The sequence below is a fragment of the Ruegeria sp. BC1 genome (assembly GCF_056539305.1).
Genome location: NZ_JBQFUT010000004.1, coordinates 279,822 through 337,492 on the forward strand (window position 1 = coordinate 279,822; position 57,671 = coordinate 337,492).

The 57,671-nt window shown below is 58.4% G+C and carries 53 protein-coding genes and 1 riboswitch (2 of these 54 cut by a window edge); of the genes, 19 read left to right on the top strand and 34 right to left on the bottom strand.

All coding sequences use genetic code 11. The annotated features are described in order from the left end of the window. From ACR0IY_RS11455 to ACR0IY_RS11465, 3 genes are all read right to left on the bottom strand, one after another. Positions 1–297 carry the 5' portion of a hypothetical protein gene (locus ACR0IY_RS11455; protein ID WP_480673320.1) on the bottom strand. It extends 249 nt beyond the left edge of the window, so 297 of the gene's 546 nt are visible here — the first part of the coding sequence; it begins with the start codon at positions 295–297; the stop codon falls past the left edge of the window. After that, positions 290–1,108: an ABC transporter ATP-binding protein gene (locus ACR0IY_RS11460; RefSeq protein WP_480673322.1), complete on the bottom strand. Its 819-nt coding sequence runs from the start codon at positions 1,106–1,108 to the stop codon at positions 290–292. Before ACR0IY_RS11460 ends, ACR0IY_RS11455 begins: the two co-directional genes overlap by 8 nt. Before the next feature lie 147 nt (positions 1,109–1,255). Continuing rightward, complete coding sequence (locus tag ACR0IY_RS11465) at positions 1,256–3,247, bottom strand: AMP-binding protein (RefSeq protein WP_480673324.1); 1,992 nt, start codon at positions 3,245–3,247, stop codon at positions 1,256–1,258. A gap of 280 nt (positions 3,248–3,527) precedes the next feature. Here ACR0IY_RS11465 and ACR0IY_RS11470 point away from each other — a divergent pair, with 280 nt between their 5' ends. After that, on the top strand, positions 3,528–3,902 hold the full coding sequence (locus ACR0IY_RS11470; RefSeq protein ID WP_480673326.1) for a hypothetical protein: 375 nt from the start codon (positions 3,528–3,530) through the stop codon (positions 3,900–3,902). A 118-nt stretch (positions 3,903–4,020) separates the two neighbouring features. Here the strand turns inward: ACR0IY_RS11470 and mutT are convergent, their stop codons facing one another. Genes mutT through ACR0IY_RS11485 form a run of 3 tightly spaced genes read right to left on the bottom strand, consistent with a single transcriptional unit; the run spans position 4,021 to position 6,496 of the window. Continuing rightward, the gene (gene mutT, locus ACR0IY_RS11475; protein WP_480673328.1) at positions 4,021–4,419 is read right to left on the bottom strand and encodes an 8-oxo-dGTP diphosphatase MutT; all 399 of its coding nucleotides are present in this window, start codon (positions 4,417–4,419) and stop codon (positions 4,021–4,023) included. Next, positions 4,416–5,642: a bifunctional glutamate N-acetyltransferase/amino-acid acetyltransferase ArgJ gene (argJ, locus tag ACR0IY_RS11480; protein WP_480673330.1), complete on the bottom strand. Its 1,227-nt coding sequence runs from the start codon at positions 5,640–5,642 to the stop codon at positions 4,416–4,418. The genes mutT and argJ overlap by 4 nt, the downstream gene beginning before the upstream one ends. Positions 5,643–5,647: 5 nt before the next feature. Beyond that, entirely contained in the window at positions 5,648–6,496 is an 849-nt protein-coding gene (locus ACR0IY_RS11485; protein ID WP_480673332.1) for a peptidylprolyl isomerase, read from the bottom strand. Positions 6,497–6,672: 176 nt separating this feature from the next. Between ACR0IY_RS11485 and secA the strand changes: the two genes are divergently transcribed. From secA to ACR0IY_RS11500, 3 genes are all read left to right on the top strand, one after another. After that, the gene (secA, locus tag ACR0IY_RS11490; protein ID WP_480673334.1) at positions 6,673–9,390 is read left to right on the top strand and encodes a preprotein translocase subunit SecA; all 2,718 of its coding nucleotides are present in this window, start codon (positions 6,673–6,675) and stop codon (positions 9,388–9,390) included. A 100-nt stretch (positions 9,391–9,490) separates the two neighbouring features. Continuing rightward, the gene (locus tag ACR0IY_RS11495) at positions 9,491–10,414 is read left to right on the top strand and encodes a hypothetical protein (protein WP_480673336.1); all 924 of its coding nucleotides are present in this window, start codon (positions 9,491–9,493) and stop codon (positions 10,412–10,414) included. Positions 10,415–10,438: 24 nt separating this feature from the next. Then, positions 10,439–11,995 carry a phosphate ABC transporter substrate-binding/OmpA family protein gene (locus ACR0IY_RS11500; protein WP_480673337.1) on the top strand — a complete coding sequence of 519 codons (1,557 nt, stop codon included), beginning with the start codon at positions 10,439–10,441 and terminating at the stop codon, positions 11,993–11,995. A 3-nt stretch (positions 11,996–11,998) separates the two neighbouring features. Here the strand turns inward: ACR0IY_RS11500 and radC are convergent, their stop codons facing one another. The 13 genes from radC to dnaK all read right to left on the bottom strand — a co-directional run bounded on the left by radC (position 11,999) and on the right by dnaK (position 23,648). Further along, the gene (radC, locus tag ACR0IY_RS11505; protein ID WP_480673339.1) at positions 11,999–12,754 is read right to left on the bottom strand and encodes a RadC family protein; all 756 of its coding nucleotides are present in this window, start codon (positions 12,752–12,754) and stop codon (positions 11,999–12,001) included. 35 nt (positions 12,755–12,789) lie between these two features. Further along, complete coding sequence (locus ACR0IY_RS11510) at positions 12,790–13,524, bottom strand: ABC transporter permease (RefSeq protein ID WP_480673342.1); 735 nt, start codon at positions 13,522–13,524, stop codon at positions 12,790–12,792. Continuing rightward, positions 13,521–14,249, bottom strand: a complete 729-nt coding sequence (locus ACR0IY_RS11515; protein ID WP_480673344.1) for an ABC transporter ATP-binding protein — start codon at positions 14,247–14,249, stop codon at positions 13,521–13,523. The genes ACR0IY_RS11510 and ACR0IY_RS11515 overlap by 4 nt, the downstream gene beginning before the upstream one ends. Continuing rightward, positions 14,246–14,923 carry a thiaminase II gene (gene tenA, locus ACR0IY_RS11520; RefSeq protein ID WP_480673346.1) on the bottom strand — a complete coding sequence of 226 codons (678 nt, stop codon included), beginning with the start codon at positions 14,921–14,923 and terminating at the stop codon, positions 14,246–14,248. The genes ACR0IY_RS11515 and tenA overlap by 4 nt, the downstream gene beginning before the upstream one ends. Next, entirely contained in the window at positions 14,920–15,855 is a 936-nt protein-coding gene (locus ACR0IY_RS11525; protein WP_480673348.1) for an ABC transporter substrate-binding protein, read from the bottom strand. The genes tenA and ACR0IY_RS11525 overlap by 4 nt, the downstream gene beginning before the upstream one ends. A 20-nt stretch (positions 15,856–15,875) precedes the next feature. Beyond that, complete coding sequence (locus tag ACR0IY_RS11530) at positions 15,876–16,838, bottom strand: HesA/MoeB/ThiF family protein (RefSeq protein WP_480673350.1); 963 nt, start codon at positions 16,836–16,838, stop codon at positions 15,876–15,878. Further along, the gene (locus ACR0IY_RS11535) at positions 16,835–17,431 is read right to left on the bottom strand and encodes a thiamine phosphate synthase (protein WP_480673352.1); all 597 of its coding nucleotides are present in this window, start codon (positions 17,429–17,431) and stop codon (positions 16,835–16,837) included. Before ACR0IY_RS11535 ends, ACR0IY_RS11530 begins: the two co-directional genes overlap by 4 nt. Continuing rightward, the gene (locus ACR0IY_RS11540; RefSeq protein ID WP_480673354.1) at positions 17,428–18,192 is read right to left on the bottom strand and encodes a thiazole synthase; all 765 of its coding nucleotides are present in this window, start codon (positions 18,190–18,192) and stop codon (positions 17,428–17,430) included. Before ACR0IY_RS11540 ends, ACR0IY_RS11535 begins: the two co-directional genes overlap by 4 nt. A gap of 2 nt (positions 18,193–18,194) precedes the next feature. After that, positions 18,195–18,389 (bottom strand): sulfur carrier protein ThiS, encoded by a 195-nt coding sequence (gene thiS, locus ACR0IY_RS11545; protein WP_480673356.1) that lies wholly within the window; start codon positions 18,387–18,389, stop codon positions 18,195–18,197. Next, positions 18,373–19,350, bottom strand: a complete 978-nt coding sequence (locus ACR0IY_RS11550; RefSeq protein ID WP_480673358.1) for an FAD-dependent oxidoreductase — start codon at positions 19,348–19,350, stop codon at positions 18,373–18,375. Before ACR0IY_RS11550 ends, thiS begins: the two co-directional genes overlap by 17 nt. Continuing rightward, complete coding sequence (thiD, locus tag ACR0IY_RS11555; RefSeq protein WP_480673360.1) at positions 19,347–20,150, bottom strand: bifunctional hydroxymethylpyrimidine kinase/phosphomethylpyrimidine kinase; 804 nt, start codon at positions 20,148–20,150, stop codon at positions 19,347–19,349. Before thiD ends, ACR0IY_RS11550 begins: the two co-directional genes overlap by 4 nt. 43 nt (positions 20,151–20,193) lie before the next feature. Next, positions 20,194–20,298, bottom strand: a riboswitch (TPP riboswitch). Positions 20,299–20,514: 216 nt separating this feature from the next. Then, positions 20,515–21,666, bottom strand: a complete 1,152-nt coding sequence (gene dnaJ / locus ACR0IY_RS11560; protein ID WP_480673362.1) for a molecular chaperone DnaJ — start codon at positions 21,664–21,666, stop codon at positions 20,515–20,517. Positions 21,667–21,740: 74 nt separating this feature from the next. Then, the gene (gene dnaK, locus ACR0IY_RS11565; RefSeq protein WP_480673363.1) at positions 21,741–23,648 is read right to left on the bottom strand and encodes a molecular chaperone DnaK; all 1,908 of its coding nucleotides are present in this window, start codon (positions 23,646–23,648) and stop codon (positions 21,741–21,743) included. Between the two features lie 214 nt (positions 23,649–23,862). Here dnaK and ACR0IY_RS11570 point away from each other — a divergent pair, with 214 nt between their 5' ends. Beyond that, on the top strand, positions 23,863–24,465 hold the full coding sequence (locus tag ACR0IY_RS11570) for an alpha-ketoglutarate-dependent dioxygenase AlkB family protein (protein WP_480673364.1): 603 nt from the start codon (positions 23,863–23,865) through the stop codon (positions 24,463–24,465). Here ACR0IY_RS11570 and ACR0IY_RS11575 read toward each other — a convergent pair. Next, complete coding sequence (locus ACR0IY_RS11575; protein ID WP_480673366.1) at positions 24,462–25,283, bottom strand: ABC transporter permease; 822 nt, start codon at positions 25,281–25,283, stop codon at positions 24,462–24,464. The genes ACR0IY_RS11570 and ACR0IY_RS11575 overlap by 4 nt on opposite strands. Positions 25,284–25,405: 122 nt before the next feature. On the opposite strand from ACR0IY_RS11575, the gene cysQ reads away from it, so the two are divergent. From cysQ to ACR0IY_RS11610, 7 genes are all read left to right on the top strand, one after another. Beyond that, a complete protein-coding gene (gene cysQ, locus ACR0IY_RS11580) occupies positions 25,406–26,203 on the top strand; it encodes a 3'(2'),5'-bisphosphate nucleotidase CysQ (protein WP_480673368.1) in 798 nt (265 codons plus the stop codon). Beyond that, positions 26,203–27,003 (top strand): 3-deoxy-manno-octulosonate cytidylyltransferase, encoded by an 801-nt coding sequence (locus ACR0IY_RS11585; protein ID WP_480673370.1) that lies wholly within the window; start codon positions 26,203–26,205, stop codon positions 27,001–27,003. The genes cysQ and ACR0IY_RS11585 overlap by 1 nt, the downstream gene beginning before the upstream one ends. A gap of 70 nt (positions 27,004–27,073) precedes the next feature. Then, positions 27,074–28,057: a UDP-glucose 4-epimerase GalE gene (galE, locus tag ACR0IY_RS11590; protein WP_480673372.1), complete on the top strand. Its 984-nt coding sequence runs from the start codon at positions 27,074–27,076 to the stop codon at positions 28,055–28,057. A gap of 7 nt (positions 28,058–28,064) precedes the next feature. Then, positions 28,065–29,141, top strand: coding sequence for a glycosyltransferase family 2 protein (locus tag ACR0IY_RS11595; protein ID WP_480673374.1), 1,077 nt, complete (start codon positions 28,065–28,067; stop codon positions 29,139–29,141). A gap of 135 nt (positions 29,142–29,276) precedes the next feature. Then, positions 29,277–30,263, top strand: coding sequence for a glycosyltransferase family 2 protein (locus tag ACR0IY_RS11600; protein ID WP_480673530.1), 987 nt, complete (start codon positions 29,277–29,279; stop codon positions 30,261–30,263). Further along, a complete protein-coding gene (locus ACR0IY_RS11605) occupies positions 30,260–31,960 on the top strand; it encodes a DUF5927 domain-containing protein (protein ID WP_480673376.1) in 1,701 nt (566 codons plus the stop codon). The genes ACR0IY_RS11600 and ACR0IY_RS11605 overlap by 4 nt, the downstream gene beginning before the upstream one ends. A gap of 6 nt (positions 31,961–31,966) precedes the next feature. Beyond that, positions 31,967–33,412: a nodulation protein NodH gene (locus ACR0IY_RS11610; protein ID WP_480673378.1), complete on the top strand. Its 1,446-nt coding sequence runs from the start codon at positions 31,967–31,969 to the stop codon at positions 33,410–33,412. Here the strand turns inward: ACR0IY_RS11610 and ACR0IY_RS11615 are convergent. The 8 genes from ACR0IY_RS11615 to hslO form a co-directional block, all read right to left on the bottom strand. Further along, a complete protein-coding gene (locus ACR0IY_RS11615) occupies positions 33,396–33,914 on the bottom strand; it encodes a L,D-transpeptidase family protein (RefSeq protein ID WP_480673380.1) in 519 nt (172 codons plus the stop codon). The two genes, ACR0IY_RS11610 and ACR0IY_RS11615, sit on opposite strands and share 17 nt — an antisense overlap. A gap of 61 nt (positions 33,915–33,975) precedes the next feature. Then, entirely contained in the window at positions 33,976–34,761 is a 786-nt protein-coding gene (locus ACR0IY_RS11620) for an ion transporter (RefSeq protein ID WP_480673532.1), read from the bottom strand. Positions 34,762–34,781: 20 nt separating this feature from the next. After that, the gene (locus ACR0IY_RS11625; RefSeq protein WP_480673382.1) at positions 34,782–36,011 is read right to left on the bottom strand and encodes a class I SAM-dependent RNA methyltransferase; all 1,230 of its coding nucleotides are present in this window, start codon (positions 36,009–36,011) and stop codon (positions 34,782–34,784) included. 39 nt (positions 36,012–36,050) lie between these two features. Beyond that, positions 36,051–37,883, bottom strand: a complete 1,833-nt coding sequence (locus ACR0IY_RS11630) for an ABC transporter ATP-binding protein (RefSeq protein WP_480673384.1) — start codon at positions 37,881–37,883, stop codon at positions 36,051–36,053. Then, complete coding sequence (locus ACR0IY_RS11635; protein ID WP_480673386.1) at positions 37,880–39,718, bottom strand: ABC transporter ATP-binding protein; 1,839 nt, start codon at positions 39,716–39,718, stop codon at positions 37,880–37,882. Before ACR0IY_RS11635 ends, ACR0IY_RS11630 begins: the two co-directional genes overlap by 4 nt. Before the next feature lie 191 nt (positions 39,719–39,909). Continuing rightward, positions 39,910–41,064 (bottom strand): CCA tRNA nucleotidyltransferase, encoded by a 1,155-nt coding sequence (locus ACR0IY_RS11640; protein WP_480673388.1) that lies wholly within the window; start codon positions 41,062–41,064, stop codon positions 39,910–39,912. Further along, positions 41,061–41,666: a CoA pyrophosphatase gene (locus ACR0IY_RS11645; protein ID WP_480673390.1), complete on the bottom strand. Its 606-nt coding sequence runs from the start codon at positions 41,664–41,666 to the stop codon at positions 41,061–41,063. The genes ACR0IY_RS11640 and ACR0IY_RS11645 overlap by 4 nt, the downstream gene beginning before the upstream one ends. Beyond that, positions 41,650–42,627, bottom strand: a complete 978-nt coding sequence (hslO, locus tag ACR0IY_RS11650) for an Hsp33 family molecular chaperone HslO (protein ID WP_480673392.1) — start codon at positions 42,625–42,627, stop codon at positions 41,650–41,652. Before hslO ends, ACR0IY_RS11645 begins: the two co-directional genes overlap by 17 nt. Positions 42,628–42,703: 76 nt before the next feature. Between hslO and ACR0IY_RS11655 the strand changes: the two genes are divergently transcribed. Then, entirely contained in the window at positions 42,704–43,147 is a 444-nt protein-coding gene (locus ACR0IY_RS11655) for an NUDIX hydrolase (protein WP_480673394.1), read from the top strand. Here ACR0IY_RS11655 and ACR0IY_RS11660 read toward each other — a convergent pair. After that, complete coding sequence (locus ACR0IY_RS11660; RefSeq protein WP_480673396.1) at positions 43,144–44,415, bottom strand: PP2C family protein-serine/threonine phosphatase; 1,272 nt, start codon at positions 44,413–44,415, stop codon at positions 43,144–43,146. The two genes, ACR0IY_RS11655 and ACR0IY_RS11660, sit on opposite strands and share 4 nt — an antisense overlap. A 156-nt stretch (positions 44,416–44,571) precedes the next feature. Here ACR0IY_RS11660 and ACR0IY_RS11665 point away from each other — a divergent pair, with 156 nt between their 5' ends. After that, positions 44,572–44,901, top strand: a complete 330-nt coding sequence (locus tag ACR0IY_RS11665) for an Hpt domain-containing protein (protein WP_480673398.1) — start codon at positions 44,572–44,574, stop codon at positions 44,899–44,901. On the opposite strand, the gene ilvA is transcribed toward ACR0IY_RS11665, so the two are convergent. Both ilvA and ACR0IY_RS11675 read right to left on the bottom strand, forming a co-directional pair. Further along, positions 44,898–46,124 (bottom strand): threonine ammonia-lyase IlvA, encoded by a 1,227-nt coding sequence (gene ilvA, locus ACR0IY_RS11670; protein ID WP_480673400.1) that lies wholly within the window; start codon positions 46,122–46,124, stop codon positions 44,898–44,900. The two genes, ACR0IY_RS11665 and ilvA, sit on opposite strands and share 4 nt — an antisense overlap. 58 nt (positions 46,125–46,182) lie before the next feature. Then, positions 46,183–46,956, bottom strand: a complete 774-nt coding sequence (locus ACR0IY_RS11675; RefSeq protein ID WP_480673402.1) for a hypothetical protein — start codon at positions 46,954–46,956, stop codon at positions 46,183–46,185. Positions 46,957–47,074: 118 nt separating this feature from the next. Between ACR0IY_RS11675 and ACR0IY_RS11680 the strand changes: the two genes are divergently transcribed. The 4 genes from ACR0IY_RS11680 (at position 47,075) to msrA (ending at position 51,370) form a co-directional block, all read left to right on the top strand. Further along, positions 47,075–48,298, top strand: coding sequence for an argininosuccinate synthase (locus tag ACR0IY_RS11680; RefSeq protein ID WP_480673404.1), 1,224 nt, complete (start codon positions 47,075–47,077; stop codon positions 48,296–48,298). 138 nt (positions 48,299–48,436) lie between these two features. Further along, positions 48,437–49,504: a YjgN family protein gene (locus ACR0IY_RS11685; RefSeq protein WP_480673406.1), complete on the top strand. Its 1,068-nt coding sequence runs from the start codon at positions 48,437–48,439 to the stop codon at positions 49,502–49,504. 8 nt (positions 49,505–49,512) lie between these two features. Continuing rightward, positions 49,513–50,550 (top strand): M48 family metallopeptidase, encoded by a 1,038-nt coding sequence (locus tag ACR0IY_RS11690; protein ID WP_480673408.1) that lies wholly within the window; start codon positions 49,513–49,515, stop codon positions 50,548–50,550. 217 nt (positions 50,551–50,767) lie between these two features. Beyond that, positions 50,768–51,370: a peptide-methionine (S)-S-oxide reductase MsrA gene (msrA, locus tag ACR0IY_RS11695; RefSeq protein ID WP_480673534.1), complete on the top strand. Its 603-nt coding sequence runs from the start codon at positions 50,768–50,770 to the stop codon at positions 51,368–51,370. Here msrA and ACR0IY_RS11700 read toward each other — a convergent pair. Beyond that, positions 51,367–52,239, bottom strand: coding sequence for a ribokinase (locus ACR0IY_RS11700; protein WP_480673409.1), 873 nt, complete (start codon positions 52,237–52,239; stop codon positions 51,367–51,369). The two genes, msrA and ACR0IY_RS11700, sit on opposite strands and share 4 nt — an antisense overlap. A 3-nt stretch (positions 52,240–52,242) precedes the next feature. Next, positions 52,243–54,498 carry an NADP-dependent malic enzyme gene (locus tag ACR0IY_RS11705; protein WP_480673411.1) on the bottom strand — a complete coding sequence of 752 codons (2,256 nt, stop codon included), beginning with the start codon at positions 54,496–54,498 and terminating at the stop codon, positions 52,243–52,245. Positions 54,499–54,660: 162 nt separating this feature from the next. On the opposite strand from ACR0IY_RS11705, the gene mutS reads away from it, so the two are divergent. Beyond that, a complete protein-coding gene (mutS, locus tag ACR0IY_RS11710; RefSeq protein WP_480673536.1) occupies positions 54,661–57,276 on the top strand; it encodes a DNA mismatch repair protein MutS in 2,616 nt (871 codons plus the stop codon). A gap of 31 nt (positions 57,277–57,307) precedes the next feature. Here the strand turns inward: mutS and ACR0IY_RS11715 are convergent, their stop codons facing one another. After that, positions 57,308–57,671, bottom strand: partial view of a nucleotide exchange factor GrpE gene (locus tag ACR0IY_RS11715; RefSeq protein WP_480673413.1) — the 3' portion only. Its footprint extends 200 nt past the window's final position; only the last 364 of its 564 coding nucleotides appear in the window; its start codon lies off the right edge, out of view; its stop codon occupies positions 57,308–57,310.

Genomic DNA, 57,671 nt, shown 5'->3' on the forward strand with positions numbered 1-57,671 from the left:
ATCATAGCCGATGTGAATAACCTGACAGACTGGGTTAGCATCAGACCAAATCAGAATGTCTTGTGTTTCGTCGGGGGTCCAAAACTGAAAGCCGTCGGGTTGTAGTCCAAGCTGGTCGGAAAGTTGTGTAATTTCCTGATCCTTCCATGCATAAAAGCTGGAAACATCTGGCTTCACCCCGTCTGCCAAAGGATCTGTGCACTCATTTTTGAAAAGCGCGAGGGTAGCTTCCACAGGATCTGCAACGGCGCAATTTGCAAACAAGGCTAAAAAAGTCAGCAAAGAGAGTTTAGTCATGGCTTACCCCCAGATAGGCGTCGATGACCTCCTGATTGCTGCGCACCTCGTCCGGTGTGCCGTCGCCGATCTTTTTGCCGTAATCCATCACCACAACTCGGTCGCTCAGGTCCATCACCACGCCCATGTCGTGTTCAATCAGAGCGATGGTGGTGCCGAATTCGTCATTCACGTCGAGGATAAAGCGGCTCATGTCCTCTTTCTCTTCCACATTCATGCCCGCCATCGGTTCATCTAGCAGCAACAGCTTGGGTTCCGCCGCCAGAGCGCGGGCCAGTTCGACGCGCTTTTTCAAGCCGTAAGGCAGGCGAGACACCGGTGTTTTTCGGATGTGCTGGATTTCAAGGAAATCGATAATCTTTTCGACCGCCTCACGGTTTTCGACCTCTTCCGCCTCGGCCTTGCCTTTCCACAGTGCTTGCTGAAAGATGTTGGTCTTCATGAAGTTCAGCCGCCCGGTCATTACGTTATCGAGCACACTCATGCCTTCGAACAGGGCGATGTTCTGAAATGTCCGCGCGATCCCCTGCCGCGCCACCTCATAGGGGCGCATTGGCGGGCGCTTTGACCCATGAAACCAGACCTCTCCCTCTTGTGGGACATAAAACCCCGAGATCACGTTCAGCATCGAGGACTTACCCGCCCCGTTCGGCCCGATGATGGCGCGGATCTCGCCCTCGCGAATATCAAACGAGATATCCTTGATCGCCACCACACCGCCGAAACGCAGGGTGATGTTCTTCATCTCCATCACCACACCGCCGATCTTACGGCCATCTTCGGTGGTATATCCTTCGGAATTATCCAGCATTTGATTTTCTCCGGAGACCGACTCCAACGCCCAAAAGCACGACGCCTGCTGCAATTAATAATGGCTCCACGCCGAGTCCCTTTGAGAACAGGCCGAAGCCAAGAGCTAAGACGCCAAGCGCGAGTATTGGGTACGGCAGAGGTTTCCTCATTCCGCCGCCACCTTGTGCTGAGTCGTCGCAACAACCGGCGCATCCACGATCTCCAGCGTCGCGGAAATCGCCCCCTTGCGACCATCCTCATAGGTCACTTCGGTTGTGGTTGAGATGGTCTCGGACCCGTCGTAAAGCGCGGCGATGATGTCGTGGAACTTTTCCTCGACAAAACCGCGGCGCACCTTGCGCGTACGCGTCATCTCACCGTCATCGGCATCCAGTTCCTTGTGCAGCACCACAAAGCGATGCACCTGACAGCCCGACAGCATTTCATCGGCCGCGACGGATTTGTTCACCTCTTCCACATGGCCCTTAATCGTCTCTAACACACGGGGATGGCCCGCCAGTTCCTGGTAGGATGCATAGGCCACGTTATTGCGTTCGGCCCAGTTTCCCACCGCCGTCAGGTCAATATTGATGAAAGCAACGCAGTGATCCCGGCCATTGCCGAACAGAACGACTTCGAGAATATCAGGATAGAACTTCAGCTTGTTCTCGACGTATTTGGGCGCGAACATCGACCCGTCCGCCATTTTTCCAACGTCCTTGGCGCGGTCGATAATGCGCAGATGGCCGCTGCTTTCCTCGATGAACCCGGCATCGCCGGTGGCCACCCACCCTTCGGCATCCTTGGTCGAGGCCGTCGAGTCGGGGTTGTTGTAGTATTCGACAAACACCCCGGGCGAGCGGTAGTGAATCTCGCCCTGGTCGTCGATCTTCAGTTCCACATCCGGGGCGGGCACACCGACCGTATCGGCGCGCACTTCGCCATCGGGTTGCACGGTGATGAAAACAGTGGCCTCGGTCTGGCCATAAAGCTGCTTCAAATTGATGCCCAACGAGCGGTAGAAATCGAAAATCTCAGGCCCGATCGCTTCACCTGCTGTATAGCCCACCCGGAACCGGCCATAACCCAAGGTATCCTTAAGCGGACCGTAGACCAGCAGGTTGCCCAGCGCATATTTCATCCGATCTGTAAAGCCGACCTGCTTACCGTCCAGCAGCAGACCGCCAACCTTTTTAGCATGCGCCATGAAGTGATGGAACATGCGCTGCTTCAGCTTACCTGCGTCCTCCATGCGGATCATCACATTGGTCAACTGGGTTTCGAACACACGCGGCGGAGCAAAAAAATAGGTCGGCCCGATCTCGCGCAGATCGGTCATCATCGTATCCGCGCTTTCGGGGCAGTTCACGCAAAACCCGCACCAATAGGCCTGTCCGATGGAAAAGATAAAGTCCCCCACCCAAGCCATCGGCAGGTAGGACAGGATGTCTTCTTTCCGGGTCAGATGATCGAAATCGGCCGAGTTCTTGGCGCTTTCGATCACGTTTCGGTTCGACAGCACCACGCCCTTGGGCTTGCCCGTGGTGCCCGAGGTATAGAGCATCACGCAGGTGTCGTCATAGGTGATCGCCGCGATGCGCTTGTCCAGCTCGGCATCGAACCGGGCATGGCCAGCGCTGCCCTCGGCCATGATATCCGCCAGCGCGTTCATCTGAGAGTGGTCGTATTTCCGCATCCCGCGCTTGTCGGTGTAGAGGATGTGTTTGACCTGATGCAGGTTTTCCTGAATCTCGATGACCTTGTCGACCTGCTCCTGATCGCCGCAGACCACGTATTTAGCGCCGCAATGTTCCAGCACATAGGCCATCTCTTCGGCCACGGAATCCTGATAGAGCGGAACCGGAACCGCCCCCACCATCTGCGCCGCAACCATCGACCAGTAATGCGCTGGGCGATTGCGGCCTATGACTGCAATATGGTCGCCTTTCTCAACGCCCAGCTCCAGAAATCCTAGCGCGATGGCACGGATTTCTTTCGCCGCCTCGGCCCACGTCCAGCATTGCCAGATGCCGAATTCCTTTTCCCGATAGGCCGGGGCATCGCCAAACTGCGCCACATTGCGGTGTAACAGCGCCGGAAGGGAGTCCAACCCTTCAGCGCCCGACTGCGTCTGAGTCACGCTTTCTCTCCTCCCCATCCGCACCCTTTTCCGGGGCGGAAATGCGGGTCCAGGTTGTAAACCCGAACGCCAATGCCCCAATAGGGACAGGCGAAAAGATCAGCGTCAAGTTTTGCCTGATGTTTTCTCAATTCTTACGAATTGTAACAGGTGCAGAGGGAGGGTTCTTAGAGGTGAAACAGATATCCCTCATACCTTTCAATAAATGGCCGTCAAAAAAATGGCCAGAAGCAGTCACAAAACCGGCTTACTCAAGCTTAGGTAGAAAGGAGATTAAACAAGAATATTAGAGGAAAAGATGTCAACAAAAACAAAGCCTACCATTGTTTGGGCATTATATACCGCAAGCCTCGTAGCCATTATGACCACGTTCATTGCAATTCTCATGGCTTATGTCTGGCGCAGGAATGATCCAGGTTACAAGGAAGTTTACGACAAACAAATCCGAAAGTTCTGGATCGCTGGTCTTGGCTGGGCACTGGGTCTGTCGCTGTTCCTGCTTGCTGCATTCACGGACACGCGCCCTGCGGGGTCTGGCGTACCATTGCTGGGTAATGTTGGTCTGCTCATTATTGTTGTAACGCAGCTCTGGTTCGCATTGTCCTCGCTCATTTCGATGTTCTTGTTGCCAGAACCGGCAGACCCCGGAAGCTCTCCGCAGGGACTTGCATAAACTGAGTGTGGAGGTATCCCGCGACCAAGCGGCACAGGCAAAACAACCCGAGTAGCCGATTTCTTATAGCACGCGTGCCGTCCAGTAGAGTCACTGGGCGGCTTGTTTTATTCTAAAGTTACAACCAATCCCGCAAGATCGGGATCAACGGCACATCCGCCGCAGGCATCGGATAATTCCGCAAATCATTTGCCCGCACCCATTTCAGCGCCTGTCCTTCTTTCGACTGCGGGATGCCTTCCCATTTGCGGCAGGCAAATAAGGGCATCAGCAGGTGGAATTCGTCGTAGCTGTGGCTGGCGAAAGTCAGCGGTGCGAGGCACGAGGCCCAGGTGTCGATGCCCAGTTCCTCGTGCAATTCACGGATCAGAGCGGCCTCGGGGGTTTCGCCGGGTTCGATCTTGCCGCCGGGGAATTCCCACAGACCGGCCATGGATTTGCCTTCGGGGCGTTGGGCCAGCAGCACCCGGCCCTCGATGTCGATCAGGGCGACGGCTGAGACAAGAACTGTTTTCACGAGCGATAATCCGCGTTGATCTCGATATAGCCGTGGGTCAGATCGCAGGTCCAAACGGTGGATTTGCCCTGCCCCAGCCCCAGATCGACCGAAATCGCCAGATTCTGGCCCTTCATATAGGCGGCGGCTGCGTCTTCGCTGTACTCAGGGCTGACCCAGCCTTTTTCGGCCACCAGGATGTCACCGAATGAAATGCTCAGCAGATCGCGATCCGCAGCCGCTCCCGATTTTCCGATGGCCATGACCACGCGGCCCCAATTGGGGTCTTCACCCGCAATCGCGGTTTTAACCAGTGGCGAGTTTGCAATTGCCAACCCATGCACCTTGGCATCCGCGTCCGAGGCTGCCCCGGTCACGCGGATTTCTACGAATTTCGTGGCCCCCTCACCGTCGCGTACCACCTGCTGCGCCAGATCCAACATCACGCTTTCCAACGCCTCGGCAAATTTGACATTATCGGTGACATCCACGCCCGATGCGCCGGTTGCGCACAAAAGCAGGGCATCCGAAGTCGACGTATCGCTGTCCACGGTGATGCAGTTGAAGGTGCGATCCGTCTGCTCCCCCAGCGTCGATTGCAGGGCCGCTTGGTCGATCTTGGCATCGGTGAAGATATAGACCAGCATCGTCGCCATATCCGGCGCGATCATGCCAGACCCTTTCGCAATCCCCGAAATAGAGACTGTTTTGCCATCAATCTCGACTTGCGCCGATGCCCCTTTCGGGAAGGTGTCGGTGGTCATGATGGCGCGGGCAGCATCCTCGATCGCGTGGCGGCTGAGCCCCGCTTTCAGCGCCTCAAGCTGAGCGGTGATCCGATCATGGGGCAGCGGCTCGCCGATCACACCGGTGGATGAGGTGAAGACCCGCTCGACCGAAACGCCGGTGGCCTTGGATACGGCTTGCGTTACCTCGGCCACCGATGTTTGGCCGAAATGCCCCGTAAACGCATTGGCGTTGCCCGAGTTTACCAAGATCGCCGCCGGTCCGTCACAGGGACCACCAATCTTGTCCTGACAATCCAGCACCGGCGCGGCACGGGTGGCCGAGCGGGTGAACACGCCCGCCACCGAGGTGCCTGGATCCAGCACAGCCAGCATCACATCTGTACGACCCTGGTAACGCACGCCCGCTTCGACGGTGGCGAAACGCACACCATCAATCGCGGGCAGATCGGGAAAGGCCGCTGGGGCCAGCGGGGAAACCTTGGTAATCTCGGCCAAAGGTCCTACTCCTGAATCAGCTCGATCTGACGCATCGCTTCAGGGCCTACGCCCTCGGTTTCCGGTCGTTCGATCTGCGCCTGCTGTGTCAGCTCGTCAACCTGGGCCTGAATGGCATCTTGCTGCAATTTCTGCGTCAGTTCACCCCGCACGGCTTCCAGCGAGGGGGCTTCGGATTTACGTTTGTCGTTCAGCGTAACCACGTGCCAACCAAACTGAGTTTGCACTGGGTCGGACACTTGGCCTTTTTCCAGACCGGTCACCGCTGCTTCGAATTCCGGCACCATCTGGCCCGGACCGAACCAGCCCAGCTCACCACCGTTCGGGCCGGATGGGCCGGTGGATTTCTCTTTGGCCAGTTCGGCGAAATCTGCGCCGTCATCCAATTGGGCCTTGATCTCGTTAGCTTCATCTTCAGAGGCGACAAGGATATGGCTGGCGTTGAACTCATCGGTTCCTTCGAAATCAGCAAAACGAGTATCGTACGCAGCCTGAATCGCCTCATCTGTCAGGATTTCCTCAAACAGTGTGTTGGCGGTTTGAACCGCGCGCATGGAACGTGTCTCGTTCTCCAACGCCAACGTGTTCAGTTTGTTCAGCTCCTCCTGCTGCTGACCCAGCAATTCCTGCTGAATAAGCTGGTCGACGATCAATTCGTACAGAACATCATCTTCGATCTGCTTATATTGCTCGGGCAGCGCGGCAACGGTGGCGATGATGTGACCCAATGTGATCTCGTTGCCATTCACACGGGCGATGACGGTGCCAGCGTCGGGTTTGGTTTCGGCGGCCAGCGGCAGGGCCATCACGGCAGCAAGCGCCAGCGATGGCAGAAAAGTGAGGCCTTTGGGCATGGAATCATCCTATTTCTTTGCCGCGACAGGGCGCAGCGTTGACACTCTGGAACCTGCCGCTTACATCGCTTTGAAGCCTTGGACAGGGCCGCCTTTCACCCCCCGTATCTATGGGTTGCGCGCAAGGTGGGCAAGCCTGTCGCAACCAAGACAAGAACAGATCCGCTGGAGTGAACATGCTGGGACTCGGAACACTCGCCAAAAAGGTGTTCGGAACACCGAACGACCGCAAGATCAAGGCGACCCGCCCCCTGATCGAAAAGATCAACGCGCTGGAACCCGAGTTCGAAAAACTCACCGACGACGGGCTGATCGAAAAGACCACCGAGCTGCGCAAGCGCGCGCTGGACGGTGAAGGTCTGGACGACCTGCTGCCCGAAGCGTTTGCCAACGTCCGCGAGGGCGCCAAGCGTGCATTGGGCCTGCGCGCCTTTGACGTACAGCTGATGGGCGGCGCGTTCCTGCATCAGGGTAACATCTCGGAAATGAAGACGGGTGAGGGCAAGACGCTGGTTGCCACCTTCCCGGCTTATCTGAACGCACTGACCGGCAAGGGCGTGCATGTGGTCACGGTGAACGAGTATCTGGCCAAGCGCGACTCGGAATGGATGGGCAAGGTATTCGCCGCCGTCGGCATGACAACCGGCGTGATCTGGTCCGGCCAGCCCGATGCAGAGAAAATGGCAGCGTACGGCTGCGATGTGACCTATGCCACCAATAATGAGCTGGGGTTCGACTATCTGCGCGACAATATGAAGGCGGATCTGGATCAGATTTACCAGAAATACCACAATTTCGCGATCGTGGACGAGGTCGACTCGATCCTGATCGACGAGGCGCGGACGCCGCTGATCATTTCCGGCCCGTCGCAGGACCGCTCGGACCTGTATACCGCCATCGATGGGCTTATCCCGTCCTTGCAGGACGATCACTTCTCGCTGGATGAGAAGTCCCGCAACGTGACCTTCACCGATGAAGGCAACGAGTTTCTGGAGCAGCAACTGATTGCTGCCGGCCTGATCCCCGAAGGCCATTCGCTTTATGATCCCGAAAGCACCACGGTCGTGCACCACGTCAACCAGGGACTGCGGGCGCACAAGCTGTTCACGCGCGACAAGGACTATATCGTGCGTGACGGCAACGTGGTTCTGATTGACGAATTCACCGGCCGGATGATGCCGGGCCGCCGCCTGTCCGAAGGCCTGCATCAGGCCATCGAAGCCAAGGAAGGCGTGCAGATTCAGCCAGAAAACGTGACGCTGGCCAGCGTGACCTTCCAGAATTATTTCCGCCTTTATGACAAGCTGGGCGGCATGACCGGTACCGCGCTGACCGAGGCTGAGGAATTTGCCGAAATCTACGGCCTGGGCGTGGTCGAGGTTCCGACCAACAAACCGATTGCCCGGGTGGACGAGGACGATCAGGTTTATCGCACCGCAGGCGAGAAATACGGCGCAATGATCGAAGAAACCAAAAAGGCGCAGGAAAAAGGCCAGCCGGTTCTGCTGGGCACCACTTCGATCGAAAAGTCCGAACTGCTCAGCCAGCTGCTGCAAAAAGAGGGCATCGAACACAACGTTCTGAACGCCCGCCAGCACGAGCAAGAGGCGCAGATCGTTGCCGATGCGGGCCGTCTGGGTGCTGTGACCATCGCCACCAACATGGCCGGGCGCGGTACCGACATTCAGCTGGGCGGCAATGTGGAAATGAAAGTTCTGCAAGCACTGGCCGAGAACCCCGAGGCCGACCCATCCGAACTGCGCGCCGCTGAAGAAGCGCGCCACGCGGAAGAGAAAGACAAGGTGCTGGAGGCCGGTGGTCTCTATGTGATGGCGTCCGAGCGCCACGAAAGCCGTCGCATCGACAACCAGCTGCGGGGCCGCTCGGGCCGACAGGGCGATCCGGGTCGCACGGTGTTCTACCTGAGCCTGGAAGACGACCTGATGCGCATCTTCGGCTCGGAACGGCTCGACAAGGTCCTGACCACGCTGGGCATGAAAGAGGGCGAGGCGATCGTCCACCCTTGGGTGAACAAGTCGCTGGAACGCGCGCAGTCCAAGGTCGAAGGCCGCAACTTTGACATGCGCAAGAACGTCCTGAAATTTGACGACGTGATGAATGATCAACGGAAAGTGGTTTTCAGCCAGCGGCGCGAGATCATGTCCTCGGGCGATCTGTCCGAGATCGTGTCGGACATGCGCGAACAGGTGATCGACGATCTGATCGACGAATACATGCCGCCGAAATCCTATGCCGATCAGTGGGACACCGACGGCCTGCACGAAGCGATCAAGGACAAGCTGACCATTGACGCGCCCGTTCAGGACTGGGCCGCCGAGGAAGGCGTGGATGACGAGCAGGTGCGCGAGCGTCTGGTCAACGCCGCAGACGAGATGATGGCGCAAAAGGCCGTGGCATTCGGCCCCGAGAACATGCGCAACATTGAAAAGCAGGTTCTGCTGCAGACTATCGACAGCAAATGGCGCGAACATCTGCTGACGCTGGAGCATCTACGTTCGGTCGTAGGTTTTCGCGGCTATGCCCAGCGCGACCCGCTGAACGAATATAAGAACGAAAGTTTCCAGCTGTTCGAAGGGATGCTGGATTCCTTGCGCGAAACGGTGACTCAGCAATTGTCGCGCGTGCGCCCGCTGACCGAAGAGGAACAGCGCGAGATGTTGGCGCAGATGGCGGCGCAGCAGGCACAGGCGCAACAGGCGGTCGATCAGGCCGCTGGCCGAGCCGAAGCCGTGGCCGAAGCTCAGGCCTCTGGTGATGCGCGCCCGGGCTTTGTCGAAGATGATCCAAGCACATGGGGCAACCCGTCGCGGAACGATCCCTGCCCCTGCGGGTCCGGCAAGAAATTCAAGCATTGTCATGGCCGCTTGACCTAACGTCATCATGATTCAAACACATTGAGTCCGCCTCACGGCCACACATTGGCCGTGATTCAGAATCATGATGCGACTCGCTCCTTCAACTGGGGAGGGTGTCTTGTTTGTAATAAAGAACTACGTAACCACCGGCGGCACTGTCTTTTGCGCGCTGGCTATTGGTTACCTGATGCAGAATGGGAATCCGGCACAGCCCAAGGCTGAGCAGGCTTCTGTTTCTGTTGCCACTAATCAGGCTTCGGTTGTTTCCGGGCTGGAGGGTATCGTTCTGACCTCCTCGACCCCCAGCCGCGAAACAGAGGCCGATAATCCTGCGATGCAGCAAATCCACAAACCCGGCCGGTCATCCCCCTCTGACCGTGCCGACTGTGTGCTGAGCGCGCGTGCCCGCGCCGTTGCAGGCGCTGCCGCCCGGTTGACGGTCAAGGCGCCCTGCCATGGCAATGAGCGGATCGAAGTGCATCACAGTGGCTTGACCGTGACCCAGCAGGCAGACGCAAACGGCACGCTGGAATTGACCATACCGGCCCTGTCGGAATATGCGATTTTCCTGATTTCACTTGAAAATCAGCAGGGAACTGTCGCCACCACTCACATCCCCGACATCGACCAGTATTCCCGCGTGGCCTTGCAATGGCAGGGGCAGACCGACCTTCAGATTCACGCGCTGGAATTTGGCGCCAGTTATGGTGACACCGGTCACGTTTCCGCCGAGCCGGACTCGCAGGGCGCAGGCAGCGTCGTGCACCTGTCGCAGCCGGGACTAGCGGATGCCCGTAACGTCCAGGTGTATTCCTTCCCGTCCGCAGGATCGGACCAGTCCGGTTCAATCGAACTGACGATCGAAGCCGAAGTCACCGCGGAAAATTGCGGCAGGGATCTGAATGTCCAGTCGCTGGAACTGCGTGAGGATCGGAACCTGCGGTCGCGCGACCTAACACTGAGTTTGCCGGACTGTTCGAGAACCGGAGAGTTTCTGGTGTTGAATAATCTGCTCCAAAACCTGACAATCGCGGCAAACTAAACCGCAGGCAGGCTCGATTTTCCAATGACATTAATTCGTGTGGCGACGGCTGCGCTGTTTTCAGCAACGCTCGCCTCATCTGTTCAGGCGCAGGACATCACGCTGACGTCCCATGACGGCAAAGTCGAGGTGACAGGGACACTTTTGGGTTTCGACGGCGAATTCTACCGCGTCGACACCCAGTTCGGAGAGCTGACCGTAGACGGATCAGGGGTGACCTGCGACGGCCCCGCCTGTCCCAATCTGACCGATTTCGTGGCCGAATTGCGATTCTCGGGATCGTCGGCGATGGCCGAAAACGTGCTGCCCGCTCTGCTGATGGGGTTTGCCAGACAAGAAGGATTGTCTATCACCCCTATTCGTTCAGACGAACCGTATCTGACGTTTGAGCTGCACATGGACGGTCGCGATGCACCGCTTGGGCGGTTCTTTTTCAACATTGGAAATACGGGCATGGGGTTTTCCGATCTGGTCACAGATCAAACCGACATCGTCATGGCCCTGCGTGAAATTCGCCCCGAGGAACAAGAGGCAGCCCGGAACGCAGGACTGGGCGACCTGACCCTTGCGCGCCGGTCCCGGGTTGTGGCTCTGGATGCCCTGGTGCCCATAGTGGCCCCTGACAACCCGGTGCGCCGTATATCACCTGACGATTTGGCGCGGGTGTTTTCCGGAGACATTTTCAACTGGTCTGCACTCGGCGGCCCGGACGCGCCGATTACACTGCACCTGCCTGATGCCGGGTCAGGACTTGCGCAGGGAGTCGAGGATCAGCTGCTGACACCTGCCAGAGCAACCCTTTCAGAGTCCGTCATTCGGCATGAACGCAGCAGCGATCTGGTTCGCGCTGTAGCAGATGATCCCTTTGGCATTGGAATCGCAAGTCAGTCCGAGTCGGAAGGCGTGCGCTCATTGCCTCTGACCGGCGGCTGCGGGCACGCTTTGGCCCCGACACGGCAAGCGATCAAGACCGAGGATTATCCCCTCACCTCACCGATGTTTCTGTACCTGCCGGACCGCCGCCTGCCACGGATCGCGCGACAATTTCTGGCCTATACCCAAAGCGCCGAGGCGCAGCTAGCAGTCCGCCAAGCAGGTTTTGTTGATCAGGCCCCTGAGATGATGCCGATCGACCTGCAGGGCAACAGGCTTGCAAACGCCCTCGCTTCGGGCGGGGCCGAGGTTGGGTTGGATGAATTACAGCGTATGATCGCGACGTTACGGCCGATGTCGCGGCTGTCCCTGACCTTCCGGTTCGAGTCTGGCTCGTCACGTCCCGACGCACAATCCCGTTCGAATATCGGGCAACTGGCACAGTTACTTGAGGCGGGAACATTGGGCGCCCGCAAGTTGGTTTTCGTCGGTTTCAGCGACGGGGACGGTGCCGCAACGGCCAATACCCGCATTGCTCTGTTGCGCGCCAAAACGGTGCGCAACGCAGTGCTGGCAGCCGTCGAGACCGCGATACCGGACAGCATCGAATTGGAAGTCGATGCCTTTGGCGAAGCGATGCCAATGGCCTGCGACGACACGGATTGGGGCCGCAAGATCAACCGACGGGTCGAAGTCTGGGTCCAGTGACGTTTACAGGTAGCCTTTGGACCTGAAACTGAGCTCGGTGGATTTGCCGATAATCAGATGGTCATGCAGCGTCAGCCCAAGGGCCACACAGGCGTCCTGAATCCGGTTGGTCATGTCTATGTCCGACTGGGACGGGGTTGGATCGCCTGACGGGTGGTTGTGCACCAAAATTAGCGCCGATGCGTTTAGTTCCAACGCTCGTTTTGCCACCTCACGCGGATAAACAGGCACATGATCCACTGTACCCTTTGCCTGCTCCTCATCCGCGATCAGGACATTCTTGCGATCCAGAAAAAATACACGGAACTGTTCAGTCTCGCGATGGGCCATGGTGGTATGGCAGTAATCCAGCAGTGCGTCCCAACCCGAGATCACATGCCGCTGCATCACCCTCGCACGGGCCATGCGGTGGGCACAGGCTTCAAGGATTTTAAGATCGGTGATCACCGTATCGCCCACCCCCTTGATCTGACGCAGCCGTTCTTCGGGCGCGGTCAGGACACGGTTGAAATCGCCGAATGTATCCATCAACGCCCGCGCCAGCGGTTTCACATCCTGACGGGGTATAGAGCGGAACAGCGCCAGCTCCAGCAGCTCATAATCCGGCATTGCGGCAGACCCGCCTGACATGAAACGTTCGCGCAACCGTTTGCGGTGATCTTTGATGTAAGACGGCAACCGCCCAGAGGGCAGCGGCTGCACCGGGGCTTCATCCGTCTCAAACAACATCGGGGCTTCGGCAAAGACATCCTGAGTCATGCAGTCAGATTGGCGCAGAATCGGTTTCCGAAAGGTTAACGCGCTTCACCCGCCATGCGGGCCGTGGCACGCCGGACGATGATGTGCAGAACGATGGAAAACACGCCCAGCGTCAGCATCGCGGCAAACATCAAATCGGTCTTAGCACGGCCATTTGCCAGCAGCATCAGGTATCCCAACCCTTGTGAAGACCCCACCCATTCACCGATCACCGCCCCGATAGGTGCGTAAACGGCGGCCAGACGCATCCCCGAAGCCAGCGAGGGCAAAGCGGCCGGAATGCGGATATGCCACAGCACCGCGCGGCGGTTGGCCTGCATGGTCCGGGCCAGATCCAGATAGCCCTGCGGCGTTCGCATCAACCCATCGAAAAACGACGACGTTATCGGGAAATAGATAATCAGCACCGCCATTGCCACTTTGGACCACAAACCGTATCCCAGCCACAGGGTCAGCAGTGGTGCCAGCGCGAAAACCGGCAGGGCTTGGGTAAAAACCAGCATCGGCTGCACCAGCACCCGCGCAGCGCGGGAATTGGCCAGCTGCAATGCCGTAATCACCCCCAATACCGTACCACAGGCCAATCCGATGACAACTTCAACGGCGGTGATCCACGTGTGTTCGGCGATTACCCATCGGTTCTGCCACCAAGTTTCGGCCACCAGCGCCGGGCCGGGCAGGATGAATTTGGGCAGACCGGTCAGGGACACGATCCCCTGCCAGATCGCCAGCGCAAACAAGGTTGCCGCCAAAGCCGAGAGGATCTTCATGCCGTCTCCTCCCGCAGCAATCGCAGCAGCGCGCCCTGAGTCTCGAGTGTTTCAAGGTCATCGACCTTGCGCGGCGCCGGGGCATGCGGCGGGGTACAGGCGGTCAGACCATGCTGGGTCATCACCACAATCGACTGCCCCAGACGCGCGGCCTCGCCCGGATCATGGGTGACCAGCAGAACGGTACGGCCCTGCAACGCTTCGACCGCCAGATCCTGCATATCGGCACGGGTACGCGCATCAAGTGCCGAGAACGGCTCGTCCAGCAGAACGATGGGTCGATCTTCCATCAGCGTGCGGGCCAGCGCGACTCGCTGCCGCTGACCGCCGGACAACTCGGACGGTTTCTTGTCCATGTGATCCTGCAAGCGCATTCGCTCAATCAGCCGTTGGCGGCGATCAAGGTCGGGTTTCTCACCCCGCAGCCGTGCGCCCAGCGAGACATTCTGCGCCACCGTGGCCCAGGGCAGCAACAGGTCATCCTGCGCCATATAGGCCACCCGATCAGCCACCGGCAGCGCGTCACCGGCGGTGATTTCCCCGGTAAAGACAGCCCCGGTTTCCAGCCCCGCAATCAGACGCAGAACGGTGGTTTTTCCGACACCCGACCCACCCAGCAGACAGGTCCATTGCCCTGCCGCAAGGGTCAGGGTCAGAGGCGCGAACAAAGTCGCACCGTCAATAGTGGCTGTACCGCTGATGGTCAGATCGGGTGCGGGGGTCACGGGGTCAGGCCCATCTGCCAGAAATCCCGCTCAAGCTCGGTCGCTGTCCGGAACGTCCTGCAAAGACGATCCCAACGCGGGGATGTTTCAAAATCCGCTCCAATCCGCCGTGTTAGAGCCTGATCCAGCAACGCGCCAACTGCTTTGCAGGCATCCTGATAGTCTACGCCAGCATAGGTGTCGATCCAGTCGCGATAGGTGTCCGAAGTGGCCTCGGACGCCAGGCGCGCTCCGATCTCGCCATATCCCATCACGCAAGGAACAAGCGCTGCCAGAAGGTCCAGCAAGTCGCCACTGTATCCGGCCTCAAGCACAAAACGGGTATAGGCCAGATTTTCGGACCGCTCCGGGGTGGCGAACAATTCTTCGCTGGAAATGCCTTCGGCCTCGCAGATGCCGATATGTAGCTGCATTTCCTCAGCTACCAGCGCATTCACAGTCGCCACCGCCGTCAGCATTTCCGAATGCGTTTCCGACTTCACCACCGCCAGCGCCCAGGCGCGGGAAAAGTGGATCAGGAACACGTAATCCTGCCGCAAGTAATGCAGAAACGCCGAGCGCGGGAGGGTACCGTCCTTCATCCCTTCGACAAAGCCGTGACGGGTATAGTCCCGCCACGGCTCCTGCGCGGCCTCACGCATCAGCGCAAAGGCTTTGCCGTAATCGTCGCTCATTGCGCGGTCACGTCGATGGTGATGTCGCTGACCGGGTTGACGCTGTCGATCATGCCGCTGTCCTTCAGAAACTCTTCAAAGCGCGCATAGCGGCCCGCATCAAATCCCGCCGGACGCAGTGCGAACCGAGGCAACGTGTCGACCCAGGCGCGGGCGTTCAGTTCATCCTGTAGCTCGGGCGAGGTAGCCGAGAAGATCTCCCAGCTTTTTTCCGGGTTGTTGACGATATACTGGGTCGCCTTTTCGGTGGCGGCCAGGAAACGGGCAATCTTGTCGGTATCCATCGTGTCGGGATTGGCGACATAGATCAGCTCGTCATAAGACGGCACGCCTTCTTCTTCGATGTAAAAGCAACGGCCCGCGACGCCCTCGATATCCATCTGGTTCAGCTCAAAGTTACGGAACGCGCCGATCACCGCGTCGACCTGACCGGTCATCAGCGACGGCGACAGTGAGAAATTGACGTTGATCATCTCGATATCATCAAGCGCGACATTGTGCGCGTTCAACATCGCGGTCAGAATCGCCTCTTCCACACCTGCTACCGAGAACCCGACTTTCTTACCCTTGAGGTCGGCCAACGACTTGATCGGGCCGTCTTCCAACACCAACAGACAGTTCAGCGGCGTGGCGACCAGGGTGCCGACGCGTTTCAGGGGCAGCCCCTCGTGGATCTGCAGGTGCAGTTGTGGCTGATAGGACACTGCCAGATCGGCCTGACCGGCGGCAACCAAACGGGGCGGGGCCGACGGGTCGGCGGGCGGCACGATGTCCACCTCAAGCCCCTGTTCGGCAAAATAGCCGTTTTCCTGGGCCACGATGATGGGCCCATGATCAGGGTTGATGAACCAGTCCAGCAGCACGGTCATCTTGTCTTCGGCCCAGGCCGGCGCGGCGGCCAGCAGGGCAATCGCTGTGATCAGCTTTTTCATGTCTCGCGTTTCCTTTTCATTCACGAGGTTGAGGCCGCGACGAGGACAATCTCGCCCGGCCAATCCGGTTGAATTTGTTCCGCCGCACGCCAGGCACGCAGGCCGGTCGCACAGCACAAGGCTAATCTTTTTCCTTTATTAGGCTCTGATTTCAGCATTTCGAATGATCCTCGACGGGCATCCGGGTGGATCAGATTGGGGGCTTCCTCGGTGTGTCGCAATTCGATGATCAGGTCATCGCGACCCAACTGGCTTGCGGCGACAAACGGGTAATGCCGCGTGGGTTCCGGGGCCGTATCAAACCGAAAGCTGGTGCTGCGGAAAGTTCGGGCATCGTATTGCACCACCTGCCCCAGAGTCGATGGGTCAAGTCCGAGTATCAGGTTTAGCGCCATCTGCGCCTGCATCGCCCCGATCAGGCCGACCACCGGCCCCAACACCCCAGCCGTGGCGCAGCTGGCACCGCTGTCGGGAGCGTCCGGGAATACGGCCCGCAGCGACGGTGCCCCGCCGCAAAACCCGCCGACATACCCCGCAAGACCCAGCACCGAGGCGCTGATCAACGGTTTGCCCAGCACCAGACAGGTATCCGACAGGGTATAGCTGGCGGCATAACTGTCGGCGCAGTCCAGAACAACATCCGCCTGCGCCACCAGTTCCGTAGCATTTTCGGGTGTTAGAGCCTGAAATTTGGCCTCAACCGTAATCTCGCCATTGATTTTACGGCAGCGCTCGGCGGCCACGTGCGCCTTGAGCTGACCGCAATCCGCCTCAGTGAATAATGTCTGGCGATGCAGGTTCGACGGATCGACCGCATCGCGATCCATAATGGTCAGATGCCCGACACCAGCCCCGGTCAACAGCGGCAGCACCGGCGCGGCCAGACCGCCCGCGCCCACCACCAAAACCCGTGCAGCAGACAGGCGGGCCTGGCCGTCCGGCCCAACCTCGGGCAGGATCATCTGGCGGGCATAGCGGCTCATCGTGTGGCCTCGATCCACTGACGCACGCGGGCCTCGGGGTCGGCGTTCAGGGTGATGTCGGTGACGGCCGAGACAATATCCGCCCCCGCAGCCAACACGCCCGCAGCTCGTTCTACGCTCATGCCGCCGATCCCGACCAGGGGAATATCGCCCACCCGTTCCTTCCATTCGGTGACCCGGGGAAGGCCTTGCTGATGCCATTTCATCTTTTTCAGGATCGTTGGATAAACAGGACCAAGCGCCACATAATCAGGGTCCATGGCCAGAACCCGCTCAAGCTCATCATCGTCGTGGGTCGATACGCCCAACTTCAGCCCAGCCTTGCGGATGGCGGTCAGATCTGCCTCGTCCAGGTCTTCTTGCCCCAGATGAATCCAGTCGCAGCCCGCGTCCAGCGCCGCCTGCCAGTGATCATTCACCACCAGCACCGCACCATGGTCGCAGCACAAGTCACGTGAGATCGCGATCTGTTCGCGTACCACAGCATCAGGCTGGTCCTTGATCCGCAGTTGCACCAGTTTCACCCCTAAGGGCAACATCCGGCGCAACCAGTCCGAATGATCAAAGATCGGATAAAACCGGTCGAGGTTCATGACAGAAACGCCTTTCCGATCACAGGTGTCGAGGGTTCGGCCATGTCCCGGGCCTCAATCGGGTCGGCCTGATGGGCCAGTTGACCGGCCTCAATGGCCCGCATCATCGCCTGCGCCATCGCTACCGGATCCCCGGCGCGGGCGACGGCGGTGTTCAGCAGAACGGCGTCATATCCCAGCTCCATCGCCTGCGCCGCATGGCTGGGCAGACCGATGCCCGCATCGACCACCAGCGGTACCTCGGGGAACTCCGCCCGCATCGCGCGTAAGGCATATGCGTTGTTCAGCCCCCGCCCCGATCCAATCGGCGCACCCCAGGGCATCAGCACCTCGCACCCAGCTTCCAACAAGCGTTCACCCACGATCAGATCGTCGGTGGTATAGGGAAAGACCTGAAACCCGTCCTCGGTCAGGATGCGCGCGGCTTCGACCAGTTGGAACACGTCCGGTTGCAAGCTGTCCGTGTGGCCGATCAGCTCCAGTTTGATCCATTTGGTATCGAACACCTCCCGCGCCATATGAGCAGTGGTCACCGCCTCTTTCACCGTGTGACAACCGGCGGTGTTGGGCAGAACCAATACGCCCAGTTCGCGGATCATCTGCCAGAATGTCTGGCCCGCACCGGATTCCCGCCGAAGCGAAACGGTCGCCACGCCGGCCCCGCTGTCGCGAAACGCCTGCTCCAGTATCGCCGGGCTGGGATATTGCGCGGTCCCCAGCATCAACGGATTGGGCAATTCGGTGTCGTAGAACGTTTTCATCCTCAGCCCCCCTGCATCGGCGCGACCACCTCAACCCGGTCGCCATCGTTCAGTTTGTGGGAAATGCGCAGACTTGAAGGCACAAAATTCTCGTTCACCGCAGTGGCAACGCGGCCTGAGAACCCGCATTCGTTCAGCAGATCCGAAAGGGTTTCTGCCCGCACTTCGCGAACCACGCCGTTAAGCACGATCTTCATCGACCATCTCCGAATGAATGTTGTCCAGCGCCAAATCAGCCACGCCTTTCGCCAGTGCAGGTGCAAGCAAATACCCGTGGCGGTACAGGCCGTTTGCATAAATCGTCCGCCCCAAGCGGCGGATGCGCGGCAGGTTGTCGGGGAAGGCCGGACGCAGATCGACCCCGATCTCCAACACTTCTGCCTCGCCAAACGCCGGATTCAGCGCATAAGCCGCGCTGAGCAATTCCAGCATCGAACGCGCGGTGATACGACTGCTGTCCTCGGATTCGATCATCGTCGCACCCAGCATGTATACGCCATCCCCACGCGGCACGATATACAGCGGCATCCGTGGATGCAGCAGACGCACAGGCCGGGTCAGAGTCACATCCGGGCAGCGGATCACCAGCATTTCACCTTTCACGCCGCGCAGATCATGAAGGTAATCGCGCGCATGCAGACCCCGGCAATCTATCGCGTTATCCAGCCGGGTCGGTGCGAGCTTGCGATGAACCACTACCCCTTGATCCTGAAGCTGGCGATACAGATCCTGCAGTGCCTGTCGCGGATCGACATGCGCCTCATCGCAATAGTGAAGGCCCTTGCCAAACCCATGCAGATCAGGCTCTAAATCTAAGATTTCATCGCGATTGACCTCGGCATAACCTTCGGTGCGACGAGCGAAGCGGCGCAAGTCGGGCAAATCGCGGCTGTTGGCAACCACAAGCGTGCCGCGGCGGGACAGCTTAGTACGAGAACCCCACCAGTTGATCGCCATCTTACCCAGGCGCAGCACAGGTTCTTCGGCATTTTCATACTCGCACCAGGGGGCCAGCATGCCGCCTGCCCACCAGGAACAGCCATGTGGCCCCGGGGACCCTCCCGGATCGAAGACCTGCACATGCGCGCCGCGGGATACCAGTTCCGATGCAACGGCAAGTCCGGCTACGCCCGCCCCTATGACCGACCAGACCGTCACGCGGACCAAACCTGATGGAAATGATGCACAGGACCGTGACCCTGACCGATATTCAGAGCGTCAGCTTGCGCAATTGCGCCTTGCAGATAACCGTGGGCCTCGGCCACCGCATCCGTCAGCGTCAAGCCCTTGGCCAAGCCAGCCGCGATTGACGATGACAATGTACACCCCGTGCCATGCGTGTTTTTGGTATCCTGACGAGGCGCGGTGTACTCGGAAACATCACCGGATCCTTTCACCAGCAGGTCGAGGCAAACATCACCTTTTCCGTGCCCCCCCTTCATCAGCACGGACTGTGCACCCATTGCGCACAAGTCGCGCCCCTGCCGGATCATGTCACAAGAGGTTTCCGCGTCCCCCCCACCCAATAGACAAGCAGCTTCAGGCAAATTCGGCGTTAGCACGGTCGCGCGAGGCACCAGAACGTCGCGCAAAGTTTGTACAGCCTCTTCTGCCAGCAGCTGATCACCTGATTTGGCAATCATGACCGGGTCTAAAACAATGGGGCCCTGAAATTCGGCGATGCTTCTCGCCACTGTATGGATGATATCCGGCGTGGCCAGCATGCCGATCTTGATTGCACCAATGTCAAGATCGGACAGTACCGCGTTGATCTGTGCCGAAATCACTTCATGCGGAATACCGTGAACAGCAGTCACGGATTGCGTGTTCTGCGCCGTTACCGCCGTTATCACGCTGGCGCCATAAACGCCCAGCGCAGACATCGCTTTGAGATCGGCTTGAATACCAGCGCCACCGCCACTGTCGGACCCGGCAATAGTTAAAGCAATAGGTGCCAAATCGTTGCTCCATCGGTTTGGGGCAACGGGCTGGGAAAACGTCAGTACTTGTTTGACCGTTCCCTCCGCCGGCATTGCCCGGATCAGGTTCGATGGGTTAGCGCATTCGCACCTCTCAGCCCTTGATCAGGCACCCCAACGGTTGCGGCGGACAATCTCAGGAGATCGACAAATTATCAAGAAACAATTTTTCGAACTTAAGGCCACCTCGAATTATGCCTTAAGGCCAGAATATGCGAGGATCTGCCTCGCGCTCCGGGATTTTTGGGGCCAGGCGAATACAGGAATCTTTGCTTCATCTGGCAACAAGTAATACGGGGGCAGCGCCCCCGAATGCTGTCTTATTTTTCAGCCAGATCGGCTATTAGCCTTTCATCCCATCCCAAAAGGATTTGACCGAGGAGAAAAAGCTGTTTGATTCCGGGTGATTATCTTCACCCAAATCATCAAATTCGCGCAGCAGTTCTTTCTGACGACTGGTCAGATTGACTGGTGTTTCTACGGCCAGTTCGATGAACATGTCGCCAACACCGCCACCCCGTAGGGCAGGCATGCCTTTGCCGCGCAGTCGCATCTGACGACCCGATTGGCTACCGGCCGGAATTTGCACGCGACCGCGACCACCGTCAATGGTCGGCACTTCAATTGATCCACCCAAAGCAGCCTTGCCCATACTGACCGGCACGCGGCAGTACAGATTGACGCTGTCGCGTTCGAATAGTTTGTGATCCGACACTTCGACAAAGATATAGAGATCGCCCGGAGGACCGCCGCGCATCCCGGCCTCACCCTCACCGGCCAGACGGATACGGGTTCCAGTTTCGACCCCGGCCGGTATATTCACAGACAGAGCACGTTCTTTTTCCACGCGACCGGCACCACCACAGGACTTACAGGGGTTCTTGATGATCTGACCCAGACCGGAACAGGTCGGGCAGGTACGTTCGACCGTGAAAAAGCCCTGCTGAGCCCGGACCTTGCCCATACCGGAACAAGTTGGACAAGTCGTGGGTTCAACGCCGCCTTCGGCGCCCGAACCGTCACAGGCCGAACACGCCACTGCGGCGGGCACGTTGATAGTTTTTTGCAGACCCGAGAACGCCTCTTCCAACGTTACCCGCAAGTTATATCGCAGGTCCGACCCGCGCGCGGCTCGTCGGCCACCACCGCCGCCGCCCCGCTGACCGCCCATGAAATCGCCGAACAGGTCGTCAAATACGTCTGAGAACGCGCTGGAAAAATCGCCCTGCCCAAAACCGCCACCGGGACGACCACCGCCGCCCATGCCGTTTTCAAAGGCAGCATGGCCGAAGCGGTCATAAGCCGCTTTTTTGTCGGCATCGCGCAATACGTCATAGGCTTCGTTCGCTTCTTTGAACTGCGCCTCGGCATCCGGGTTGTCCTTGTTGCGATCGGGATGCAATTCCTTGGCCTTCTTGCGAAAACCTTTTTTGATCTCATCCGCTGATGCGCCCTTGGACACGCCGAGCACATCATAGTAGTCGCGTTTTGACATCCGTGTTTCCTTCTGCCTCAACGTATTCGGGCCGGCCCGGCAACCGGACCGGCCCGAATTGGCCCGGTTACCCGTTAGTTACGCTTGTCGTCGTCCAGATCTTCGAACTCGGCATCGACAATGTCATCGTCACCCGGAGCAGCATCTGCCGCCGCAGGCTCTTCTTCACCCTCTTCGGCTTGCGCCTTGTAGATGGCCTCACCCAGCTTCATCGCTGCTTCGGTGACGTTCTGGATGCCCGACTTGATCTTGTCGGCATTTTCGGTTTCCAGCTCGTCCTTCAGCGCGGCAATCGCCAGCTCGATGGCTTCGATGGTGGTCGGGTCGACCTTGTCGGCATGCTCTTCCATCGACTTTTCGGTCGAGTGGATGAGGCTTTCCGCCTGGTTCTTGGCGTCGACCAGCTCGCGGCGCTCCTTGTCGGCTTCCGCGTTCTCTTCCGCGTCCTTGACCATCTTTTCGATGTCGTCATCCGACAGACCGCCCGAGGCCTGGATGGTGATCTTCTGCTCTTTGCCGGTGCCTTTGTCCTTGGCCGAAACCGAGACAATGCCGTTGGCGTCGATGTCGAAGGTCACCTCGATCTGAGGCATGCCACGCGGTGCGGGCGGGATGTCTTCGAGGTTGAACTGACCCAGGATCTTGTTGTCCGCGGCCATTTCCCGCTCACCCTGGAACACGCGGATGGTTACGGCGTTCTGGTTGTCCTCGGCGGTCGAGAAGACCTGAGACTTTTTCGTCGGGATCGTGGTGTTGCGGTCGATCAGGCGGGTGAATACGCCACCCAGGGTCTCAATCCCCAACGACAGCGGGGTCACGTCCAGCAGAACCACGTCTTTGACGTCGCCCTGCAGAACACCGGCCTGAATGGCGGCGCCCATGGCAACAACTTCGTCCGGGTTCACACCCTTGTGCGGCTCTTTACCGAAGAACTTGGTGACCTCTTCGATCACTTTCGGCATCCGGGTCATACCACCGACCAGAACGACTTCATCCACGTCAGCAGCCGACAGACCGGCGTCTTTCAACGCAGCCTGACAGGGCTTCATCGATTTCTTGATCAGGTCCGACACCAGCGATTCCAGCTTGGCACGGGTCAGTTTCATGACCATGTGCAGCGGCTGACCGTTCGAACCCATCGAGATGAACGGCTGGTTAATCTCGGTCTGCGAGGTCGAGGACAGTTCGATCTTGGCTTTTTCAGCAGCTTCTTTCAGACGCTGCAGCGCCATCTTGTCGGCAGACAGATCAACACCGTGTTCCTTTTTGAACTCATCCGCCAGGTAGTTGACGATGCGCATGTCAAAGTCTTCACCACCCAGGAAGGTGTCACCATTGGTCGATTTGACCTCGAAAAGGCCGTCGTCGATTTCCAGAATGGTCACGTCGAACGTACCGCCACCAAGGTCATAGACCGCGATGGTTTGGGTTTCTTCCTTGTCCAGACCATAGGCCAGCGCAGCAGCAGTCGGTTCGTTGATGATCCGCAGTACTTCCAGACCGGCGATTTTACCGGCGTCTTTGGTGGCCTGACGCTGGGCGTCGTTGAAGTATGCCGGAACGGTAATGACGGCCTGCGTGACTTCCTCACCCAGATAGCTCTCGGCGGTTTCCTTCATCTTGCCCAGAGTGAAGGCCGAGATCTGGCTTGGGGAGTACTTTTCACCGCGGGCTTCCACCCACGCGTCACCGTTGCCGCCATTAACGATGGCATACGGTACCATTTTCTTGTCTTTTTCGACTTCGGCATCATCCACGCGACGACCGATCAGACGCTTTACGCCAAAGATCGTGTTGTCGGGGTTGGTGACCGCCTGACGTTTTGCAGGCTGACCGACCAGACGCTCATCTTCGGTGAAGGCGACGATCGAGGGCGTGGTCCGCGCCCCTTCGGCATTTTCGATGACCTTCGGCTGAGAGCCGTCCATGATGGCCACGCACGAGTTGGTGGTTCCGAGGTCAATCCCGATTACTTTACCCATATGTTCAATCCCTTTCTCTTCAAGGCGATGTCCCGAGGCCGGGACCCGTTATGGCATCCCTGCCCCGATCTGATTTGCACGAATGGCTCTACACCATCGCGCGTCCCGGCGTATATAAGGGCGGGATCAGGGGCCTGCAAGCGTTGTAAAACGCAGGTTTTCGGGAATCTGTGGCCTTTTTGGCAAGGTTTTGGCAAGGATCGGGGAATCTTGGATGGCGCGGCTGCTCTTGCGCGGTTTCGATATCAGGAAAGGCTGGCTGGACGGGGACGCGCAGGCGCGGCTGATCGAGGCACTGCGCCCGATTCTGAAATCGGCTCCGCTATTCCGGCCAGTGACGCCGTCCGGCAAGGAAATGTCGGTGCGCATGACCTCGGCCGGGTCTCTGGGCTGGGTGACGGACAAAGCCGGTTACAGGTATCAGCCTCACCATCCCAAGGGTGTAGCCTGGCCGACTATACCGGACCCGGTCCTTGATATCTGGCGCCAATTGGCCAGCGCCGATAGAGACCCGGATTGCTGTCTGATCAACTATTACGGCGAAGGCACCCGAATGGGCCTGCATCAAGACAAGGATGAGGCCGATTTTTCCTGGCCTGTCCTGTCGGTTTCACTGGGGGACGACGCGCTGTTTCGCATTGGCAATCAGACCCGGGGCGGCAAGACCGAATCGATCTGGCTGAATTCCGGTGACGTCGTGATCATGGGCGGCCCGGCCCGCCTGACCTACCACGGCATCGACCGCATCCGGTTTGGCTCGTCGAAATTGCTGCCCAAAGGCGGACGCATCAACCTGACCCTGCGCGTTGCCGGTTAGCGGCGCGCGCCCCAGCTGGCCGAAACATGCTGGCGAGAGAAGAAAATTCCAAGCAATCCAAGCAGCAACAGCGCCAGCCCGACCCAAAGCGGATATTCCCAGTTGGTATTGCGCGGATAATAGTTGCGGAAAACAAACCCCCGGCACTGATCGATGATATGAAACAGCGGGTTCCAGGCAAACATCGCCAGCGTGACCCCACCCAGCGCATTCCCAATGAACATTTTCCCTGAAAAGATCATGTTCAGACGACGGTAAATAGTGGTGAGGATCGACACGGTGGTTGGAAACCAGGGTGTCAAGGCCATGAAAACAACGCCAATCGAAAAACCGGTAAACCAGGCCAGCATCAACATAGCAAAAGCCCCGCCCGGCTCTTGAATCTCGATTGGAGCAACCGCGACATGGTACACGAACAGGATTATGATGATGGTCATCATTTGTGTGTAAAGCGCGCCGCAGGCTGTGGCCAAAAGCATCACCATCATATTCATCGGCGAATGCAGCATCATCGGATTATTCCCGGTACTGATCCCCGCAACCGAGCCGACCGTTTTGATATGCGTCATAAACAGAAATACGCCGGACAGCAGAAACAGAATGAACTCACCCCGAATTTTTGCAACGCGCGTACCTAGGAAAGACATGATCGTGTAAAACACGGCGACCATGGCCAGCACTTGCAGGATGTTCACGATAATCGACAGCACAGCGTTGGAGTGCTTTGAACGGACGTTGCGCACTACGGCATGGAACACCAGTTCCGCCGTTGTGAACGCGCCGCCCAGCAGCGTCCGGTTTCGTTTGAAATAATACACCCTGAGTGTCTTTCCCGTATTTTCGCCTGCAATCTGCCACGAAATTCTTGCCGATCCGTAACCAGCACATCATAAGGCCGTCAGCAAATTCGATCAACAAATCACCGGAACGGAGCATTTTTGTGACCTACGACGCCCTCATTCCCGTCATTCGACGTCTGGCCCTGGAAGCGGGCGACAAGATCATGGAAATCTACAACTCGGATGATTTCGACGTGGAGATTAAATCCGATTCCAGCCCGGTAACAGAAGCGGATGAAGCCGCTGACGCCCTGATTTCGGCCGGTCTGCGTGCCGCCTTCCCCGATGTCCTGCTTGTGACCGAGGAACAGGCTGCCTCGCATTCGGAAAAAGGCGACACCTTCCTGATCGTCGATCCGCTGGATGGCACTAAGGAATTCATCAACCGCCGCGGTGATTTCACGGTCAATATCGCGCTGGTGGAAAACGGCATTCCGACCCGAGGCGTGGTTTATGCTCCGGCAAAAGAGCGCATGTTCTATACGCAGGCCGACGGCCAGTCGATTGAAGAAACCGGCACGCTGGACAAGGATCAACCCGGCGACGTCACGCCAATATCAGTCTCTAACCCCGACAATTCGGCGCTTTTGATCGTTGCCTCCAAGTCGCACCGGGACCAAGCCACCGAGGATTACATCAACAAGTATCAGGTGCAGGACAGCAAAAGCGCAGGCTCGTCGCTGAAATTCTGTCTGGTCGCCACGGGTGAGGCGGATCTGTATCCCCGCGTCGGTCGCACGATGGAATGGGACACGGCCGCAGGCCACGCCGTTCTGGCGGGCGCCGGTGGCAAAGTGGTCCGTTTCGACAACCACGAACCGCTGACCTACGGTAAGGACGGCTATGCAAACCCATTCTTTATCGCCTACGCTCCGGGTGTTGAATTGAAGGAAGCCTGATGTCCGTATTGATCGCCATTCCCGCTCGGTATGCCTCTACCCGCTATCCGGGCAAACCACTGGTCCCCCTGACCGGAGCCAGTGGCACGTCGATGACGCTGGTCGAACGATCTTGGCGCGCGGCTTGTTCGGTTTCGGGCGTGGACAAGGTTGTTGTCGCCACCGATGACGACCGTATCCGCGAGGTGGCAGAAAAGTTTGGGGCCGAGGTGGTAATGACGTCGGAAGGCTGCCAGAACGGCACCGAACGCTGCGCCGAAACCCATGCCAATCTGGGCGCGGGGTATGAGATCGTGGTGAACCTGCAAGGGGACGCCCCTCTGACCCCGCACTGGTTTGTCGAAGACCTGATAGCAGGTCTGCGCGCCGCGCCCGAGGCCGGGGTGGCCACGCCGGTTCTGCGCTGCGATGGCGATGCGCTGAACAGCCTGCTGAACGACCGGAAGAATGGGCGCGTTGGCGGCACCACCGCCGTTTTCGCAGCAGACCACAGCGCGATGTATTTCTCGAAAGAGGTGGTGCCTTTCACCGCGCAGACCTATGCGGGCGAGGACGCGACACCGGTTTTCCATCATGTCGGCGTCTACGCTTATCGCCCAGACGCGCTGGCCGCATATCCCACATGGCCAGTTGGTCCGCTGGAACAGCTTGAAGGGCTGGAACAGCTGCGCTTCATGGAAAACGGCCGCAAGGTATTGTGTGTCGAAGTCGAAGCCAAGGGCCGCCAGTTCTGGGAGTTGAACAACCCGCAGGACGTACCCAAGCTAGAAGAAATGATGGCCGCGATGGGGTTGGATTGATCTCTTTTCCCCCTGACACGACCGCGCGTTGCGGCCTAGCTGTGCACAAACCCTAAATTTGGAACCATAAATGACCAACATTCTTGTAACCGGCGGGGCGGGATATATCGGATCCCATGCCTGCAAGACATTGGCCCGCGCCGGTTATACGCCAGTGACGTTCGACAACCTTGTCACCGGTTGGCAGGACGCGGTGAAATTCGGCCCCTTCGAACAAGGCGACCTGTTGGACCGGGCGCGACTGGATGAGGTATTCGCCAAGTACCAACCTGCCGCAGTAATGCATTTCGCAGCCCTGAGTCAGGTGGGCGAGGCAATGTCCCAACCCGGCAGATACTGGTCAAACAACGTTACCGGCTCTCTGAACCTGATCGAGGCCACCGTGGCTGCGGGATGTCTGAACTTTGTATTCTCCTCTACCTGCGCCACCTATGGCGATCACGACAACGTGGTACTGGACGAAAACACGCCGCAACTACCGTTGAATTCCTATGGTGCCTCGAAACGCGCGATCGAGGAAATCTTGCGTGATTTCGAGGCTGCGCATGGGCTGAACCACGTGATCTTTCGCTATTTCAACGTCGCCGGTGCCGACCCGGACGGCGAGGTCGGAGAGTTCCACCAACCTGAAACCCATCTGGTGCCGTTGATGCTGGATGCAATCGACGGCAAACGCGACGGTCTGACCGTGTTCGGCACCGATTACGAGACGCCCGACGGCACCTGTATCCGCGACTATGTCCATGTCTGTGATCTGGTGGATGCGCATGTGCTCGGGCTGAACTGGCTGGAACAGGGCAAGGGCAGCCGCGTGTTCAATCTGGGCACCGGGACGGGTTTTTCCGTGATGGAAGTAATTGGTCATTCCAAAGCCGTCACCAACCGCGAGGTGCCTTATTCCATCGGACCCCGGCGAGCCGGAGACTGCACCAAACTAGTTTCGGGCTCGGTCCGCGCCGGTGAGGAACTGGGCTGGCAGCCAAAAAGATCAACGTTAGAGACGATGATTGGCGACGCATGGCGCTGGCACCAGAACGGCAATTACGAAAAATGAGCGTCAGGTGACCGGGTCCGCAACCAATAATCTTCCCCCTATTGGATGGGTGCAGAAATACCGGTTGCGCCTGAAACGACGGCGGCTTCTGTGGCGGTCATTTCGCAGTCGTCACCAGTTGATCCAATTGACCGATCGGACCGCACAGGTCAGGCCGGGCGATATTCTAGCCTTCACCACCCTGCGCAACGAAATCACACGGCTGCCCTGGTTCTTCCGCCACTATCGGGCGCTGGGAGTTGATCACTTTCTGATCGTGGACAATAACAGCGATGATGGCTCGGTCGCGTTTTTGCAGGCACAGCCGGATGTCTCGCTGTGGCAGACCGGGGCAAGCTACCGCGACGCGCGCTATGGGCTGGACTGGCTCACCTGGTTGCAGATGCGCTATGGACATGGGCATTGGACCCTGATGGTGGATGCCGATGAGTTGCTGATCTACCCGGATCACAACAGCACATCCCTGCACGATCTGACCAGCGCCTTAGAGCGGCTAAACCGCACAGCCTTTGGCGCGCTGATGCTGGACCTTTACCCCAAGGGATCGCTGGGTACGCAACCCTTTGACCCGGAAACCGACCCTACCAAAATTCTGGGCTGGTTCGATTCCGGCCCCTATCGCGCGCAGCGGCAAACACCTTTGGGCAACCTGTGGGTACAGGGCGGCGCCCGCGAGCGTGTGTTCTTTAAGGATCGCCCCCGGCACTCTCCGACGCTGAACAAGATTCCGCTGGTGCGGTGGTCGCACCGCTATGCCTATGTCAATTCGTGCCATTCCGCCCTGCCCCGGCACCTGAACGCGGCCTATGACGGACCCGGAGGCACAACCCCATCGGGCGTTTTGCTACACACCAAGTTCCTGCCAGAGGTGGTGGAGAAGTCAAAAACCGAGAAAGCCCGCCGTCAGCATTTTCATGATCCCGACCTATTTGGGACATACTATGATGCGATCGGAAACCACCCCGACATGTGGACGCCGGACTCGGTCCGGTATGCAGGCTGGGCGCAGCTTCAGCAGATGGGGCTTATGGGCGGGTGCGAGCAGGAGAGCACGAAAACAACGCATCAGGCTAACGACTTTTAAAGCCGTTGCCTTGAAAGATGCAAAGATGGCATAAATCGGCAATTGCCCGGCACCACTCTGGCGATCCAGCCTCCGGGCATGCTCGCGTTAACAAGAAGGTAGAGCAGACGCGTGAGCCTGTTGGATTCATACCGGATGAGATTGCGGCGCAAGCGCCGTCTTGTGCGTTGCCTGCGCAAACGGCGCGAGCTGAAGCCGGTCTCGGACAGAACTGCGGACATCCGGGGCGATGATGTCCTGTTGATGAGCGTTATGCGGAACGAAAAGATCCGCCTGCCCTATTTTCTTGAATACTACCGCAAGCTGGGCGTCGATAAATTTCTGATCATCGACAACGACAGCGATGATGGCACCAAAGAGTATCTGGAACTCCAGCCTGACGTCTCGCTCTGGCGTGCAAATGCCAGTTACAAACGGGCCTCGTTCGGGTTGGACTGGTCAAACTACCTGTTGCGGAAATACGCGCATGGGCATTGGGTACTAACGGTCGACCCGGATGAGTTTTTTATCTACCCGTTTTGTGACACCCGCCCTGTTCGGGCGCTGACCGACTGGCTGGACAGCTGCGCGGTGCGCAGTTTTGGCACCATGCTGATTGACATGTACCCGCAGGGTCCGGTGGATGCTGAACCGTACCACGAAGGGCAAGACCCGTTTCAGATCGCCCGGTGGTTCGATTCCGGCAATTACATGATCACCAAGAACCCCGATTACGGGAATCTTTGGATTCAGGGCGGGCCGCGCGCCCGTGTGTTTTTCCGCGACACCCCCGCAAAAGCCCCTGCGCTGAACAAGATCCCTCTGGTCAAATGGGACAAGCGTTATGTCTATGTCAGCTCGACCCATTCGCTTCTGCCGCGCGGACTGAACCAGGTCTACGACGAATGGGGTGGTGAAAAGACCAGCGGCGCGCTGCTGCATGCCAAGCTGATCAGCACGATGGGCGACAAGGCCAGCGAAGAGATGCAGCGCGGTCAGCACTACCGTCGGTCCGGCGAATACCGTGCCTATGCCGAAAGGCTGGGCGACAAGCCGGTGTTCTGGTGCGACCGGTCCGAGAAATACATCAATTGGCGCCAACTTGAAATTCTTGGCCTCATGTCAAAAGGAAACTGGGCATGAGCAGTCTGGGCATCGTCATGCTGGCCCATACCGCGTTGCACCGGGCCGAACAGGTTGCGCGTCACTGGACGGCGTCGGGATGCCCAGTGGTGATCCATGTGGATCGCAAAGTGCCTGCCGGTGCCTTCTCCGCATTTGAAGCATCCTGTGCGGACGATCCCCTGATCCGGTTTTCCGACCGCCATACCTGTGAATGGGGCGGCTGGGGTATCGTCTCGGCATCGCAATCCGCCGCCGAGCTGATGCTCGAGGCCTTTCCGGACGTGCATCACGTCTATTTGTCTTCAGGGGCCTGCCTGCCTCTGCGACCAGTAAGTGAGTTGATCGACTATCTCTCGGACCGCCCCCGTGTCGATTTCATCGAAAGCGCCACCACGGCCGATGTCAGCTGGACCATCGGCGGGCTGGATCAGGAGCGGTTCACCCTGCGGTTTCCGTTTTCATGGCGAAAAAACCGAAAGCTGTTTGATGCTTATGTAAGGCTACAGCGCGCAATCGGTATGCGCCGCAAGATACCCGACGGTCTGATTCCCCATATGGGCAGCCAGTGGTGGTGTCTGACGCGCCAGACCCTGTCGGCTATTCTTCAAGATCCCCGGCGGCAGACCTATGACAGTTACTTTCGGCGGGTCTGGATACCGGACGAAAGCTATTTTCAGACCTTGGCGCGGCTATATTCCACCCATATCGAAAGCCGGTCTCTGACCCTGTCGAAATTCGACTATCAGGGGCGCCCGCACATTTTTTATGACGACCACTTGCAATTGTTGCGTCGGTCGGACTGTTTTGTGGCCCGAAAAATCTGGCCGCGCGCGGATCGCCTGTATCAGGCCTTTCTGACCGATCAGAATAGCAGCATGGCACCGACCGAACCTAATCCGGGAAAAATCGACCGAGTGTTTTCCAAAGCGGTCGAGCGGCGAACGCGGGGACGTGACGGACTGTACATGCAAAGCCGCTTTCCCCGCCACGGCAGCGAAAACGGCCTGACCTCTTTCCCGTATTCGGTGTTTCAGGGCTTCACCGAACTGTTCGAGGATTTCGAACCATGGCTGACCGAAACCACAGGCGCACGCGTTCACGGACACCTGTTTGACCCGGAGCGGGCCAAATTTGCCGGCGGTGACAGCATCACCAACGGTGCGCTCAGCGATTGCGCCGTGCTGCGGGACTACAACCCAACGGCCTTTGTCTCGAACCTGATCTGGAACACACGGGGCGAACGGCAGTGCTTTCAGTTCGGCCCCCGGGATACGCAGAAGGTCAACTGGTTTCTGGCACGGGATAAGAATGCGCAGATCTCGGTCATCACCGGTGCCTGGGCGATCCCGTTGTTTCGGTCAAACATGAACTTTGCGGACATTCGTTGCGAAGCTGCGCGCCTACAGCAAATCGAAACCAAACAGCTTGAGGTTCTGGGTTCGGTCTGGACCAAGGCACGGGTGCGGACATGGTCGCTGGCCGAGTTCGTGGAATCCCCGATGGAACCCTTGCAGACCGTGATCGAAGAGATTGGCACCAAACATGCCAACCACCTGACCGAAGCGCCGGTAATGGTGGATCTGTCAGGCTTTGGCCAATTCCTGCAAAACCTCAAGAACCAAGGCATGCATCCCTATATGATGGGGGATTTTCCATCAGACGACGTGTTCGGTGCCCGGGTGCGGACCTTCAAAAAACCTTATCTGGTACAATAACCCGCGATGACGAAAACCTTCGACTATTTCATCGTCCTTGCCGCTATGCGCACCGGGTCCAACCTGCTGGAAGCCAACCTGAACGCGTTGGAAGGTGTCACATGCCATGGTGAGGCGTTCAATGCGCATTTCATTGGCCGGTTGAAATCTGAAAGCCTGTTGGGAATCACACTTGAAGAACGCGATGACGATCCGTTGAAACTGGTTCAGGCAATCAAGTCCGCAACAGGAGAGCTGAATGGTTTCCGCTATTTTCAGGGGCACGATCCCCGTGTGTTAGAGCCTGCTTTGACCGATCCGCGTTGCGCCAAGATCATCCTGACGCGCAACCCGTTGGACAGTTACGTCTCGCTCAAAATTGCGCGGGAAACAAAACAATGGCAGTTGAAGAACGTCAAACGCCGACGCGTGGCTCAGGTCGAATTCGACGGACAGGAGTTTGAAAACTACCTGAACCAGCAACAGGATTTTCAACAGTTTCTGCTGAACCAACTTCAGACAACGGGGCAAACCGGGTTTTTCATCGCCTATGACGATCTCAACAACCTGAGCGTTCTGAACGGTCTGGCCGCGTGGCTTGGTCTTTCGGCGCGGTTGACGGCGATTGATAACACGCTCAAGCCTCAGAACCCCGAACCCACTCTGTCCAAGGTGACCAATCCGGAGGAAGCCGAGCAGGCTCTGGCCCAGATCGACAGCTTCAACCTGCATCGCACGCCGAATTTCGAACCCCGCCGCGGGCCAGCGGTTGGCCATTATATCGCTGCACCAGTCACACCGCTTATGTACCTGCCCATTCGCAGCGGGATCGAAGGATCAGTGACTCAGTGGCTCGCCGATCTAGATAGGGTAGATGCCGACAAGCTGATCAAAAACCAAAATCGCAAACAGACGCGGCGTTGGTTGCAGGCCCACCCCGGGCACCGGAAATTTACTGTGGTACGCCACCCTTTGGCGCGGGCGCATTCAGCGTTTTGTTCCTATATCCTCAGCACCGAAGCGGGTGCCTACCTGAAGATCCGCAACATGCTGCGCAACCGATTCAAAATTCCGATTCCCGGCCAGCTGCGCAAAGACAATTACCTGCTCGACCAGCACTATGAGGCCTTTTCGGCCTTTCTGACCTTCCTGCGCCAGAACCTCGCCGGGCAAACCCCTGTCCGGGTCGATGGGGTCTGGTGCAGCCAATCGCAGGTACTTGAGGGCATGGCTGGGTTCACTCTGCCTGACCTGATCCTGCGAGAAGATGAGATTGCCACGGCCCTCCCTGATCTGGCGCGCCGGTTGGGGCATGATTCGTCGCCCAAACCAGGTTTCAGCGCGCCGGATGCGCCCTATGCGTTGAACGACATTCATGACAAAAAACTCGAAGCGCTGGCGGTTGAGGCTTACCAGCGCGACTATTTGCAATTCGGGTTTGATGACTGGCGGCCACTCACGGGCGAAGAGTGATAACCGTGCCCTTGTTCACCATTGCATAGATCTCTTCGATCTCGTCATTTTTGACGGCTATACATCCTGCCGTCCAATCCGGTGTCTTCTTGGCGCGCTTCAGCTCGGACCGCTTTTTGGGCTGGCCATGGATGAAGATATCCCCGCCTGGATCAACCCCGGCCGCTTTGGCCTGGGCAATGTCGTTCGAGTTCGGGTAGGAAATCCCCAGCGACAGGTGATAGCGGCTGTTGGGGTTGCGGCGGTCAATCAGATAGCTGCCCTCGGGCGTGCGTCCATCGCCGCGTTTGGTCTTGGTACCCGCAGGGGCAAAACCCAGATCGATCTTGTATTCTTTCAGAATGTGTTCGTTGTGCAGAAGATACATCTTCCGCGCGCCCTTGTTGATGACCAAAGAGGTCACCTCGGGCCCATCATAAGTCAGAAATCTGGGACTGGCGGAAGCACAAGCCGAAAGGCTCAGCGTTGCCATAGCGCCCAATCCAAATGCTCGACGATCCATGTTCACTGCCTGCTACTGCTCTTTTTTTCAGGTATTATGCCAGAAATCCCAAAAACTGAAATCACTTTTTGATGTGCGACTGCTCGACCAGGCGACGTTCGATCGACTCGAGCCGTTCCAGCACCTCGTCCCGATAGGCGTCAGTTTTCACCTCATCCTCGGCATGGTGCGCGTCCTGCATCGAGTTCACAATCAAACCAACCAGCAGGTTCACCACCGCAAAGGTAGTGACCATGATGAAAGGTACGAAGAACAGCCAGGCATAGGGGTATACCTCCATCACCGGGCGCACGATACCCATGGACCAGCTTTCCAGCGTCATGATCTGGAACAGCGTATAGGCGGACAGGCCCAGATCGCCGAACCAGTCGGGGAATGACACCGAAAACAGCTTGGTCGAGATCACCGCACCGATATAGAACAGGATCGCCATCAGCAGGAACACGCTGGCCATCCCCGGCAGGGCCGAAATGAAGCCTTCAACCACCCGGCGCAGGCGTGGCGCAACCGAGATAACCCGCAACACCCGCAGAATCCGCAGCGCCCGCAGCACGGAAAGCCCACCTGCACTGGGGACAAGGGCAATACCAACAACGATAAAGTCGAAAACGTTCCAGCCATTCAGAAAGAACCGCCGACCCGAAGCCAGCAGCTTCATCGCAATCTCGGCGACGAAGATGGCCAGACAAATGCTGTCCAGCGTCACGATCAGGGGACCAGCCGCTTCCATCAGGGTCGGGGACGTCTCCATCCCCAACAGTATTGCGTTGAAAATGATGACCCCGGTGATGAAGCGACCAAATGCGGGATGTTCAATTATACCCAGCAGGCGCTGATTGAATCCCATTGTGATGTTCTCCTGTCTGCTCATGGTGCGGACCCCAATTCCAACCGCGCGGCAAGTTCCGTGTGTGACGACCACCGAAATTGGTCCACCACCTGTACCCATTCAAGGGAGTAGCCTGCGTTTACCAGTGTTTTTGCGTCCCGTGCAAAGGTCACAGGGTTGCACGAAACATAGGCGATCACTGGGCGCTGTGCTTGCGCCAGTTCCGCCACCTGTGCCTCGGCCCCCGCACGGGGTGGGTCCAGCACGACGGCATCAAAACGCTTCAGCTCGTCCGGCATCAGCGGACGGCGAAAAAGATCGCGCGCCTCGGTTGTGACCTGCTTGAGGCCCTGCGCCTTGCGCCAGCCCTGATCCAATGCGCTTGTCATCGCGGCGTCGCCCTCGACCGCATGCACTTCGGCGGATTGGGCTAGCGGCAGCGAGAATGTTCCACTGCCCGCGAACAGGTCTACGACGCGCTTCGCGCCCTGCGTTGCCAGCAAAACCGCCTGTAATAGAGCCTGTTCACCGTCTTTTGTCGCTTGTAGAAACGCACCCGCAGGCGGCACAACTTCGGCCACACCAAAACGCTGTATCGGAGGCTGACGCATGGCAATCACCTCGCCATCCCAACTCAGCCGCGCCAGCCCGTGTTTTTCGGTCGCCTGCGCCAAGGCCAGCTCTAGCGGGCCGTCCAACGGTTTGCCACCCTTGACCGCCACATCCAATCCACCCTCAGACAAGGTCAACGTCACCGCCAGCACGCCTTTACGGCTGCCACCCAGAACCGCCAGCGCTTGCGCCACTGGAATGGCGGCAATCAGCGCCGGATCCAGCAGGTGGCAATCCGGGATTTCGGTGATCGTGTCCGAGGCGCGTCCATGGAATCCGGCCAGCGTACCTTTCTTGGTTCGTCGCACGGCAATGGTGGCGCGCCGGCGGGACCGTTCCGGCGACGTGTGGATTGGGCGAATCTCGGCCTCCAGCCCATGCGCGGCCAAAGCACTGCGCACCACCTCAACCTTCCAGTCGGCGACAAAGTCGTCCGCGGCATGCTGCAACTGGCATCCCCCACACGCCTTGTAATGGCGACAAGGGGCTTTGACCCGATGGTCCGACGGCGTTTCAACCCGGATATCGGTCAGCACCTGTCCTGTCAGAGTCCCGCTGACCAGCTCACCCGGCAGGGTGCGCGGTGCGTAAATGGGACCGTCGGCAATGCCGTCGCCCTGATGGCCAAGGCGGGTTATGGTGAACTGCTGCGTCATGTGGGGCCTGATACCGGGGCTTGGCCCGTAACAAAACCCTTATTCCGCGGCTTCGGCCTGAATGAACCCGCCCGATTGGCGATGCCAGAACCGGGCGTATAGTCCGCCTTGCTCTAACAGCGCGTCATGGGTACCGGATTCGACAATGCGGCCCTGATCAAGAACGATGATCCGGTCCATTTCGCTGAGCGTCGACAGGCGATGGGCAATCGCCAGCACGGTCTTGCCTTGCATCACCCGGTGCAGCGCTGCCTGGATCGAGGCTTCGACCTCGGAATCCAGTGCCGAGGTCGCCTCATCCAACACCAGAATAGGCGCATCCTTGAGGATGGCGCGGGCGAGGGCTATCCGCTGTCGTTGGCCACCGCTGAGTTTCACGCCCCGTTCACCCAAATGCGCGTCATAGCCCGTGCGGCCATGGGCGTCTTGCAGGCTGAGGACAAACTCATGCGCCTCGGCCTTTTTCGCGGCTGTGATCATGGCGTCTTCCGAAGCGTCAGGGCAACCGTACAAAATGTTCTCACGCGCTGATCGGTTGAACATCGCGGTTTCCTGCGTGACCATACCGATCTGGCCCCGCAGACTGTCCTGCGTCACCTGCGACACGTCCTGCCCATCAATGCGAATTGCGCCTTTTTCTCCGTCATAGAGCCTGAGTAAAAGAGAAACCAAGGTAGATTTCCCCGCGCCCGAAGCACCGACAATGCCCAGCTTTTCACCGGGATGCACAGTCATGCTGACATCGGACACACCGCCAATATCGCGGCCATAGGCAAAGCTGACATGGTCGAAGTCTATCTGCCCTTCTGTTACGGACAGGTTGACTGCGCCGATCTCATCCTCGACCCGGTCCCGTTTGGCCAGCGTTTTCATACCATTCTCAACCTCACCGACATTCGCATACAGCCCCATCAGGGTGAAGCTGACCCAGCCGGTCATCTGCGCAATACGGATTGAGACGGCACCTGCGGCCACAATGTCACCAGTCGTCGCGGTCCCCGCCTGCCACAATAGCAGCGTCGCACCCAACAGTAGAACCGGAAGAACCCCGGCAAGCACCATGAGAATGAACCGGAAACTGGCCGACAGCTTACCGAAGGCCAGCATCTTTTCACGCAAATCGACCATCGAATTTCGCGCGGCCTGATCCTCGAAGTCGGAGTGCGCAAACAATTTGACAGTTTTGATATTGGTGATCGTATCGACCACCTGTCCTGACACCATCGCCCGCGCCCCGGCCCTTGCGGCCGAGCGTTTGCGGATACGCGGCAGATACCAACGGATCAGAAGAAAATACACCACCAGCCAGGCGGCAAAGGGCAACATGACCAGCGGATGAATAGACCCTAACAAAAGCAACGAGCCCACAAGCGAGGCCAAAGCAAACACTATGGCGCTGATCGTTTCGGACACGACCGAAGCCAGTGCATTCGAGGTCTGCATCTGCTTCTGGGCAATCCGACCTGCGAAGTCATCATCGAAATAAGTCACTGACTGGCCCAGCGTCCAACGGTTCAGCTTGGCCAAAACCAGCGGCGGGATGTTGGGCATGACGACATAATTGTTGGACAGTGACGACAATCCAAACAAAGCCGGGCGCAAAAGCATGAAAAACGCCGCAACGCCCAAGATCATCCACAGATTTCCGCCACTCAGGAAGTTCTGAGGCCCGCTTTCGGTCGCCAGGTCGATGACAAGACCGAGCATCCAGGCAGTTCCCGCCTCCATCGCACCTGCCAGGGCCGAGAAGGACGCCGCTAGGAAAATCATCGGCCACGCGCCTGACAGGCACCAGCGAATGAACGCCCCCAGAGTTTGCGGCGGGGGCGTTTCGATGTTTTTGAACGGATCTATGAGGTTGGCAATCCTCATTCGGCGGCCTCCGGGTTCAGGAAGCCTCCAGATTGCCGTGCCCAGAACTGGGCGTAAAGCCCGCCTTGCGTCAACAGGTCCGAATGTCCGCCCTGTTCGACGATACGACCGCCATCCATCACCAGAATGCGATCCATCTGGGCAATGGTGCTCAGCCGGTGGGCAATGGCGATCACGGTTTTACCTTGCATCATGCCGTAAAGGGTTTCCTGAATTGACGCTTCGACCTCGGAATCTAGGGCGGAAGTCGCCTCATCCAACAACAGAATTGGCGCATCCTTCAGGATCACCCGCGCCAGCGTCACCCGCTGCCGCTGACCACCCGACAGCTTCACGCCACGTTCGCCCACATGCGCATCATACCCGGTGCGTCCCTGTGGATCCTGCAGATCGAGGATAAACTCATGCGCTTCGGCCTGTTTGGCGGCGGCGATCATCTGCGCCTCGGAGGCGTCGGGTCGGCCATATAGGATGTTGTCACGAACCGAGCGGTGCAGCAATGCGCTGTCCTGCTGCACCATACCGATATGGCTGCGCAGACTGTCCTGCGAGACATTTGCGATGTTCTGCCCGTCAATCAGGATCGCCCCCTGCTCAACGTCATAAAACCGCAAAAGCAGCTTAACCAGAGTCGATTTCCCGGCCCCGGACCGTCCGATCAGACCAATCTTTTCGCCTGGCTGGATGGTCAGGTTGATGTGATCCAGCCCGCCGGCCTTACGCCCGTAATGGTGTGACAGATCCCGAATATCGATCTGGCCACTGGTCAGGCGCAACGGCGTGGCACCCGGCGCGTCCAGCAGGTCAATCGGCTGGGCAATGGTCTGCATCCCTTCGGCGACAACGCCAAGCTCGCGGAAAAAGCTGGTTAGGGCCCACATGATCCAACCAGTCATCGCGTTCAAACGCAGGGTCAAGGCGGTGGCTGCCGCCACCACACCGACCGAGGCGCTGCCCTGCGCCCACAGTGCAATGGCCCACCCCACCACACCAACGATCAGCAGGCCATTCAGTGCCACCAGAACCGAATCCATGATGGTGAATATCCGCATCTCGATCTGGAAAGTCCGTCGGGTTTCCTCGATGGCTTCGCGGGCATAATCCAGCTCTTGCGCGTCATGAGCGAACATCTTGACCGAATGGATGTTGGTATAGCTGTCCACCACCCGGCCGGTCACCGCCGAACGCGCATCCGAGGCCGCCTGAGAGGCCGGGCCAACCCGCGCCACGGTCCAGCGTACCAATAGGGCATAAAGCGCAAACCAGATCAGCAGCGGCAGCAGCAGGCGCGGATCGGCTGCCATCAACAGAACACCCGCCCCGATCAGATAGGCCAGCGAAAAGGATATCGCGTCAAAGACCTGAAACACGGCCTCACCCGCGGCGGGCGGGGTTTGCATGATCCGGTTGGCGATGCGGCCGGCGAAGTCATTCTCGAACCAGCCAACGGATTGCCGCAATACGTGCTTGTGCGCACGCCAGCGGATCAGGGTGCCAAAGTTTGGCAGGATCGTGTTGTTCAGAATCAGCACATCGACAAGCTGCAGGATTGGCCGAATGAACAGGATAAATAAGGCCACCAAAATCAATTCGGTGCCGTGGGCTTGCCAAACCTCGGCGGGCGTTCCGCCCAACAGGTCCACAACTCGACCCATATAATAGATCAGGCCGACCTCGACCGCCGCGACGATGACAGACAGCAGGGCGGCCCAGACAAAAACCCTGTAAAACGGCCGGGAGTAATCCAGCATGAAGGGCCACAGCCGTGTCGGCGGTGTGTCGGATTCACGATAGGCAACAAAAGGGTCAACGAGGTTTTCGAAAAAACGAAACATGGAGAGTGCTCCGGTTGAGCAAAGAATTAGTCATGCGAAGAAAGATGGCGCCAGAACACCACCCCAACGGGTCAAAGCGTTCCGGCTTTAGCCGAACCAGATCCCGTAATACATTCGCATCCCTCCAGATTTGTGACAGGGGCACGTAACCACAAAGTATTTGCTTTGTCATCCCCTTTTGAGACTTCGCTTTACTGGCGCAGAAGTTCTTCGCGGCTCAACGTGAAACCGGATGCGATCCAGCGCGCCTCAAGCTCGGCCAGCTTCTTGCCCAGCGCCGGGCCGGTGTATTCTGGGATCAAGTCGGCGGCCTTGATCGGAAAATCCGCAGCTGCGCCTGCGCGCAGAGCCTGACGCAATTCCTCGCTCCACGGTTGCTCGAGAAAGGCGCAACGCAGAAGGGTTTCGTGCAGGCCGCCGTCTTCTCCATAGCGAAAGCCCAGCTCGGCGACACTTGCGGTACCCGACGCCTCATCCCGCATGCGGGTCAGTCTTTGCAGCTGTGCCTTGCTGAGGCGCAGAGTCTTGGCAATCTCGGGTGTCGCAATCGCCGCCAGTCGCCGGATCGGCTCGGATGTGACTCCAGCCTCGTGCTCCAACGCGATCAGCGGCGCAAGCGACCGATCTTCCGCCCCCGGCAACAGCTGTGCCAGCACCCCTGTCTGGCGCATCGTGGCAACGGATGGCCCAGGATCGGGTGCGCCCAGCAGCTTCAGCAGCTCTGCCCCCACCCGTTCACGAGAGAGCCCGGCCAACCCGTCGAGATTGGCGGTAATTGCTGCCAACGCGTCCGGGTCAAACCCGGCCTCGGCATCGCCATACCAGGCGTGAAAGCGGAAATAGCGCAATGAGCGCAGGTAATCTTCGCGAATGCGGTTTTCGGCGGTGCCGATGAATCGAACGCGGCGGGCCTGCAGATCAGGCAAGCCGTTCAATGGGTCCAAGATGGTGCCATCGGGGCGCGCATAGATCGCGTTCATGGTGAAATCGCGGCGGGCTGCGTCTTCTTCAACTTTGTCCGCAAACGCCACCACCGCACGGCGACCATCGGTTTCCACATCGCGGCGAAAGGTGGTGATCTCGTGTGGGGCACCGCCGCTGACCACGGTGATCGTGCCGTGATCAATTCCGGTGGGAATGGCTTTGAGCCCCGCCGCCTGCGCCAGTTCTATCACCCGATCCGGGCGCGCATCAGTAGCAATATCAATATCCGAGACAGGCGCACCAAGCAGTGCATTACGCACACATCCACCCACGAACAGGGCCTGCGCCCCGGCCTCGGTCAGGGCCGCGCAGACCTTTTGCGTCGCCGGGTCCGAAACCCAGCCTTCCGTGATTTTCATCATTCACTCACCCGTGCTGCCAACCCCCGCAACATCCGGGCCGTCGCCCCCCAAATGTAGTAGGGGCCGAACGGCACCGTAAAATAGTACCGCTTCTGACCACGCCAGCGGCGTGATTCAACGATATAATTCGCAGGGTTGAGCACATGTGCAAGCGGAACCGAGAACACCTCGTCCACTTCCCCAGGTTCAGGGATCGCCAGGAACGGATCGCGAAGGATCGCCAGAACCGGCGTAACCGAAAACGACGTTACCGTTTCATGCGCCGGCAGGTGGCCAAGAACCTCAGGCAGGTCCGGCGGCAGGCCGATTTCTTCCTGCGCTTCACGCAGGGCGGCGGCGGTGACATCGGCGTCACCTTCATCCTGCTTGCCGCCGGGAAACGCGATCTGGCCGGGGTGGTGTTTCAGCGCCGAGGACCGTTTGGTCAGGATCAGCCGCGGCGTATCACTCGCCAGCGTGATTGGAACCAGAACACCTGCGGGGCGCAGCTTGCGCCCTTCGGGCAGAACAACGTCGGGGTTGAGGTCAAAGTCGCTTGACCCATGGCCGGGGCGGCGCAGGGCCGCCCGCAGCTGGTCTGTTGGATCAGGCGCCGTCAGCATCGAAGCCAACAGTGCTGGGGTCCAGCACGTAATGGGCGCCGCAGAACTGACAGTCGGCTGTCACGTCGCCTTCGGACGTGGTCATCTTTTCGATGTCCTTGGCCGAGTATATCGACAGGCTTTGACGTACGCGATCCTCGGAACAGGTGCATCCGAACTGGACGGATTGCGCGTCATAAACCCGTGGCTGTTCTTCATGAAACAGGCGAACCAACAGATCGGTCGGTGCAATCGAAGGGCCGATAAGTTCCAGATCTTCGACCGTGTCCAACAGGATGTTGACGCGGCCCCAGTTTTCACCCTCTTCGCCATCGACCAGGTCTTCGGCGGTCAGAATCTCTCCGCCCCCGTCGCCCGAGGCCACAAAGGGCGAGGCCTTGGGCATGTGCTGCAACATGATCCCGCCCGCGCGCCAGTGTTCCCCAACACCCGGCTCGGTCGATTTGCCAAAACTCAGCGAAAACCGCGTTGGCAGCTGTTCGGATTGCGCAAAATACGCCTCGGCGCAGGCGCTGATCGAGCCTCCGGCCAACGGAGTAATCCCCTGATAGGGCTGGGTGCCTTCGCCCTGGTCGATCATGATGGCAAAATAGCCCTCACCCACCTGATCGAACGGCGCGCCATCGGTCAGGCGATCACGGTCGAAACTGGCATAGGCTCGGATACGGGCAGGTTCACCCTCGACCTTGGGCGCGTAGTAGTCCGTCGCAATCATTCGCACCGGGCCTTTGGACTGCACCTGCAATGACAATTTCCAACGCAGATTAACGGTCTGGCCAATCAACGCAGTCAGCAGGGCCATTTCGGCGACAAGGGCTTCGACTTTTTCAGGGTAGTCGTGCTGCTTCAGGATGCCGTCCAGCACACCGTCCAGGCGGGCCACACGGCCTCGCATATCCGATACATCGAGTTGAAAGGGCAGGACGGTGTCGTCCCACGCGATTTTCGTTCCAAGAGACATGGGGTTTCCTTACACGCCACAGGTTGGCATACCGCCAGCATATAGGTCGAACAATTTGGGTTGTAAGGGGCCATACATGATCAGACGGTTCGGTGAAACCCCACAAGCGGGTCGGAAATACACGCGGCGTGTGGGTGTTTACGCATTATTGCCCCGCGGCAGGCACCTGTTGCTGACCTGCCAGACCGAGCCCGGCCCCGACCTGCAACTACCCGGTGGAGGCATCGATCCCGGCGAATCACCTGTTACCGCCCTGCACCGCGAAGTGTTCGAGGAAACCGGCTGGCTGGTTGCCTCGCCGCGCCGGGTCGGTGCGTTTCGGCGTTTTACCTATATGCCCGAATATGACTTGTGGGCCGAGAAGGTCTGCCTGATCTACCGCGCCCGGCCCGTGCGTCAGATGGGGCCACCCTCTGAGCCCTTTCATGAGGCACTTTGGATGGACACCGCCGATGCAGTTCAGATGCTGGGCAATGACGGGGATCGTCACTTTGCCTCCCAACATCTGCTTCGGCTCTAGTTGCCGCCATATTCAAAGAACACGGCAGATACGTCATCATCCATACCGCGTCCCGGCGATATGGTCTGGGTCAGGCGCCAAAACAAATCGTCGAGAAATTCGGTCCCACTGCGACCGGGCGCGCAGTCCATTGCCATCTGGCGCAACCCCTCTTCCTCCAGCAACCCACCATCGGCCAGGGAAGATTCCGTGAAACCGTCAGAGTAAAGCAGCAGCTTGTCACCCGGCTGCAGGTAGGTCTCGATCCGTTGAAAGGTAACATCGGACAGCAAGCCGATGGGCAACCCGCCCTCGCCCAGAAATTCGGTGCTGCCGTCCTGACGCATCACTAGCGGATGCGGATGTCCGGCCTGGACCATCTTCAAATGCCCGTTTCGCAGATCGACAATGGCGTAGACCATAGTAAAGTATTCCTCGACCCCGGCGTCTGCCATCAGGCGGTAATTGAGCATTTCTGCCACCTGCTCGGGCGGCAGCAGCGCGTAGAACTTGTCAAAGCGCTTCTCCATCGCGACGTTCTGCTCAAAGTGGTTGCTGGACAGATAGCCGCCAAGCCGCGCCGTCATCATCGCCGAGGTAATGCCGTGACCTGACACATCAATGCTGTAGAACCCAAGCCGGTTGACCCCGGGTGAGAACATGCCCACCAGATCGCCGCCGATGTGACCGCAGGGTTTCAACAACAGGCTGACGCGCGATTTCCCGAATTCCCGCGTCAGTTCGGGGACCAGAGATTCCTGAATTTTCCGGGCCTGCATCAAATCCTTGTCGATGGCGTCATGGGCCACGCGCAATTCCTTGAGCGCGGATTCGATTATTCGGTTTTTTTCCGACAACTCGCGCTGCATATCCAGAATCCGCGCCCCTGCCGAGATACGTGCGCGCAACTCATCCGCCTCAAGCGGTTTGATCAGGAAATCGTCCGCCCCCGCGTCCAGCCCGCGCGCCACCTCCTGCTTTTCGCTTTTTGAGGTCAGCAGGATGAAATAGCTGTATTGATCACTGTCCAGCGCCCGGAAGGAACGGCAGAATTCCAGCCCGCTCATCCCCGGCATGACCCAGTCGCTGAGGATCAGATCCGGCGGATCGGCGGCACATATTTCGATGGCCGCGTCGCCATTGTCAGCCTCAAACACCTCGAACCCCCACTTTTTCAGCGAGGCGACCAGAATCCGCCGTTGCAGGCGACTGTCATCGACAATCAGCACCTTTTGGATTGCGCCAAAATCCAACTCTGCCCTGGCCTCTGCCTGACTGCCCTCTGCCACCTGAACCCTCTGCACTGCGACCTACTTGGAACAGGGCGACCCTAGCGCGCTGCGGTTTAACATCTGGTGAAGTCGTCTTTTGCACATTGTTTAACCCGGTCTTTACTGAACCCCCGGTATCCCGGTCAGGTCGCAAAATATGTGGAGAGGCCGAACATGATCGACTGGTCCAGGGTCAGACAACTGAGGGACGAGGTTGGCGCCAGCGAGTTCGACGAAGTGGTACAGATTTTTCTGGACGAGGTGCAGGAAACCATCGAAAGGGTACACAAGGACATCAACCGCGTTGAATTCGAGAGGAACATGCATTTCCTCAAAGGCAGCGCGTTGAGTCTTGGCTTTGACCAGTTTTCGAAACTCTGTCAGGACGGAGAACGCATAGCCGCCGCGGACAAAGCACATGACGTCAACCTGTCCGCTATTCTGAATGTCTATGACGCCTCCAAGACAATGTTCTTGGCAGATAAGGACGCAAACCTGGCTTAGATCACAAACTGCGCCAGCGTTTCGTCTTCGGTGATGTCGGTATAGGTGAAACCGGCCTCATCCAGATGCGCAAAAAGGCGCGCAAAGTTTTCAGGCTTGCGGGTTTCGATGCCAATCAGGACCGAGCCGAAATTGCGCGCCGATTTCTTCATATATTCGAAACGGGCGATATCGTCTTCGGGGCCTAAAATTCCCAGAAACTCCTTCAGCGCACCGGGGCGCTGTGGCAGGCGCAGGATGAAGTATTTCTTGACGCCAGAATAACGCTGCGCCCGTTCCTTGACCTCGGGCAACCGCTCGAAATCGAAGTTCCCGCCCGAGGTGACGCAGACTACTCGCTTGCCCCGGATAAAGCTCTGGATATCACTCAGCGCCTCTATTGCCAGCGCGCCGGCAGGTTCCAGTACGATGCCTTCAACATTCAGCATTTCGATCATAGTGGTGCAGATGCGGTCTTCGGACAGCACCAATACATCGGACAGGTGGCGGTTTTTCAGCAACTCAAACGGTTTCGCGCCAATTTTCCCAACCGCTGCGCCATCGACAAAATTGTCGATGTGTTCCAGCGCCACCGGATGCCCAGCCGCCATTGCCGCATGAAGACACGCCCCGCCTCTGGGCTCGACAAACAGGCAATGGGCGCGATCCCCAAACCATGTAGCCACGCCCGAAGACATACCGCCCCCGCCTACCGGCAGGATCACGTGATCAGGCAAACCGCCCAGCTGTGCCTCAATCTCAACCGCCAAAGAGGCCTGACCTTCGATGACATCCTCATCATCAAACGGCGACAGAAAATGCCCGCCCCGTTCGGCACACCACGCCTGCGCGGCGGCCAGCGTGTCGTCAAAATAGTCGCCGGTCAGGTGAATCTCGACATTGTCGCCACCAAAGATGCGCGTCTTCTGGATTTTCTGCTGCGGCGTGGTGACGGGCATGAAGATCACGCCGTTTACGCCCAGATGCTTGCACATATAGGCAACGCCCTGCGCATGATTGCCCGCGCTGGCACAGACGAACAGGTTCTGCCCCTGCTGCTTGCGCATGGCGTTGAACGCACCGCGGATCTTGTAGGACCGCACCGGGCTGAGGTCTTCGCGCTTGAGCCAGATATCGGCCCCGTAGCGATCAGACAAATGGGCGTTCCGCTGCAACGGCGTCGCCGGAAACACAGAGCGCATCGCCTGTTCGGCAGCGCGGGCGCGGGTCATGAAATCAGTCATGCCGGTGTCAGTGGCTTATACTGAGTGAAAGGGCAAGGAATACATATGTGTACGCGGGTCAGATGAGTTCGCGTTTTTCGATAAACACGCCGTACATAGTGGTCAGGATGCTGACGTTGATCAGCGCGACAACGAAGAAACTGATAATCTCCAAGATCGAGTAAAGCCCGTGCCCTTCCGGTATAAACGTAGAAATCATGCCTGTAGCAGTTTCGAAAGCCAGCTGGCACAAAGCCAAGATCAGAACCGCATTTGTAAATTTACCTGTTACAAACCAAGCCTCAATCAAAGTTATAGGCTTCTCCAGCGCGGCGGCCGGCAGTACGAGGGCTAATCTAAAGGTCAAAAATCCGATCAGAAGCGAAAGGAAAGCGCTCACCAGAAAGTCTCCAAAGAAAAACCCAATCGTGATTAGGCCGACGATTACAGCCAACGGCACCACAATCACTGCAATCAGAAATCCGAGTATTACCGAGCGCCAGATATACGATCCAATACTGTGTGTGTTGAATTTTGGAACGATACCCGCTGGGTACTCTTCGAGCAGAATGAACCGGTGCCACGAAACAACCCCCCAGGCCATGAACACCACGGTACCAACGACCCACAGCAACCCTCGCACTATAAACGCGCCGGTGCCTGCGCCAATCTGATCATTCCCTTCACCTGCAGGTGATCCATCAAGTACTCCAAAAAAGAGAGCGAGGCACATTGACCCCAAAACTGGCAGAATGAAGATTCTCAACGCTGTAGTGGCGTTCCGCAAAACCATCCGCACCGAATGCACAAAAATCTGCCAACCCAACATCCTGAAACCTGCCTTCTCAACCAATCCTTGTTCTCTATTCCCTCGTTTCACCCCAATTCCCGCGCCTCGTCAACGCAGATAACTTGCCCCCGGTTTCAAAACCCGCTAGGGGCCAAGCGTCTTACGCATAAGGGGAAGTCAGATGTCCGCGCCCAAGAAAGTTGTTCTGGCCTATTCCGGTGGCCTTGATACCTCGATCATCCTGAAATGGCTGCAGACCGAGTATGGGTGTGAGGTTGTCACCTTCACCGCCGATCTGGGTCAGGGCGAGGAGTTGGAGCCCGCCCGCAAGAAGGCCGAGCTGCTGGGGATCAAGCCCGAGAACATCTATATCGAAGACATCCGCGAGGAATTCGTCCGCGACTTCGTTTTCCCGATGTTCCGCGCCAATGCGCAGTATGAGGGGCTGTATCTGCTGGGCACCTCGATCGCGCGCCCGCTAATCTCGAAACGTCTGGTCGAGATTGCCGAAGCCACCGGTGCCGATGCCGTCGCCCACGGCGCGACCGGCAAGGGCAACGATCAGGTCCGCTTTGAACTGGCCGCCTATGCGCTAAACCCCGACATCAAGGTGATTGCTCCTTGGCGCGAATGGGACTTGACCAGCCGCACCAAGCTGCTGGAATTTGCAGAGGCGAACCAGATCCCGATTGCCAAGGACAAGCGCGGCGAGGCCCCCTTCTCGGTCGATGCCAACCTGCTGCACACCTCGTCCGAGGGCAAGGTTCTGGAAGACCCCGCCGATATGGCGCCCGATTACGTCTACCAGCGCACCGTCCACCCCGAGGACGCGCCAAACGAACCCGAGTTTATCGAAATCGGCTTTGAAAAAGGTGACGCGGTCAGCATAAATGGCGAGGCGATGAGCCCCGCGACCATCCTGACCAAGCTGAACGAATATGGCGGCAAGCATGGCATTGGCCGTCTGGACCTGGTCGAAGGCCGGTTTGTTGGCATGAAATCGCGCGGCATCTACGAGACACCTGGCGGCACCATCCTGCTGGAAGCGCATCGTGGTATCGAATCCATCACCATGGACCGGGGCGCGATGCACCTGAAAGACCAGCTGATGCCGCAATATGCCGAGCTGATTTATAACGGGTTCTGGTACTCCCCCGAGCGGGAAATGTTGCAAGCCGCCATCGACAAGTCCCAGGAACATGTCACCGGCACCGTCCGCGTGAAGCTCTACAAAGGGCTGGCCTCGACGGTGGGTCGCTGGTCGGATCATTCGCTTTACTCCGAGGCGCATGTGACCTTTGAAGAAGACGCTGGTGCCTACGACCAGACGGACGCGGCAGGTTTCATCCAACTGAACGCGCTGCGCCTGAAACTGCTGGCGGCGCGGGACAAACGCCTGAAGTAACGGATGTTTGCACGAAAAGGTTGAAACGGCCGCTTACGTCGCAACTATGCCGTAGAAATGCCGCTTTGATTGAGCACAGAAGACGGGTCGGTCCCCAAGGGGCCGGCCCGTTTTTCATTCAAGCTTATTGAGGCATTCATGCAGGCAGCCCCCTCACCTGGCACCCCGGTAAAATTCGAGTTTCGGGGGTCAGCAAGCGAATATTTCGGCATTTGGATCGTCAACCTGCTGTTGTCCATCGTGACCCTGGGCATCTACAGCGCGTGGGCCAAGGTGCGGACCAAGAAGTATTTCTATCAGAACACCTATGTCGCCGGGCGCAGTTTCGACTACCACGCCACAGGTAAGCAGATCCTGATTGGGCGGCTGATCGTGATAGCCGGGATCGTGGTTTATTCGATCCTTGGATCGATCCCTCTGGTCAATCTGGTCATGCTGTTGGGTCTGCTAGTATTGATTCCCTACCTTCTGGTCCGGTCCTTGCGGTTCAACGCCCGCATGTCCAGCTGGTCGAACGTGCGGTTTGTCTTTCATGGCAGAACAGGTGCAGCGGTCGCGAATTACTATGCCTACCCACTACTTGCGGCGATGACATTTTACACCACTTGGCCATTTGTCACCCGCGCAATCCAGCGGTTTCACGTGAATGGCCACACCTTTGGAACAACGCCGATCTTCTTCAACAGCCCGATCGGCCCGTTCTACAAAGCCTTTTTTGCGGCGATCGCTTGGGGGGTCGCCGCAGCAGTTGTCATCTTCATGATTCTTGGCAGCGGCGTGCCGGTGTTGAGCGTGTTGGACAACGTTGAATCGGGAATTGATCACTTGTCCGAGATGTTCACGATCCTTTTCATGGTTGCGGCCTATATGGTGGTGCTGGTTCCGGGGTCGATCATCTACCACGCCATCGTGCGCAACGCGGTCTACAATCACACGGCCATGGGCAGCGGGCATCGCTTTCATTCCGACATCTCGGCGCTGCATTATCTGTGGATCGTGCTGTCCAACCTTGTGGTGATCGTGGTGACCCTGGGCCTGGCGCTGCCGTGGACGCATGTGCGCCGGGTTCGGTATCTGGCCAATCACACAACCTTCATCCCCAATGGTCCGCTGGATGATTTCGTCGGCACCGTCAGTGAAAATGTCAGCGCCATTGGCGACGCTTACGGGGATATCGAAGGGTTTGATATCGGTATCGCGGTCTGATTTTGGACATGTCTGAGGATAACATCGGCGCGCCTGTTCACGGGCGCGCTTATCCACCTCTCAGTTCGCGCGAGGTTGCGGTGCGGTTGGCGGTCGGCACCAACACCGTCTGGTTGATTGATGAGCATGGTCAGATTCTGACCCGCTGTTCCCCGGATGAGCTGTCGGTAGACCCCCGCGTCGGATCGACTGAACGCCGGGTGAATTTCCCTGATGGTACCCTGTTTCTGACAGGCCAGCACGCGGCGCTGGAGCATCTGATCGCAGACAGCAGCGGATCACGGCTGCATCACGCTGAAAAGTTTCACCCCCGGCTGATCCTCATCACGCTGACCTGTCTTGTTGCGGTATGGGGGATTTGGAAATATGGGCTGTCCCTGTTGGTGGCGTTGGCCGTGTGGATGACACCGCCGCCACTGGTCGCCGCGATTGATACCGGGGTGATGCAGGCCCTCGATCAGATTATGACCAAGCCCAGCGCGCTGAGCGACTCGGAAAAGGCTGAAGTCCAGAACAACTTCGGCCGGGTTCTGGCTGCATTGGGCCCGGCGGCAGAGGATCACGACTATACGCTGTTGTTTCGCGATCTGCCCGGCATGGGACCCAATGCCTTTGCCTTGCCTAATGGAACCATAGTGGTCTCGGATGACTTGGTGCGATTGGTCTCAACCGATGCGCTTGCCGGAGTGATCGGGCACGAGATTGGGCATGTGGCCGAACAGCACGGGCTGAGGCAGATTTACCGATCGCTCGGGGCTTATCTCCTGATTGGTATGATGGCGGGCGATACCGGACCGGTACTAGAACAGGTGCTGCTAGAAGGAAACCTGGTTTTGTCACTGTCCTATTCCCGCCAGCATGAACTGTCGGCGGATCGGTTCGGCGTTGATCTGGCGGAACGGGCCGGGTTTGACCCAAATGGTCTGTCGGAATTCTTTGCAATGCTCGAACAGAAATACGGCGATCAAGGCAGTGACTGGCTAAGCACCCACCCCCGTTTTGAAGACCGGCAGGACAACCTGAGTTCTAAGTCCGAGAGCCACTAGCCTCCGCGAGCGTCCGACGAGCACGCTATCATCCATGACATCAGGCTGTGGCGACGATAAACTCGTCTCACCACCGCGTGACATATCATGTCAGCGGATTGCGGCACCGATTAAGTCAGGGCAGCCTGAACCGGAAAGGAGACGCACCATGACCCGTATTGCTTATTTTGACACAGTCAAACCTACGTTTCTGTTTGTTCTGATTGTGCTGGTTGCAATGTTTCGCGCCCTACCGGCACCTGCCGCCGGGGCCGAAACACTGACCGTAGCAGGTGGCTGTTTCTGGTGTGTCGAATCCGATTTCGAATCCGTCCCCGGCGTGATCGGGGCCGTGTCAGGATATACCGGTGGCAAGTCGATCAACCCAACCTATAAACAGGTCTCCAACGGCGGAACCGGGCATTACGAAGCGGTACAGATCACCTTTGATCCGTCCCGTGTTTCTCGTGAAATCTTACTGAACATGTTCTTCCGCTCGGTCGACCCAACGGATGCGGGTGGCCAATTCTGTGATCGGGGTGAAAGCTATCGTACCGCCATTTTCGTCTCTAATGCAGGGGAAAAAGCGTTGGCACAGCAAGCTAAGACCGGCGCGCAAAACGCGCTGGGGAAAACTGTTGTGACGCCGATCCTGCAAGCCGGGACGTTTTATCCAGCCGAGGCGTATCATCAGGATTACTACAAGGGCGAAAAGCTGGTCCTGACCCGATTTGGGCCCAAACGCCAGAAGAACGCGTACAAAGCTTATCGCAAAGCCTGTGGCCGCGATGCGCGCGTCAAACAGCTGTGGGGAAGCGAAGCGCCGTTTGCCGGATCTTAATCGAACTGCGCCTCGCGCACTTCTTTCAGGTCAGGAATAACATCAGCCGTTCCGTGCCGCATGACCATCAGGGCTGCGGCACGGTTTGCCTGTGAAATCGCCTGCGCCAGAGGCATCCCGCGATCCATCCCGGCCAGCACATAACCGGTAAAAGTGTCGCCTGCCCCGGTGGTATCCACGGCCTGAACCTTGTGCGCCGCGAACTCGGAAACGTCCCTGCCACGCTGATGATAACGCGCGCCCTTTGAACCTAGGGTGACGATCACATGCTGAACTTCCAGATCCGAGACCTCCTGCCCGGTGGCCTGCCGCAATTGCTCGGCCTCGATTTCATTCAGGATCAGAAAATCCAAATAGGGCAGCACCGCCTGAACCGCTTGCGCCTGAAACGGGGCAGCGGCGTAGCAGACCGTCAAACCCAAATCGCGACCCATCTTTGCGGCTTCGACCTGTAGGTTGGTTTCGTTCTGCATCACCAACAGATCGCCCCGCGACGCCGAGGACAACGCCTGCCCCAGCTGATCCTGTGAAATCGCGTGGTTCGAGCCGGGAAACAGGATAATATTGTTTTCCCCTTCGGAATCCACCGCAATGATCGCGTGGCCGGTTGGAACCTCAACCTCGGCAATATGGCGCGTGTCCACACCGTATTCCGTCAGACGATCCCGCGCCCAGCGCCCATCCGGGCCAACCGCACCAATATGCGCAACCCGTGCCCCGGCCCGCGCGGCAGCAACAGACATATTCGCCCCTTTGCCGCCCAGATACCTGTCAAGACGGTTGGCGGAGAGGGTCTCTCCTGGTCCGGGCAGGTGCGGCACATCATAAATCATGTCCGCGTTGATCGAGCCGAGGTTCCAGATCGTCATCGCTTACCCGATATCGCAGGAGGCCAGGATGGCCATGTTCAGAATGTCATTGGCCGTAGACACGGTCGAGCAGATCTGAATCGGCTTGTCGACGCCAGACAGGATCGGGCCGATCACGGTAGCCCCGCCCATTTCTTGCATCAGCTTGGTCGAAATCGAGGCCGAGTGACGTGCCGGGACAATCAGAATATTCGCGGGGCCGGTCAGGCGCTGGAATGGATAGCCAGCTTGCTGATCCACGTTCAGAGCCACATCCACAGCCATCTCGCCTTCGTATTCGAAATCGACACCGCGTTTATCCAGAACCGCTGGGGCGCGATGCATTTTTTCGGCCCGTTCAGACACCGGATAGCCAAAGGTCGAGAAGCTGACGAAGGCAACGCGCGGTTCCAGACCCATGTGGCGGGCCACAGCAGCGGAGCGTTCAGCGATATTTGCAAGGTCATTTTCATCCGGCCATTCGTGAACCAGCGTATCACCGATCAGAACGATCCGACCTTTGTGCAACAGCGCGGTCACACCCGCCGCACCATGCGCCGCGTCGGCATCGAACACATGGTTGATCCGGTCGAGAACATGTGCCGATTTACGCGTGGCCCCGGTCACCAAACCATCGCCATGCCCATGTGCCAGCATCAGGGATGAGAAAACATGCCGATCGCGCGCTGCAAGGCGGAAGATATCTTTGCGGTCAAAACCCTTACGTTGCAGTCGGTTATACAGAAAATCGGTGTAAGTCTCGAGATGTGCGGTGTTGGCCGCATTGACCACTTCCAACTCGCGAACGGCATCACCAAGACCGGCCTCTTCCAGCTTGGTTTTCACATCATCGGGGCGTCCGACAACGAGAGCCTTACCAAAACCTGAACGCTGATATAACACCGCGGCACGCAATACGCGGGGATCGTCACCCTCGGCAAAGATCATACGGCTTTGCGCCTGACGCGCACGCGCGTTCAGGCCACGCAGGATGGACGCGGTTGGGTCCATGCGGGATTTCAGGCTCAGCTCATAGGCGTCCATGTCGATGATCGGGCGCCGGGCCGCGCCAGTGTCCATCCCGGCCTTGGCCACAGCGGGCGGGATGCGATGGATCAGACGCGGATCAAACGGCGTCGGGATGATGTAGTCACGGCCAAAGGTCAATGATTTGCCATAAGCCATCGCAACCTCATCTGGCACATCCTCACGCGCCAGTCGGGCCAACGCGTGGGCGCAGGCAATCTTCATCTCGTCATTGATGGCTCGCGCGTGAATGTCCAGCGCGCCGCGGAACAGATAGGGGAACCCAAGCACGTTGTTGACCTGGTTCGGGTAATCGCTGCGTCCCGTTGCGACAATGGCATCGACGCGGACCTCATGCGCCTCTTCCGGCGTGATTTCAGGGTCGGGGTTGGCCATCGCGAAAATCACCGGATTGTCGGCCATGCTGGCGACCATATCCTGCGTCACCGCACCTTTGACCGACACGCCCAGGAACACATCAGCGCCATTCATGGCCTCTTCCAGTGTACGCAGTTCCGTGGTGATGGCATGGGCCGATTTCCACTGGTTCATACCCTCGGTCCGGCCCTGATAAATCACGCCCTTGGTGTCACAGACAATGCAGTTTTCATGCTTGGCACCCATCGCCTTGAGCAGCTCGATACAGGCGATGCCCGCAGCACCCGCTCCGTTCAGGACAATTTTCACGTCCTCAATTTTCTTACCCGAAATATGCAGCGCGTTCAGCAGACCTGCCGCGCAGATCACCGCAGTTCCGTGCTGGTCATCGTGGAAGACCGGGATATCCATCTCTTCCTTCAGACGCTGTTCGATGATGAAGCACTCGGGGGCCTTGATGTCTTCCAGATTGATTCCGCCAAAGGTCGGCCCCATCAGACGCACCGCGCGGCAGAATTCATCCGGGTCTTCAGTGTCCAGTTCGATATCGATCGAGTTCACATCCGCAAACCTTTTGAACAGGACTGATTTGCCTTCCATCACCGGTTTCGAGCCCAGCGCGCCCAGATTGCCAAGCCCCAGAACGGCGGTCCCGTTCGAAATCACGGCAACCAGATTGCCCTTATTGGTATAGTCATAAGCAGTCTCGGGCGATTCAGCGATGGCTTCACAGGGAACTGCCACGCCGGGACTGTAGGCCAGCGACAGATCGCGCTGCGTGGTCATGGGCACAGTGGCCTGCACCTCCCATTTGCCGGGGGTCGGGTCGAGGTGAAAGGCGAGCGCCTCTTCTTTGGTGATCTTCGCTTTAGGCATCAGAAATGTCGTTTCTTTACATATGTTGGGCTGTCGCCTCATAACGCAGGAGAACGCCCGCCTCAACGAGAATGAGTTTTCGGCTTTTACAGAAGATGCGGGATTTGTAAGGTCGCGCCCGGAACACGCCAGAAGGGGGCCGCCTTGTCCACAGTCACGCCGATGATGGCGCAATATCTCGAAATCAAAGAGGCCCATGCCGAAGCCCTGCTGTTCTACCGCATGGGCGATTTCTACGAGATGTTCTTTGAGGACGCCGTCAACGCCGCTGAGGCGCTGGATATCGCCCTGACAAAACGTGGAAAACATAACGGAACCGACATTCCGATGTGCGGTGTGCCGGTGCATTCTGCCGAAGGATATCTGCTGACGCTGATACGCAAAGGCTTTCGCGTGGCTGTCTGTGAACAGATGGAAAGCCCGGCCGAAGCGAAGAAAAGAGGCTCTAAATCGGTCGTAAAACGCGATGTTGTGCGCCTAGTCACCCCTGGCACGCTGACCGAGGACGCCCTGCTTGAGGCCCGCCGCCACAACTTTCTGGCCGCTTATTCCGAGGTTCGGGACGAGGCCGCATTGGCATGGGCCGATATTTCAACCGGCGCGTTTCACGTGATGCCTATAACCCCGGTGCGCCTAAGCCCCGAGCTGGCACGGTTGGCCCCTGCGGAACTCATCGTAGCGGACGGGTCGGGCGATGCTTTGTATGAACCGGTTCGCGATCTGGGTATTTCTCTGACCCCCATCGGACGCGCCAGTTTTGACAGCACTGCGGCGGAAAAGCGCATCTGCGGATTGTTTCACGTGGGTGCCCTGGACGCGTTCGGCAGTTTTGGCCGCGCTGAAATCTCAGCGATGGGGGCACTGATCGACTATCTTGAGATTACGCAAAAGGGCAAGCTGCCCCTGTTGCAGACCCCTCTGAAAGAATCCGAAGACCGCGTGGTTCAGATCGACGCCGCCACTCGCCGCAATCTGGAACTGACCCGATCCCTGTCCGGTGGCCGCGCCGGATCGCTGCTTTCGGTGGTGGATCGCACCGTCACCCCCGGCGGCGCACGGCTATTGGAACAACGGCTGTCCAGCCCATCGCGTAATTTGGATGTGATCCAATCCCGGCTGGACGCAGTCAGTTTCGCGACCCAAGACACCCTGATCGCCCAGGATCTGCGTGAGGCGCTGCGCAAATCTCCCGATCTGGACCGCGCGCTGTCACGCCTGTCACTGGACCGTGGAGGCCCCCGCGATCTGGCCGCCATCCGCAATGGGCTGACGCAGGCCGCAGCGATTGCCGAAATTTGCGCTGGTCAAGACCTGCCGGTTTTGCTGGCAACGGCTGTGCAGAATTTGATCGGTTTCGACGATCTTCTGAATCTTTTGGACAACGCGTTAGTAGCCGACCCCCCATTGTTGGCGCGCGATGGTGGCTTCATTGCTCCCGGTATTGACGAAGAGCTTGACGAAGCCCGCACGCTGCGCGACGAAGGCCGCTCGGTCATCGCCGGGTTTCAACAGAAATACGCGGAACACACCGGTATCACATCGCTGAAGATCAAGCACAACAACGTGCTGGGGTATTTCATCGAAACTACGGCAACCCATGCCGAAAAGATGTTGAACCCGCCTTATTCCGAGACCTATATCCACCGCCAGACCACTGCCAATCAGGTGCGGTTCACCACTGTGGAACTGTCCGAGATCGAGACTCGCATATTGAACGCAGGCAATCTGGCTTTGGAGATCGAAAAAAGGCTCTATCAAAGGCTTTCTGACGAAATTCTCGCCAAAGCCGCTCAACTGAACCAAACCGCCCGAGGGCTGGCTGAGCTGGATCTGACCACGGCCTTGTCTGATCTGGCGCGTGGTGAGAACTGGTGCCGACCACAGGTCGACACATCTCGTACTTTTGCCGTTCAAGGGGGGCGTCATCCGGTCGTCGAACACGCGCTGCGACAACAAGGCGGTGAGGCATTCATTGCCAATGACTGCGATCTCAGCGCCGATCAAGGCGCGGCCATCTGGCTGCTCACCGGCCCCAACATGGCAGGTAAATCGACATTCCTGCGCCAGAACGCACTGATCGCTTTGCTGGCCCAGATGGGCAGCTACGTCCCTGCCGAACGGGCACATATCGGCGTGGTAAGCCAGTTGTTCAGCCGCGTCGGCGCCTCGGACGATCTGGCGCGGGGCCGCTCGACCTTCATGGTCGAAATGGTGGAAACCGCAGCGATCCTGAACCAGGCCGACGACCACGCGCTTGTCATCCTGGACGAAATCGGGCGGGGTACGGCCACATATGACGGCCTCTCCATCGCCTGGGCCACGCTGGAACACCTGCACGCCGCCAACAAATGCCGCGCGCTGTTCGCCACCCACTACCACGAATTGACCGCACTGGCCGGCAATCTGGAAGGTGTCGACAACGCCACCGTCGCCGTCAAGGAATGGGAAGGCGAGGTGATCTTCCTGCACGAGGTCCATAAGGGCGCTGCCGACCGGTCCTATGGCGTTCAGGTCGCGCAACTTGCCGGTTTGCCTGCTTCGGTGGTTGAGCGCGCCCGCGTGGTTCTGGACCAGCTGGAGAAAACCGAGCGCGAAGGTGGCAAGCAAAAGGCTCTGATCGACGATCTGCCTCTGTTCTCGGCCGCGCCACCGCCTCCGCCCCCGGCGCCCAAAGCCTCACCTGTCACGGATATGCTGGATGGCATCCTACCGGATGAGCTAACCCCGCGCGAGGCGCTGGACCTGATCTACAAACTGAAAGAGGCGGCCAGAACCTGACCGCCTCAATATTGTTCGGATTTTAAACTGCTTAGCTTGCAGGCGTCGACGACACGCCAACCTGCGCCGGGCGCAGCAGGCGATCATGCAGCATGAAGCCTTCGGCCGAGACTTGAATGATGTCACCGGCACGGGTACCCGGAACGGGCGCTTCGAACATCGCTTCGTGGATGTTCGGATCAAACCGATCACCAACCTCGGGCGTGATCACCTGAATCCCGTGCTTCTGGAACACGTCCTTCAGCGCGCGCATGGTCAGTTCAACACCTTCCAGCAGACCGGCGGCAACTTCTTTCTGCTCATCGGTCGCGGCCTCAAGCGCGCGTTTCATGTTGTCGTAGACCGGCAGCATGTCACGGGCCAGCTTCGATCCGCCATACTGTTCCGCATCGCGA

Excerpts from the sequence above, each read along its gene's own strand:
- ACR0IY_RS11460 (WP_480673322.1), bottom strand. The coding sequence starts at position 1,108 with ATGCTGGATAATTCCGAAGGATATACCACCGAAGATGGCCGTAAGATC.
- ACR0IY_RS11465 (WP_480673324.1), bottom strand. The coding sequence starts at position 3,247 with ATGGGGAGGAGAGAAAGCGTGACTCAGACGCAGTCGGGCGCTGAAGGG.
- ACR0IY_RS11470 (WP_480673326.1), top strand. The coding sequence starts at position 3,528 with ATGTCAACAAAAACAAAGCCTACCATTGTTTGGGCATTATATACCGCA.
- ACR0IY_RS11485 (WP_480673332.1), bottom strand. The coding sequence starts at position 6,496 with ATGCCCAAAGGCCTCACTTTTCTGCCATCGCTGGCGCTTGCTGCCGTG.
- secA (WP_480673334.1), top strand. The coding sequence starts at position 6,673 with ATGCTGGGACTCGGAACACTCGCCAAAAAGGTGTTCGGAACACCGAAC.
- ACR0IY_RS11500 (WP_480673337.1), top strand. The coding sequence starts at position 10,439 with ATGACATTAATTCGTGTGGCGACGGCTGCGCTGTTTTCAGCAACGCTC.
- radC (WP_480673339.1), bottom strand. The coding sequence starts at position 12,754 with ATGACTCAGGATGTCTTTGCCGAAGCCCCGATGTTGTTTGAGACGGAT.
- ACR0IY_RS11510 (WP_480673342.1), bottom strand. The coding sequence starts at position 13,524 with ATGAAGATCCTCTCGGCTTTGGCGGCAACCTTGTTTGCGCTGGCGATC.
- tenA (WP_480673346.1), bottom strand. The coding sequence starts at position 14,923 with ATGAGCGACGATTACGGCAAAGCCTTTGCGCTGATGCGTGAGGCCGCG.
- ACR0IY_RS11525 (WP_480673348.1), bottom strand. The coding sequence starts at position 15,855 with ATGAAAAAGCTGATCACAGCGATTGCCCTGCTGGCCGCCGCGCCGGCC.
- ACR0IY_RS11530 (WP_480673350.1), bottom strand. The coding sequence starts at position 16,838 with ATGAGCCGCTATGCCCGCCAGATGATCCTGCCCGAGGTTGGGCCGGAC.
- ACR0IY_RS11535 (WP_480673352.1), bottom strand. The coding sequence starts at position 17,431 with ATGAACCTCGACCGGTTTTATCCGATCTTTGATCATTCGGACTGGTTG.
- ACR0IY_RS11540 (WP_480673354.1), bottom strand. The coding sequence starts at position 18,192 with ATGAAAACGTTCTACGACACCGAATTGCCCAATCCGTTGATGCTGGGG.
- thiS (WP_480673356.1), bottom strand. The coding sequence starts at position 18,389 with ATGAAGATCGTGCTTAACGGCGTGGTTCGCGAAGTGCGGGCAGAAACC.
- dnaJ (WP_480673362.1), bottom strand. The coding sequence starts at position 21,666 with ATGTCAAAACGCGACTACTATGATGTGCTCGGCGTGTCCAAGGGCGCA.
- dnaK (WP_480673363.1), bottom strand. The coding sequence starts at position 23,648 with ATGGGTAAAGTAATCGGGATTGACCTCGGAACCACCAACTCGTGCGTG.
- ACR0IY_RS11570 (WP_480673364.1), top strand. The coding sequence starts at position 23,863 with ATGGCGCGGCTGCTCTTGCGCGGTTTCGATATCAGGAAAGGCTGGCTG.
- ACR0IY_RS11585 (WP_480673370.1), top strand. The coding sequence starts at position 26,203 with ATGTCCGTATTGATCGCCATTCCCGCTCGGTATGCCTCTACCCGCTAT.
- galE (WP_480673372.1), top strand. The coding sequence starts at position 27,074 with ATGACCAACATTCTTGTAACCGGCGGGGCGGGATATATCGGATCCCAT.
- ACR0IY_RS11600 (WP_480673530.1), top strand. The coding sequence starts at position 29,277 with ATGAGATTGCGGCGCAAGCGCCGTCTTGTGCGTTGCCTGCGCAAACGG.
- ACR0IY_RS11605 (WP_480673376.1), top strand. The coding sequence starts at position 30,260 with ATGAGCAGTCTGGGCATCGTCATGCTGGCCCATACCGCGTTGCACCGG.
- ACR0IY_RS11610 (WP_480673378.1), top strand. The coding sequence starts at position 31,967 with ATGACGAAAACCTTCGACTATTTCATCGTCCTTGCCGCTATGCGCACC.
- ACR0IY_RS11615 (WP_480673380.1), bottom strand. The coding sequence starts at position 33,914 with ATGGATCGTCGAGCATTTGGATTGGGCGCTATGGCAACGCTGAGCCTT.
- ACR0IY_RS11620 (WP_480673532.1), bottom strand. The coding sequence starts at position 34,761 with ATGGGATTCAATCAGCGCCTGCTGGGTATAATTGAACATCCCGCATTT.
- ACR0IY_RS11625 (WP_480673382.1), bottom strand. The coding sequence starts at position 36,011 with ATGACGCAGCAGTTCACCATAACCCGCCTTGGCCATCAGGGCGACGGC.
- ACR0IY_RS11630 (WP_480673384.1), bottom strand. The coding sequence starts at position 37,883 with ATGAGGATTGCCAACCTCATAGATCCGTTCAAAAACATCGAAACGCCC.
- ACR0IY_RS11635 (WP_480673386.1), bottom strand. The coding sequence starts at position 39,718 with ATGTTTCGTTTTTTCGAAAACCTCGTTGACCCTTTTGTTGCCTATCGT.
- ACR0IY_RS11640 (WP_480673388.1), bottom strand. The coding sequence starts at position 41,064 with ATGATGAAAATCACGGAAGGCTGGGTTTCGGACCCGGCGACGCAAAAG.
- ACR0IY_RS11645 (WP_480673390.1), bottom strand. The coding sequence starts at position 41,666 with ATGCTGACGGCGCCTGATCCAACAGACCAGCTGCGGGCGGCCCTGCGC.
- hslO (WP_480673392.1), bottom strand. The coding sequence starts at position 42,627 with ATGTCTCTTGGAACGAAAATCGCGTGGGACGACACCGTCCTGCCCTTT.
- ACR0IY_RS11655 (WP_480673394.1), top strand. The coding sequence starts at position 42,704 with ATGATCAGACGGTTCGGTGAAACCCCACAAGCGGGTCGGAAATACACG.
- ACR0IY_RS11665 (WP_480673398.1), top strand. The coding sequence starts at position 44,572 with ATGATCGACTGGTCCAGGGTCAGACAACTGAGGGACGAGGTTGGCGCC.
- ilvA (WP_480673400.1), bottom strand. The coding sequence starts at position 46,124 with ATGACTGATTTCATGACCCGCGCCCGCGCTGCCGAACAGGCGATGCGC.
- ACR0IY_RS11680 (WP_480673404.1), top strand. The coding sequence starts at position 47,075 with ATGTCCGCGCCCAAGAAAGTTGTTCTGGCCTATTCCGGTGGCCTTGAT.
- ACR0IY_RS11685 (WP_480673406.1), top strand. The coding sequence starts at position 48,437 with ATGCAGGCAGCCCCCTCACCTGGCACCCCGGTAAAATTCGAGTTTCGG.
- ACR0IY_RS11690 (WP_480673408.1), top strand. The coding sequence starts at position 49,513 with ATGTCTGAGGATAACATCGGCGCGCCTGTTCACGGGCGCGCTTATCCA.
- msrA (WP_480673534.1), top strand. The coding sequence starts at position 50,768 with ATGTTTCGCGCCCTACCGGCACCTGCCGCCGGGGCCGAAACACTGACC.
- ACR0IY_RS11700 (WP_480673409.1), bottom strand. The coding sequence starts at position 52,239 with ATGACGATCTGGAACCTCGGCTCGATCAACGCGGACATGATTTATGAT.
- ACR0IY_RS11705 (WP_480673411.1), bottom strand. The coding sequence starts at position 54,498 with ATGCCTAAAGCGAAGATCACCAAAGAAGAGGCGCTCGCCTTTCACCTC.
- mutS (WP_480673536.1), top strand. The coding sequence starts at position 54,661 with ATGATGGCGCAATATCTCGAAATCAAAGAGGCCCATGCCGAAGCCCTG.